Source organism: uncultured Ruminococcus sp., from assembly GCF_946415235.1.
Classification (GTDB): domain Bacteria; phylum Bacillota; class Clostridia; order Oscillospirales; family Ruminococcaceae; genus Ruminococcus.
In genome coordinates, this window is the sequence record NZ_CAMKRR010000005.1 from 57,672 (window position 1) to 110,603 (window position 52,932).

At 46.6% G+C, this 52,932-nt stretch carries 47 protein-coding genes and 2 tRNA genes (1 of these 49 cut by a window edge); 33 read left to right on the plus strand and 16 right to left on the minus strand.

Annotated features, from left to right (window positions below; genetic code table 11):
• The 9 genes from Q0R37_RS02600 to Q0R37_RS02640 form a co-directional block, all read left to right on the plus strand.
• Window positions 1-463 carry the 3' portion of a riboflavin synthase gene (locus tag Q0R37_RS02600; protein WP_294750774.1) on the plus strand. It extends 182 nt beyond the left edge of the window, so only the last 463 of its 645 coding nucleotides appear in the window; its start codon lies off the left edge, out of view; it ends in the stop codon at window positions 461-463.
• Window positions 464-478: 15 nt separating this feature from the next.
• A complete protein-coding gene (locus tag Q0R37_RS02605; RefSeq protein ID WP_294750777.1) occupies window positions 479-1,393 on the plus strand; it encodes a hypothetical protein in 915 nt (304 codons plus the stop codon).
• Window positions 1,394-1,398: 5 nt separating this feature from the next.
• Window positions 1,399-2,598, plus strand: coding sequence for a bifunctional 3,4-dihydroxy-2-butanone-4-phosphate synthase/GTP cyclohydrolase II (locus Q0R37_RS02610; protein ID WP_294750779.1), 1,200 nt, complete (start codon window positions 1,399-1,401; stop codon window positions 2,596-2,598).
• A gap of 10 nt (window positions 2,599-2,608) precedes the next feature.
• Window positions 2,609-3,076, plus strand: coding sequence for a hypothetical protein (locus tag Q0R37_RS02615; RefSeq protein ID WP_294750782.1), 468 nt, complete (start codon window positions 2,609-2,611; stop codon window positions 3,074-3,076).
• 12 nt (window positions 3,077-3,088) lie between these two features.
• Complete coding sequence (locus Q0R37_RS02620; RefSeq protein ID WP_294750785.1) at window positions 3,089-3,619, plus strand: hypothetical protein; 531 nt, start codon at window positions 3,089-3,091, stop codon at window positions 3,617-3,619.
• A gap of 17 nt (window positions 3,620-3,636) precedes the next feature.
• Complete coding sequence (gene ribE / locus Q0R37_RS02625) at window positions 3,637-4,104, plus strand: 6,7-dimethyl-8-ribityllumazine synthase (protein ID WP_294750787.1); 468 nt, start codon at window positions 3,637-3,639, stop codon at window positions 4,102-4,104.
• Window positions 4,104-4,760 carry an HAD family hydrolase gene (locus tag Q0R37_RS02630; protein WP_294750789.1) on the plus strand — a complete coding sequence of 219 codons (657 nt, stop codon included), beginning with the start codon at window positions 4,104-4,106 and terminating at the stop codon, window positions 4,758-4,760. Before ribE ends, Q0R37_RS02630 begins: the two co-directional genes overlap by 1 nt.
• Window positions 4,761-4,775: 15 nt before the next feature.
• Entirely contained in the window at window positions 4,776-6,437 is a 1,662-nt protein-coding gene (locus Q0R37_RS02635; RefSeq protein WP_294750791.1) for a hypothetical protein, read from the plus strand.
• Between the two features lie 432 nt (window positions 6,438-6,869).
• A complete protein-coding gene (locus Q0R37_RS02640; RefSeq protein WP_294750793.1) occupies window positions 6,870-9,872 on the plus strand; it encodes an ABC transporter ATP-binding protein/permease in 3,003 nt (1,000 codons plus the stop codon).
• 220 nt (window positions 9,873-10,092) lie between these two features.
• On the opposite strand, the gene Q0R37_RS02645 is transcribed toward Q0R37_RS02640, so the two are convergent.
• Window positions 10,093-11,238 carry a ribose-phosphate pyrophosphokinase gene (locus tag Q0R37_RS02645; RefSeq protein WP_294750796.1) on the minus strand — a complete coding sequence of 382 codons (1,146 nt, stop codon included), beginning with the start codon at window positions 11,236-11,238 and terminating at the stop codon, window positions 10,093-10,095.
• 71 nt (window positions 11,239-11,309) lie between these two features.
• The gene (locus Q0R37_RS02650) at window positions 11,310-11,840 is read right to left on the minus strand and encodes an inorganic diphosphatase (protein WP_294750799.1); all 531 of its coding nucleotides are present in this window, start codon (window positions 11,838-11,840) and stop codon (window positions 11,310-11,312) included.
• Window positions 11,841-12,207: 367 nt separating this feature from the next.
• Between Q0R37_RS02650 and Q0R37_RS02655 the strand changes: the two genes are divergently transcribed.
• From Q0R37_RS02655 to Q0R37_RS02665, 3 genes are all read left to right on the plus strand, one after another.
• Window positions 12,208-14,139: a GGDEF domain-containing protein gene (locus tag Q0R37_RS02655; RefSeq protein ID WP_294750802.1), complete on the plus strand. Its 1,932-nt coding sequence runs from the start codon at window positions 12,208-12,210 to the stop codon at window positions 14,137-14,139.
• A 121-nt stretch (window positions 14,140-14,260) separates the two neighbouring features.
• A tRNA-Ala gene (locus Q0R37_RS02660) sits at window positions 14,261-14,333 on the plus strand.
• A 153-nt stretch (window positions 14,334-14,486) separates the two neighbouring features.
• Window positions 14,487-15,272 carry an AraC family transcriptional regulator gene (locus Q0R37_RS02665; RefSeq protein WP_294750805.1) on the plus strand — a complete coding sequence of 262 codons (786 nt, stop codon included), beginning with the start codon at window positions 14,487-14,489 and terminating at the stop codon, window positions 15,270-15,272.
• A gap of 69 nt (window positions 15,273-15,341) precedes the next feature.
• On the opposite strand, the gene Q0R37_RS02670 is transcribed toward Q0R37_RS02665, so the two are convergent.
• Both Q0R37_RS02670 and Q0R37_RS02675 read right to left on the minus strand, forming a co-directional pair.
• Window positions 15,342-16,931: a TIR domain-containing protein gene (locus tag Q0R37_RS02670; protein ID WP_294750808.1), complete on the minus strand. Its 1,590-nt coding sequence runs from the start codon at window positions 16,929-16,931 to the stop codon at window positions 15,342-15,344.
• Window positions 16,932-17,033: 102 nt separating this feature from the next.
• On the minus strand, window positions 17,034-17,786 hold the full coding sequence (locus Q0R37_RS02675) for a TatD family hydrolase (protein WP_294750811.1): 753 nt from the start codon (window positions 17,784-17,786) through the stop codon (window positions 17,034-17,036).
• Window positions 17,787-18,198: 412 nt separating this feature from the next.
• Here Q0R37_RS02675 and Q0R37_RS02680 point away from each other — a divergent pair, with 412 nt between their 5' ends.
• Window positions 18,199-19,500, plus strand: a complete 1,302-nt coding sequence (locus tag Q0R37_RS02680) for a GH25 family lysozyme (protein ID WP_294750815.1) — start codon at window positions 18,199-18,201, stop codon at window positions 19,498-19,500.
• 57 nt (window positions 19,501-19,557) lie between these two features.
• Here the strand turns inward: Q0R37_RS02680 and Q0R37_RS02685 are convergent, their stop codons facing one another.
• The 9 genes from Q0R37_RS02685 to Q0R37_RS02725 form a co-directional block, all read right to left on the minus strand.
• Window positions 19,558-20,025 carry a hypothetical protein gene (locus Q0R37_RS02685; RefSeq protein WP_294750817.1) on the minus strand — a complete coding sequence of 156 codons (468 nt, stop codon included), beginning with the start codon at window positions 20,023-20,025 and terminating at the stop codon, window positions 19,558-19,560.
• An 87-nt stretch (window positions 20,026-20,112) separates the two neighbouring features.
• On the minus strand, window positions 20,113-20,862 hold the full coding sequence (locus Q0R37_RS02690) for a radical SAM protein (protein WP_294750820.1): 750 nt from the start codon (window positions 20,860-20,862) through the stop codon (window positions 20,113-20,115).
• Between the two features lie 126 nt (window positions 20,863-20,988).
• Entirely contained in the window at window positions 20,989-21,471 is a 483-nt protein-coding gene (locus Q0R37_RS02695; RefSeq protein ID WP_294750823.1) for a dCMP deaminase family protein, read from the minus strand.
• A gap of 105 nt (window positions 21,472-21,576) precedes the next feature.
• Window positions 21,577-21,774, minus strand: a complete 198-nt coding sequence (locus Q0R37_RS02700; RefSeq protein WP_294750826.1) for a hypothetical protein — start codon at window positions 21,772-21,774, stop codon at window positions 21,577-21,579.
• Window positions 21,775-21,830: 56 nt separating this feature from the next.
• Window positions 21,831-22,157: a YjcQ family protein gene (locus Q0R37_RS02705; protein WP_294750828.1), complete on the minus strand. Its 327-nt coding sequence runs from the start codon at window positions 22,155-22,157 to the stop codon at window positions 21,831-21,833.
• A gap of 30 nt (window positions 22,158-22,187) precedes the next feature.
• Window positions 22,188-22,370 (minus strand): hypothetical protein, encoded by a 183-nt coding sequence (locus Q0R37_RS02710; protein WP_294750831.1) that lies wholly within the window; start codon window positions 22,368-22,370, stop codon window positions 22,188-22,190.
• 2 nt (window positions 22,371-22,372) lie between these two features.
• The gene (locus Q0R37_RS02715; RefSeq protein ID WP_294750834.1) at window positions 22,373-23,092 is read right to left on the minus strand and encodes a hypothetical protein; all 720 of its coding nucleotides are present in this window, start codon (window positions 23,090-23,092) and stop codon (window positions 22,373-22,375) included.
• A 252-nt stretch (window positions 23,093-23,344) separates the two neighbouring features.
• A tRNA-Gln gene (locus Q0R37_RS02720) sits at window positions 23,345-23,416 on the minus strand.
• A gap of 120 nt (window positions 23,417-23,536) precedes the next feature.
• Entirely contained in the window at window positions 23,537-25,084 is a 1,548-nt protein-coding gene (locus Q0R37_RS02725) for an MATE family efflux transporter (protein ID WP_294750837.1), read from the minus strand.
• A gap of 225 nt (window positions 25,085-25,309) precedes the next feature.
• Here Q0R37_RS02725 and Q0R37_RS02730 point away from each other — a divergent pair, with 225 nt between their 5' ends.
• From Q0R37_RS02730 to Q0R37_RS02765, 8 genes are all read left to right on the plus strand, one after another.
• Window positions 25,310-25,891, plus strand: coding sequence for a Maf family protein (locus Q0R37_RS02730; protein WP_294750839.1), 582 nt, complete (start codon window positions 25,310-25,312; stop codon window positions 25,889-25,891).
• Window positions 25,892-26,020: 129 nt separating this feature from the next.
• Window positions 26,021-27,289, plus strand: a complete 1,269-nt coding sequence (locus tag Q0R37_RS02735) for a DUF1015 domain-containing protein (protein ID WP_294750842.1) — start codon at window positions 26,021-26,023, stop codon at window positions 27,287-27,289.
• The gene (locus Q0R37_RS02740) at window positions 27,289-27,534 is read left to right on the plus strand and encodes a DUF3781 domain-containing protein (protein ID WP_294750845.1); all 246 of its coding nucleotides are present in this window, start codon (window positions 27,289-27,291) and stop codon (window positions 27,532-27,534) included. The genes Q0R37_RS02735 and Q0R37_RS02740 overlap by 1 nt, the downstream gene beginning before the upstream one ends.
• A 1-nt stretch (window position 27,535) precedes the next feature.
• Window positions 27,536-28,009, plus strand: a complete 474-nt coding sequence (locus tag Q0R37_RS02745) for a GNAT family N-acetyltransferase (protein WP_294750848.1) — start codon at window positions 27,536-27,538, stop codon at window positions 28,007-28,009.
• A gap of 10 nt (window positions 28,010-28,019) precedes the next feature.
• On the plus strand, window positions 28,020-28,769 hold the full coding sequence (locus Q0R37_RS02750; RefSeq protein ID WP_294750905.1) for a tRNA threonylcarbamoyladenosine dehydratase: 750 nt from the start codon (window positions 28,020-28,022) through the stop codon (window positions 28,767-28,769).
• A 12-nt stretch (window positions 28,770-28,781) separates the two neighbouring features.
• The gene (locus tag Q0R37_RS02755) at window positions 28,782-29,537 is read left to right on the plus strand and encodes a class I SAM-dependent methyltransferase (RefSeq protein ID WP_294750851.1); all 756 of its coding nucleotides are present in this window, start codon (window positions 28,782-28,784) and stop codon (window positions 29,535-29,537) included.
• Window positions 29,538-29,623: 86 nt separating this feature from the next.
• Complete coding sequence (locus Q0R37_RS02760; RefSeq protein ID WP_294750854.1) at window positions 29,624-31,345, plus strand: DEAD/DEAH box helicase; 1,722 nt, start codon at window positions 29,624-29,626, stop codon at window positions 31,343-31,345.
• A 114-nt stretch (window positions 31,346-31,459) separates the two neighbouring features.
• The gene (locus Q0R37_RS02765) at window positions 31,460-32,107 is read left to right on the plus strand and encodes a sortase (RefSeq protein WP_294750857.1); all 648 of its coding nucleotides are present in this window, start codon (window positions 31,460-31,462) and stop codon (window positions 32,105-32,107) included.
• 41 nt (window positions 32,108-32,148) lie between these two features.
• Here Q0R37_RS02765 and Q0R37_RS02770 read toward each other — a convergent pair whose 3' ends face one another.
• The 3 genes from Q0R37_RS02770 to lepB (Q0R37_RS02780) are packed head-to-tail and all read right to left on the minus strand — an operon-like array spanning window position 32,149 to window position 34,602.
• Window positions 32,149-33,210, minus strand: a complete 1,062-nt coding sequence (locus Q0R37_RS02770) for a Cna B-type domain-containing protein (RefSeq protein ID WP_294750859.1) — start codon at window positions 33,208-33,210, stop codon at window positions 32,149-32,151.
• Between the two features lies 1 nt (window position 33,211).
• On the minus strand, window positions 33,212-34,045 hold the full coding sequence (locus Q0R37_RS02775; protein WP_294750861.1) for a class C sortase: 834 nt from the start codon (window positions 34,043-34,045) through the stop codon (window positions 33,212-33,214).
• Window positions 34,042-34,602 carry a signal peptidase I gene (gene lepB / locus Q0R37_RS02780; protein WP_294750863.1) on the minus strand — a complete coding sequence of 187 codons (561 nt, stop codon included), beginning with the start codon at window positions 34,600-34,602 and terminating at the stop codon, window positions 34,042-34,044. Before lepB (Q0R37_RS02780) ends, Q0R37_RS02775 begins: the two co-directional genes overlap by 4 nt.
• Before the next feature lie 531 nt (window positions 34,603-35,133).
• Here lepB (Q0R37_RS02780) and Q0R37_RS02785 point away from each other — a divergent pair.
• The 12 genes from Q0R37_RS02785 (at window position 35,134) to rlmD (ending at window position 52,916) form a co-directional block, all read left to right on the plus strand.
• Complete coding sequence (locus Q0R37_RS02785; RefSeq protein ID WP_294750868.1) at window positions 35,134-35,490, plus strand: hypothetical protein; 357 nt, start codon at window positions 35,134-35,136, stop codon at window positions 35,488-35,490.
• A 14-nt stretch (window positions 35,491-35,504) separates the two neighbouring features.
• Window positions 35,505-36,077 carry a signal peptidase I gene (gene lepB, locus Q0R37_RS02790; RefSeq protein WP_294750871.1) on the plus strand — a complete coding sequence of 191 codons (573 nt, stop codon included), beginning with the start codon at window positions 35,505-35,507 and terminating at the stop codon, window positions 36,075-36,077.
• Window positions 36,078-36,102: 25 nt separating this feature from the next.
• Window positions 36,103-40,503 carry a fibro-slime domain-containing protein gene (locus Q0R37_RS02795; protein ID WP_294750874.1) on the plus strand — a complete coding sequence of 1,467 codons (4,401 nt, stop codon included), beginning with the start codon at window positions 36,103-36,105 and terminating at the stop codon, window positions 40,501-40,503.
• Window positions 40,504-40,570: 67 nt separating this feature from the next.
• Window positions 40,571-42,331 carry an isopeptide-forming domain-containing fimbrial protein gene (locus Q0R37_RS02800; protein ID WP_294750878.1) on the plus strand — a complete coding sequence of 587 codons (1,761 nt, stop codon included), beginning with the start codon at window positions 40,571-40,573 and terminating at the stop codon, window positions 42,329-42,331.
• Window positions 42,332-42,422: 91 nt separating this feature from the next.
• Window positions 42,423-43,268: a class C sortase gene (locus Q0R37_RS02805; RefSeq protein WP_294750881.1), complete on the plus strand. Its 846-nt coding sequence runs from the start codon at window positions 42,423-42,425 to the stop codon at window positions 43,266-43,268.
• Window positions 43,269-43,425: 157 nt separating this feature from the next.
• Window positions 43,426-44,241 (plus strand): sigma-E processing peptidase SpoIIGA, encoded by an 816-nt coding sequence (locus Q0R37_RS02810; RefSeq protein ID WP_294750886.1) that lies wholly within the window; start codon window positions 43,426-43,428, stop codon window positions 44,239-44,241.
• A 16-nt stretch (window positions 44,242-44,257) separates the two neighbouring features.
• On the plus strand, window positions 44,258-44,956 hold the full coding sequence (gene sigE / locus Q0R37_RS02815; RefSeq protein ID WP_294750888.1) for an RNA polymerase sporulation sigma factor SigE: 699 nt from the start codon (window positions 44,258-44,260) through the stop codon (window positions 44,954-44,956).
• 169 nt (window positions 44,957-45,125) lie between these two features.
• On the plus strand, window positions 45,126-47,183 hold the full coding sequence (gene recJ / locus Q0R37_RS02820) for a single-stranded-DNA-specific exonuclease RecJ (RefSeq protein WP_294750891.1): 2,058 nt from the start codon (window positions 45,126-45,128) through the stop codon (window positions 47,181-47,183).
• Entirely contained in the window at window positions 47,173-49,470 is a 2,298-nt protein-coding gene (locus Q0R37_RS02825; RefSeq protein WP_294750893.1) for a bifunctional (p)ppGpp synthetase/guanosine-3',5'-bis(diphosphate) 3'-pyrophosphohydrolase, read from the plus strand. Before recJ ends, Q0R37_RS02825 begins: the two co-directional genes overlap by 11 nt.
• An 11-nt stretch (window positions 49,471-49,481) precedes the next feature.
• A complete protein-coding gene (locus Q0R37_RS02830) occupies window positions 49,482-50,123 on the plus strand; it encodes an MBL fold metallo-hydrolase (protein WP_294750896.1) in 642 nt (213 codons plus the stop codon).
• Entirely contained in the window at window positions 50,113-51,597 is a 1,485-nt protein-coding gene (gene hemZ / locus Q0R37_RS02835; protein ID WP_294750899.1) for a coproporphyrinogen dehydrogenase HemZ, read from the plus strand. The genes Q0R37_RS02830 and hemZ overlap by 11 nt, the downstream gene beginning before the upstream one ends.
• Complete coding sequence (gene rlmD, locus Q0R37_RS02840; RefSeq protein ID WP_294750902.1) at window positions 51,561-52,916, plus strand: 23S rRNA (uracil(1939)-C(5))-methyltransferase RlmD; 1,356 nt, start codon at window positions 51,561-51,563, stop codon at window positions 52,914-52,916. The genes hemZ and rlmD overlap by 37 nt, the downstream gene beginning before the upstream one ends.
• Window positions 52,917-52,932: the final 16 nt, after the last annotated feature.

Genomic DNA, 52,932 nt, shown 5'->3' on the forward strand with positions numbered 1-52,932 from the left:
CGTTATGAATGAAACTCTCAGCCGTTCATCGCTTGGCAGCCTCACCACGGGAAGCCTTGTCAATCTTGAACGCGCAATGGCTGCAGACGGACGCTTTGGCGGACATATAGTTTCGGGACACATCGACGGCACGGGAACCGTCTCGGATATAAGGAACGACGGTATAGCCGTATGGTATACCATAACCGCTCCCCACGAGCTTCTTCGTTACATCGTTGAAAAGGGCTCTGTCGCCATAGACGGCATAAGCCTTACCGTTGCAAAGGTCACGGAGACTTCATTCAGCGTTTCCATAATCCCGCATACAGCTGCACAGACTATACTCGGAACTAAAAAGACGGGCGATATGGTCAATCTCGAAAACGATATAATAGGCAAATACGTGGAAAAGCTCATGAAGCCCGCGGAAGCTGCTCCCCAAAGCGGCATAACAATGGAATTCCTTGCAAAAAACGGTTTTTAAAAGGAGATAACTGATATGAAAGCATTAAAAGCAGCCCTTTTGTCAATGCTTGCAGCTGCGGCTCTTATGACAGGATGCAGCGACAGCAAGACAGACACCGATGTAGAAGTAGATATCGGGGATATAAAAGCCGATACAGATGTCAGCGTTGACATAAGTGACATAGAAAAAGATTACAAGACGAATCAGTTAACACAGATGGATTTCGTTTTCGATACGGACAAGAATGTTTCCGAGTTCGGTGTAAGCATAGACACGGGAAATATCACCATTGAATACTCCCGCGACAACAAGACGGGATTGTCCCTTGAATATACTGTTTATGCCGACACCGAAGAGGTCTGTAAGGAGGTAAAGAGCCATCTTAACGCCATTGCCGAGACCAATGGCAGCAGACTTGATATAAGGCTCATTGAGGACAAGACACAGGAAGATATCTCTTCATGGCTCAGAAAAAACATCCCCGACTGCCGCGTTGAGTACGACCTTTACATTACCGTTCCCGAGTTCGTCAGCAGCTTCGAGGCAAAAGAAAATGTGGGAAATCTCACCTTCGGCGATATCTGCGGAAAATTCAGCGGCATTGTCGGAGTAGGAAACATAACCTGTACGGGCTCGCAGTTCACGGAAAGCTCAGTTATAAAATGCGATACGGGCAATATAGCCATGTCAGACTGCATCTACAAGGCTGACACGGATATTACGGCAGATACGGGAAACATCACCTTCTGCCTGCCTCTTAACGGCTCGGGAGGAGCTGATATCAGCGTCAAGGCCGATACAGGCAATATCAAGATGACAGGCATAAAGAACTACGATGTCAAGAGCGAGAATAAGAAGGATACTTCCCACAGCCTGAGCATCGAGGTCGAAAACTGCAATATCGGCTTTGCAGCAAATACAGGCAAGATAATAATTGATAAGGAGTAATCTTAATGTTCCAGTACAACACTGTTGAGGAAGCCTGCGAGGCTCTCCGAAAGGGTGAGATAATCCTCGTTACAGACGATGAGGCAAGAGAAAACGAGGGAGACATGATATGCGCCGCACAGTTTGCGACTACCGAAAACGTAAACTTCATGGCGGCTCATGCAAAGGGCCTCATATGTATGCCCATGAGCGCAAAGCTCTGCGACAGGCTTCATCTGCCGCAGATGGTGGACTACAACACCGATAACCACTGCACGGCTTTCACGGTATCTATCGACCATACTGATACGACTACAGGCATCTCCGCCGAGGAGCGCGGATATACAGCCCGTATGTGCGTATCTCCCGATTCAAAGCCCGAGGACTTCCGCCGCCCGGGGCATATGTTCCCACTTGCGGCAAAGAATAACGGCGTTCTCGAACGCGAGGGGCACACGGAAGCAACTGTTGACCTTATGCGTATCGCAGGGCTTGAGGAATGTGGTCTCTGCTGCGAGATAATGCGTGACGACGGCACTATGATGCGAACTGAAGAGCTTCAGCAGAAGGCGCAGGAGTGGGGTATGAAGTTCATAACTATCAAGACGCTAAAGGAGTACAGAAAGGTCAACGATATTCTTGTGGAATGTGTGGCGAATACGAAGCTCCCCACAAAATACGGTGAGTTCAGAGCTCTCGGATATGTGAACAAGCTCAACGGCGAGCACCATGTAGCTCTCGTAAAGGGCGATATCGGCGACGGACAGGATATACTCTGCCGTGTACATTCCGAGTGTCTCACAGGCGACGCCTTCGGCTCACTTAAATGCGACTGCGGACAGCAGTTCGCAGCGGCTATGTCGCAGATAGAAAAAGAGGGGCGCGGAATACTCCTCTATATGCGTCAGGAAGGACGAGGCATAGGTCTTATCAACAAGCTCCGCGCCTATGAATTGCAGGACAAGGGCATGGACACCCTCGAAGCGAACCTGGCTCTGGGATTTCCGGGAGATATGCGCGAATACTACATCGGAGCGCAGATACTCCGCGACCTCGGCTGCAAAACACTGAGACTGCTGACAAACAACCCCGACAAGGTGTACGGACTCAGCGGCTTCGGACTGGAAATAAAGGAGCGTGTGCCAATACAGGTGGACGCTACCGCCTACGACCTGTTCTATCTAAAAACGAAACGCGACAAGATGGGACATATTCTTAATTACTGAGGTGTTTATCATGAGTACTTTTTTTACAGTCGTTCTTATCATTCTCTGTGCAGTTGTTCTTGTATATGATATATGCTGTTTCATTTCATGGTCAAGATCAAAGGAAAAGGCGTTCATAAGCAATATCTGGCCGTTCGCTGTCATTCTCATTATCGCTGCCTGCGGTCTGCTTTTAAAAAATTCCCTCCATTCCATTCTGCTGACATCAATTGCGGTACTTCTTATCCCACTCAATATCACCTGTCTTTCACCCGAAGGGATCAGAACTGCAATTTTTTCAAACAAGGGTATTTCTCCAGTACAGAACCTGAGCTATGAATACGGCAAGGGACTCTTCGGTATGGAGAAGCTTGATCTTTTCCTGAATGACAAGAAGTTAGCACAAAGCTTCAATCTCGGCATAAAAAAGATGAAGACAGTAAAGATGCTGGCTGACTGGTACGGCAAGCACGGCTACGAAAACCCGCTCACAAAGTAAAGGAGCTGTATCATGACTACATCGAGGATCATCTCAATAGTGATACTGTGTGTTGTGAGTGCAGTATTCGTTTTCGGCATTATCGGCTACTTTATATTCAGAAGCCGCGTAAGCTCCAAAAAAACTGCCATAAAAATAAAAAGGCAGCTCAAAAAGAACGCTGTGTGGTGGGCTTCCTGCTGGGCAGCATGGCTCGTTATCGGCTTCCTCTACTGGAACGCTGCAAGAGCAGCTCAGGCTCACGAAAAAATGACGGATTATGCCATACTTTTCGCGGCAGGCATACTAATCACCATACTTCTGCTGCTTGACTTTTTCATCGGCAAATATTCATACATCACTTCTCAGAGAGTGTATTTTCCCGATAATTTCGGACTTGCACGGCAGAAGAAAAAGATAATGTACAAGCTCACGGGAAGCACCCTTAAGCTCTGGTTCAACAACGGCATCATGCCGAAGGTATTTGATGTCGTTGAAAAGCGTGAAGAGCTCGAAAAGCTTCTCAGAGACAACTATAAGATAAACAAGGTCTCAAAGGATTAATGAAAGGATGAATATTTATGAAAACTTATGAAGGAAAACTTGTCTCAAAGGACGTAAGGATCGGTATCGTTGTAGCTCGTTTCAACGAGTTCATCACATCAAAGCTCCTCGGCGGCGCAGTTGATACTCTCAAGCGCCACGATGTAAACGAGGGAGCTATAGACATTGCATGGGTACCCGGAGCATTCGAGATACCGCTGATAGCTTCAAAAATGGCAAATTCGGGCAAATACGATGCTGTAATCTGCCTCGGCGCCATCATAAGAGGAAGCACCTCTCACTATGACCTTGTCTGCAATGAAGCTGCAAAGGGCATAGCTCAGATATCCCTCCAGACAGGCATCCCCGTTATGTTCGGAGTCATTACAACCGAGAATATCGAACAGGCTATCGAACGTGCAGGCTCAAAGGCAGGCAACAAGGGCAGCGAGTGCGCTGAGGGAGCTATTGAAATGATAAACCTCATAAAAGAGATCGAGGCATAATGACAAATCTTATATTCGACTACGACGGAACAATACACAACTCCATGCTCACCTATGCTCCCGCATTCCGGGACACTATGAAATGGCTCTCGGATAATGGCTATATCGCCGAAAAGGAGTATACCGACCATGAGATAAGCTGCTGGCTGGGCTTCAACTCAACCGATATGTGGAACGCCTTTCATCCCGAGCTTGATCCCGAAATACGCGAAAAAGCTCGTCTCATGCTGGGAAAGGATATGGCAGAGCGTGTTGACAGCGGCGAGGGAGCCCTTTACGACGGAGCTGAGGAAGTCCTTTCGGAGCTGAAAAAAAGCGGCTATACTCTGATATTCATGAGTAACTGCCGCTTTCACTATCTTGAACGCCATAAGCGTGTATTCGGGCTCGACCGATTTTTTGACTTTTTCTACTGCTGCGAGGCCTTTGATTTTATCCCGAAGTATGAGATATTCCGTAAAATAGCTCCTTCTCACTCAGGAAGCTTCACAGTTATCGGAGACCGCTTCCACGATATAGAAACTGCCGCCCGCAACGGACTTTCGTCCATAGGCTGCGCCTACGGCTTCGGCTCACGTGAGGAACTCTCACAGGCTGATATCATCGTCGATCATATAAAAGATATACCCTATGCTGTAAAACAGCTCACCGACTGAAAGGAAGTTCCCGAAATGACATTTTCACGCTGTATCTCCTGTGCAATCGCTTCGGCAATAGTGTTATCATGCTGTTCCTGCTCGGATATGAACGACTACACATCACGCTCCTCACGCATCACAGACAGCGAGACGGAATACACGACTGTACAGCCCGTGGACGAGAGCAAGGACAGCTCCGATGCTGACGGTACAGGTTATGAAATGCTCGAAGCAGTAAGCGCAGATGTTGAACAGCTTATAAACGACCTTGCAAAGCCCCATAACAAAGACACCGTACAGTCTGATATTGACAAGCTCCTTGATATGTTCGATATCATTTACGAAAAGCGAACTTTTGCCTCGGTGGATTTCTACAGCGATTATCAGAACAGTGAGGCAAAAGCTGCATTTCAAAGCACAGAGCATCTCTTCTCAATTGCCGAAGCCCTCATTTCCTACGGCTTTTTCTGCGGAACGGAAAGTCAGTACAATGACCTGTTCAAGGACATAACTCCCCCCGAAGCAGCAGCGCTCTACGGCGGCGGGGATTATGATCTCGAAACAGCCCGTGCGGAAGCCGAATCGGCATACCTCGATGACGAAGAGAATATGAACCGATACTATGACATCGTTGATGATGACACTCTCAGTATGGACGAAAAGGACCTCCGATGTGCGGAAATACTCATTGATATGCTTGCTGACGAAACTCCCGAATCATTTTACGATGATTACTACAGGGATTACACAGGCGATGAGATATTTGCGCTCAGGGAAACGGTGACAAGCAATATCATTCCCGCATATTTTGACCTCAGAGACAAGTATCTGGATACATGGCCTTTAACTCGATATGCTCATGAAGAGCTTTCGGAAACTCCATTTGACGTTATCCAAAAGTATGCAGGCAGTCTTTCCCCCGATATAAGGGAAAGTGCAGACCGCCTTGTAAACGAGAAGCTCTTTAAGATATGCAGCAGCGAAAAAGCTTTTGACATTTCCTTTATGGACGATCTTCCCGCGCAGAACAGCGCTTATATATTCATAGGTCAGCAAAGCGATGAAGATATTTTTTCTGCCGCGGTACATGAATTCGGTCATTTCCACGCCTCATTCTATGATGATACTCATGCTTTCCTTATGAAGGACAATTTTGACATTGCAGAGACACAGTCGCAGGGCATGGAAATACTTTTCACGCAGTTCTACGATGATATCTACGGTGATAATGGCCGCATGAACGGCGACCACATGAGACTATCCACTCTTTCTGATATATGCTACTGCGTATTCAGTGCCTTTTGTATAGGCTCATTTGAATACGAACTTGTATCGCGGATCAATGATATAACTTCCGAAGAAGTCGTCAGGCTTTTCAACAGCGCCTGTGACGATTCCCCTGTGGGATATCATCTTTCAGATATAGCGCATCTCTATGAGTGTCCGGGATATTATATAAGCTACGCGACTTCCGCACTTGCAAGTCTCGAGCTCTTTTTCGACCTTGCGGAGGATAAGGACAGGGCCATAGAAAAATATGAAAAAATGGCTGAAATATCCTGTTATTCGGGAGAATACACCTTCCGCGAAGCGCTGGACATATGCGGCTTTGAGGACGTAATTACCGAAAAGTTCATAACCGATATCTCAAAAAAGCTCAGCGATTATGCGCTGAACGTAAAAGCTCATTTATAAAAAAATGTATCAGTATAATGCTTATATAAAAGATTATAGTTATTTGTCGGGGAAAAACTTTCTGAGGAAAGGTTCCTCATCAATAGCCTCCAGTAACGCTTCTCTATAGGTGTCCCCCATAAAACAGTGCCCTTTTAATTTGTGAAAATTACGTTAATACGCTGTTAACTTATTACATGGCTGATTGACAATTATTCGTCAAAGTGGTATAATTAATGTGTACTAAATAACCGCCGTAAGGCGGTTATTTACCCGAACAAGGTTCGGGGAGCGCATATTCTTTATGTCAGGCTCATTTTTCACCTAAGGGAAAAACAAGGTGCAGGAAAAGCGGGATATCGTTTTTTTGTTGAGCAGACATTTATTACTTGCGTGACATTTTATCACAGACAACATGATAGGGTTAAAAAATCAAAGAAAGCAGGGGATATTATGCTTCAGTTAAAGGACATCGTTAAGGAGTACGGAAGCGGTGAAAATGTTGTTTCTGCCTTGCAGGGCGTAAGCCTTACCTTCCGTGAAAGTGAGTTCGTGGCGATACTCGGTCATTCGGGCTGCGGAAAAACTACGCTCCTAAACATTATCGGAGGGCTTGACCACTATACCTCGGGCGACCTCATAATCAACGGCGTTTCCACAAAGGAGTACAAGGACAGGGACTGGGACGCTTACAGAAATCACTCCATAGGCTTTATATTTCAGAGCTATAACCTGATACCCCATCAGTCGGTGCTCTCAAATGTTGAGCTTGCGCTGACTATTTCGGGCATATCAAAGTCCGAGCGCCGCAAACGCGCAAAGGAAGCTCTCGAAAAAGTCGGGCTCGGAGATCAGCTCCACAAAAAGCCGAACCAGATGTCGGGCGGTCAGATGCAGCGTGTTGCTATTGCACGAGCTCTTATAAACGATCCTGATATACTTCTTGCCGACGAGCCTACGGGTGCTCTCGATTCCGAGACATCATTGCAGGTAATGGAGCTCCTCAAGGAGATAGCAAGCGACAGGCTGGTAATTATGGTAACTCATAACCCCGAGCTTGCGGATAAGTACGCAACCCGTATCGTTAAGATAAAGGACGGCAGGATCACAGGTGACAGTGACCCGTACAGCGGTGAAAAGTCCGAAAAGGGCAAAAAGAAAAAGGAAAAAACTGTAAAGTCCAAGGAAAAGACCGATAAAAAGAAAAAGCGGGTATCAATGTCCTTCGGTACTGCGGTATCGCTTTCTCTCAATAATCTGCTTACCAAAAAGGGAAGGACTGTTCTTACGGCTTTTGCAGGCTCTATCGGTATCATCGGAATTGCTCTGATACTTGCGCTTTCTACGGGTATAAACGAGCTTATCGACAGCATACAGGAAGAGACCCTTTCCTCTTATCCTCTGGAGATATTGCGTGAGAATACGGATACCTCAGGTATGATAGAAGCTCTTATGAACAAGCAGGAGGAGTACGACAGCCGCGAGTTCAGAGATGATACGGTTTATGCCAATACTCAGGTCTATGATATGTTCAATTCCTTCAATGCTTCCGCGAAGCAGATAAACAATATGAAGGATTTCAAGACCTTTCTTGATAATGACAGTGTTATCAAAGAGAAGTCAAATGCCGTAAGCTACGGATATGACCTTAAAATGCCCGTATTTACAAAGTCTCCCTCGGGTGAGATCATAAAAGTCGATTTTATGGATATGTACAGCAAGGCTCTCGGAATGGGCGAGTCCGATATAATGACAGCTTCCATGAACAATCCTATGGCTGGCATGGAAATGCAGGCTTTCGGTCTCAACGTCATGGAGCAGCTGCTCCCTGGAGAAAACGGCGAGCCTGTAAACGATATAGTCAAGGAGCAGTATGAGCTCGTAGACGGCAGCTGGCCCGAGAACTACGATGAGACTGTTGTAGTTCTCACGCGGAACAACGAGATACCCGATATCATAGTGTACGCACTCGGTCTGAAGGATCAGGAAGGCTTCAATGAAAAGCTCAAGGCTATCATGAGCAATCAGGAAATAACCGATTACGGTCAGCTCGAATGGAGCCTTGATGAGATAAAAGAGAAGAAGTTCAAGATGATACTTCCCTGTGAGTACTATCAGAAAGAGATCGTCGGAAACGGTTACAACGATCTTACCTCAACTCAGACAGGTCTCGATTATCTGTTCAGTTCGGATGATATCGGATCGGATATAAAGATAGTCGGATTTATCCGTCCGCGCGAAGGTGTAAAGGCTCCGATGCTGAAAAGCTATGTAGCTTATACGCATCTGCTTACGGATCATGTTATAGAAAAGACAAACAGCAGCGATATCGTCAGGGCGCAGCTGAAAGATCACGAGAATGATATAGTTTCGGGAAAAAAGTTCATGACAGATGACTATGCTGAGCCTACTCCCGAGGAAAAAGCCGAGACGGCAAAATCTTTTATCAAAAATGCCGATACCGATACCAAGGCTGATATCTTCAGGCTTGTGGCGGCTCAGCCCGACCCGAAGCAGGCCGATGCTCAGGTGGCAGAGGCTTTGAAGGACTTCGACAGAAATGAATTCATAAAGCAGATAACGGAAATGTATTCCGCCGAGCTGGGAGTAGACGCTTCTCAGGTCACCGCCTTTGTAAGTCAGATGAGCGACGAGGAGATAAAGAGCTACGCGGAACAGGCTATAAGGGAGCAGATAGCAGAGCAGTATGCGAAAATGTCACAGGAGCAGCTGGGCTCCCTCGGCAATGCCGAGCTTGCCGCAATGCTGGATAACACTGAAATAAGCCTTGACAATTACGGAGTGATATTTGAGAAATATACTCCCGAGGAGATATCCTCTTCATCTTATGATGACGTTTTAAAGCTTCTCGGAGTTGCGGATGAAGACGATCCGTCAATGGTGCATATCTATGCAAGCAGCTTTGAGGACAAGGACGATATAGCAGCTGCTATACAGCGCTATAATGACGGAGCAAAGGAAGCGGACGTCATACATTATACAGATGTGGTCGCTCTTCTTATGTCGTCTGTCACGGGTATTATAAGCGGTATCTCATATCTGCTCATAGCCTTTGTGGGTATCTCTCTTGTAGTATCGTCGATAATGATAGGTATAATCACCTATATATCAGTCCTTGAGCGTACACGTGAGATAGGAATACTCAGAGCTATAGGTGCTTCAAAGAGAAATGTACGTACTGTATTCAATGCGGAGACCCTTCTTGTGGGACTTGCTGCCGGACTTATCGGCATAGGCGTTTCGGTACTGCTTACGATACCGATAAATGCTATAATACACAATGTAACGTCACTTGATAATCTCAATGCTCATGTACCTGTGGCAGGTGCGGTGATACTTGTTATAATCAGCATGGTGCTTACACTTATCGCAGGACTTATCCCTGCGGGCGTTGCCGCAAGAAAAGACCCCGTTGTTGCACTCAGAACAGAATGATAAAAAAGGAATGTATATAGACGGCACACATAAAGCAGTTTATATGATTTAAAAATCAAAACCACCCGTTCAACGCGGGTGGTTTTGATTTTGTAAAATTCGGATTAAAAGTCTTTGGAAATAGGTTCGGGGAAAACTTTCCTCAGAAAGTTTTCCCCGATAAATAACTTTAAACTTCTATAAAAGTGCCAAACTTATAGCAGCGTCCAATTTAAATTTATTACTTCATGCCGTATTTTTTGAGAAGAGTTTCGATCTTAATATGAGGATCGATTATCTTGCTGATAGATACATCATGATTGATAGCTTCAATGAAATAAGCGATATATTTGGAAACATCGACCTCGTGGAACCACTGTCTGCTGAGCAGCTCGGGAGTTCTGTATGTGAGGTTCGTACCGAATACACCGTCGATAGTGCCCTCCTCATACGCCTTGTCGAACTTTTCAAGGCCGTTTGTGAAGATAGCGTAAGTAGCGTAAGCGAAGATCCTTCCCGCATTCTTTTTCTTGAGAGCGGAAGCAACGTCGAGCATGGACTCACCCGATGAGATGATATCGTCCGAAACGAATATATCCTTGCCCTCAACGGGATTTCCGAGGTACTCATGAGCTACGATAGGATTGCGTCCGTTTACAATGGTGGAGTAGTCTCTTCTCTTGTAGAACATACCCATTTCAACGCCGAGAACGGAAGCATAGTACATATTTCTGTTGAGAGCGCCCTCATCGGGGCTTACGACCATGAACTTCTCCTTATTGAAGCTGATATCCTTTATGTCCTTGAGCATAGCCTTGAGGACCTGATAGGTAGGCATTACGTTATCAAAGCCCATAAGGGGTATAGCATTCTGAACTCTCGGGTCATGAGCATCGAAAGTAACGATATTGGATACGCCCATAGCTTCAAGCTCCTGGAGAGCGCAGGCACAGTCAAGTGATTCACGGTAGCTTCTTCTGTGCTGGCGTCCGCCGTAAAGAGTAGGCATAATGACAGTTATGCGGTGAGCCTTTCCGCTTGCCGCCTGGATTATTCTTTTAAGGTCCTGAAAATGGTCATCGGGAGACATAGCATTCTGCATTCCGAAATAATCATACTTTATGCTGTAGTTTCCCACGTCAACGATGATAAAAAGGTCCTTGCCGCGAATAGTAGACTTGATAAATCCCTTTCCGTCGCCGGAAGAAAATCTCGGGCATTCGCTCTCAACGAGGAAAGTATCCACATTGATGCCGCCTTTTCCTGCCCAGTCAACGAGATAATCGTCGATCTTCTTTCCCAGCTCTGTAACGCTGTTCATAGCGATAATGCCAATAGGTGCAACGTTGGAATCACTGCCGAATAAAATTTCACTTGAAGCTGTCATAATACTGTTTTCGCACGTAAATACGCACGATACTCCTTTCGCTTTTTAGTCATTTTCGGTCAAAGCTCAGCTTACTTGCAGAAATACTCGATATAGCGGTCAATATCCCCGCTGATTATCTCTTTCGCAATGTCTGCATGATCGACCTCGTTAACGGCTGTTGTTTTGTTTTCAAGTTCCTTGTAAACCTTGAAGAAATGTGTCATTTCATCAAAAATATGCTTTGGGAGCTCCTCGATATCCTTGTACATATTGTAATTCGGATCCTCAAACGGTATGGCAATGATCTTTTCATCGCGGTGACCGTTATCGAGCATTCTGATAACTCCGATGGGATAGCATCTTACCAGAGTGAGCGGCATGAGCTGTTCCGAACAGAGCACCAGTACATCAAGGGGGTCATTGTCGTCTGAATAAGTCCTTGGGATAAACCCGTAATTTGCAGGGTAATGAGTGGAAGTATAGAGGATACGGTCCATTTTTATAAGACCTGTTTCCTTGTCAAGCTCATACTTGATCTTGCTTCCCTTGCCGATCTCTATCACCGCTATAAAATCATCGGGAGTTATTCTCTTTGGACTGATCTTGTGCCAGATATTCATAAATTCCCTCCAAAGGAAACTGACCGTACACATCGGTACGGACACAGAAATATTGATAAAGCCATTAAGTATGACGTTATCCCCTACTAATTAGTATACCATTTTTTTGAGATTTGTCAATATACGCTTTCATTTTCAGCATTTATTATAAATTATCAGAAAATCATGAAGTTTTTTCGTCTTTTAGCCTTTGCACCGAGAAAATTCGGATATTTAACAATATTCCTAAAAAAAGCCGTTTTATTAATAAAACGTGAATATTGCTAATGAATATTATATTATATTTCTCTTGCTTTTTGTGTAAAAATATAGTAAAATATATTTGTATTATTTCGTTTAGGATACTTTGAGGGGGATGAAATTCTTTATGATTGGTTCAAGGATCGCAGTAATAATCGAAGAGATCGGTCAAAGCTATCAAAGCACCATTTTAAGCGGAATAAATCAGGGTGCAAAGGAATTTGGCTTAAACATCGCAGCTTTCACCTCTTTCAGCGGCGATATGGATAATCCTCGCCATGACATGGGCGAATTCAATATTTTCAGCCTTTCCGACTTCAAGGACTTTGACGGCGCGATACTTCTCACAAACACTCTTTCATACAAGCCCGTTGTCAATGACATTATCGAAAGGATAAAAAGGGCGGGTATACCGACAGTCAGCATCGACAACGATATAAAGGGCTTTTATTACATCGGAAGCGACAACTTCTCGGCAATGCGGAGCATCACCGAGCATATGATAAATGTCCACGGATTTACAAGATTTGCATATATCTCAGGTCCCGGAGGCAACCCCGAAAGCTCCGAAAGGCTTGCGGGCTTCTGCACAGCCCTTGAGGAAAAGGGGCTTGAAATATCCGACGGCGCCATATTCTACGGAGATTTCCGTCCTCCCTCGGGAAAGATCGCTGTTGAGCACTTCCTTGAGGAGCTTCCCGAGCTTCCGCAGGCAATAATATGTGCCAACGATGTGATGGCTGCTTCCGCCATAGCGGCGCTCAGAGCCAACGGCTACAGCGTCCCTGACGATATAGCCGTAACAGGCTTCGACAACACATACAACACCCATAACTACCTTGTAGAGCTCACGTCCGTTGACCGTCCTCTTGAGCTTTCGGGACTTCTCGCCTGCCAGATGCTGTACAATCATCTCAACAAGATCCCGCAGGACAGAAAGCTCCTGCTGAATATGACTCCGCATTTTACCGAGAGCTGCGGCTGCTCACACAATGCGCTTTCCGATGTCACCGAGCTCAAGGAGCTCAATTTCAGAAATTATACCAATTTCGAGAACGTACAGATATATATGGCAGTCCTTAACCGTATGTCCACGCAGCTTCTTGCCTGCAACAGCTTTGACGACTATATATGCACACTGAAAAAAGCCGCATCGGAAATACGTCCCGATGAGTTTTACTTCTGTCTGTGCGACAACTGGAACATCGAATCGGCTATAGACACTTCCATGACACTCGACGGAGTTGACAACTCAGTACCCATGGCGTACACAGATGAAGTCACGATACCCATAGCCTATGTCAACGGTCACTTTATCCACTGTGACAAGCTGAAATCGAAGAAGGTCTTTCCGCCGCCTGCGAAAAACGGCAAAGCGGGAAAGCTTTACTACATCACTCCCCTTCATTTCGGCGAACGCTGTCTCGGATACATGATAATCCGAAGCTCGCGGCTTGAGCTCCAGAACATAATGTTTGAGACATTCGTAATAAACGTATGCAACTCTCTCGAAAACATGAGAAAGCTGATGTGCCTTGAATACGCCGTAAAACGCCTCGGCAACCTGTACGTGCAGGATACCTTCTCGGGTATTTACAACCGCAACGGCTTTGTCCACGCTACAAACGACATCTATCACGAATGTATCGAAAAGCAGCATGAGATCATGCTTATGTTCATTGACCTTGACGGGCTGAAAAACATAAACGACACTTTCGGTCACAGCACAGGCGACAAGGCAATATGCTGCATCGCGGATGTGCTCAGGGAGTCCTGCTGCAGCGGAGAGATTTTCTGCCGTTTCGGCGGTGACGAGTTCATAGTGTTCGGTGCAGACTATACACAGGAAATGGCTGACGACCTTAATGCCGTAATACAGAACAATATCAAGCACATCAACGACAGTGCCATATACCCGTTCACTCTGAGTGCAAGTGCAGGCTTTGTTATCGCGACCCCAAAGGTCGGAAAAGATATCTTCTACTTTGTGACCGAAGCCGACAAGAAGATGTACAACGAAAAACGCAAGAAAAAGCACTCACAATACCTGAAATCATAGCATAAGCCGCTGTCATTAAAGGCAGCGGCTAAAAAAAGCTTTGATTATGAACAAATTGTAAACTTTCGCTGCCTGTGATAGACTTGCTTTTGATTACATGATATAATTAGAAAGTACTCACGGGCCCGTAGCTCAGTTGGGAGAGCGCTGCGTTCGCAACGCAGAGGCCGAGGGTTCGATCCCCTTCGGGTCCATTCCGTATTTTTAAATGCTCCGTTATACCGGAGCATTTTTATGTGAGGGGGCTAAGCAGCATATCACTTTTGTGCCGGTCAGCTTGACACTAATACTATGCTGTGATATAATAATGCTGTAATTCTTATCATGGATGGTGAACTTGCTTGAAAATGGACGAGATAGGCTACAATCACAGACACAGCCGCGATTTCTGCGTAAACAGACCATATGGCACAAAAAGTTGGCTTCTGCTGATCGTAAAAACGCCTGCACACTTCCGTATTGCCAACAAAGATATCAAGACCTCTGCACATTCGATAATGATATACAGACCGTTCACTCCGCAGTATTACTATCCTGCCACAGATGAATACTTCGATGACTGGATGCACTTTTTCCCCAACGAAAAAGAGCAGCAGATGATGAACGATCTGAATATACCCTTCGATCGTCCCGTCAACATAGCGGATATCACTGATATGTCCGAAATGATAAGGAGTATGTGTTTCGAGCATTACTCGTCAAGTCCGTATAAGGAGCGTTCCATCGACCTTTATTTCCAGCTCCTCATGCTGAAGATATCGGAAAAGGTCAGAAGAATGGCGAATGTAGCCGAAAGGAACGAGAGCATCTATTCCGAAAAACTCATATGGATACGTCAGTCCATATATCGCTGGCCGAGCCGTGATTACTCCATTGACGATATGGCAAAGGAGCTTTCTCTCAGCCGTTCACGCTTTCAGCACCTGTATACCGAGACCTTCGGCGTCAGTGTCAACAAGGACGTTATCACGAGCCGCCTCAACAAGGCAGCAGAGCTTCTGAAAACCACCGATCTCTCGGTAAAGGACGTCGGTGTGAACGTCGGATACGGAAATACATCATATTTTGTAAAGCTCTTCGGAAGCTTCTTCGGACAAACGCCCCTCCAGTACAAACAGACCGAGACAAAATAAAGATACGCCGTCAACAGGAACCTGCGTTCACACGTAATGTATACGTTCCGCTGCATCCTGTGACGGCGTTTATTTCAGTCTTTTTTCCTTTTTGTTTCCGAGCCCCGCAAGAACTGCAAATGTCAGTATTACAAGAACTGTAATGAGCAGTATCGCCCACTTCGCTTTGAATCTTATTGCAGGAAAGAGCAGCAATCCCACTGCAGCTGCAATATAGGTCAGGAAACGGTTGCGTATAAGGACTCTTTTTCTTTCATAAGCCAGTCTTTCTTCCTTTTCGGACTCATGACGGCGGCGTATCGCATCAAGCTCGTTTTTCTCCTCATCTTCTATCTTTTCCTGCTCCTTTGCAAAGACAGCGTCGCGCACAGCGCTTACAAAGCGCTCATAAACCGTAGATATCCTGAGCTTATCATCTCCGTCGGCATATCCGACGGCTTTTTTTATGTTTTCGCCGAGCATACTTCCGAGCTGTGCTTCAAATACCTCGTCGTCGGTAAAATCAAATCCGTACCGAAGTATATAATCATCAGCGAAGCTGCTAACCACTTCCTCAAGGAGCAGATCATTTCCGCTGCGGCAGCCGTTGAACGCAAGGAACTTCACAAAATGCGCCTGCCAGCACTCGGGAGCAGCATCAAGTATCATGTCGCTGTACTCCTCCGCAGCTTCAAAATCCTCGTCCGCAAGGAAAATATTCATTCTCCTTATGAGCTTTTCGGGAGTTGAACGCGCCGCAGCACCATGCTCGATATGATCGTCCTCCGCAATATCCGTGTTTGTCTTGATATACCTTATAAGCTCGGTAAGGAAGCTCATTTGCGAAACGTCCATTATTTTATGGTCGGACAGCTCCGCGGGAACATCTCCCGTATCCGTATCCTTTATGCAGGTGATAAGGAGCTTTCCGCTGTCCTTCATGGCAGCTGCCGCACATCTGCTCCATTCGCTCTTGAAGCCGTGCGCTTTAAAGCTTTCTTTTTCCGCACTTACAACAATGAGCACCGCCGCACAGTTTATGGCGGCACTTATATACGCTTCTGCGTCCTTTGACGCAATTTCACCTATAGTTTCGGGAGAATAGAAAACTCTCAGCCCCTCTTTGGTGAGCTGTTCATATATCTCACCTGCAATCAAACTGTCATCCGAAGCTTTTCCTTCATCGTCTGTTAAGCGGCAGCAGATATAAGCGTCATATCGTACTCCCGTACCTACACGCTCCAGCATTTCCTTTCTGAGCATTTCGATGGCGGATACCTCACGGCGGTAGAATGCGCTCTGCTCCGAATCCGCAAGGCTCAGCGCCGTACAGCAGTCCTTGTCGTCTCTCAGAGAAGTGCTGTACGCTCTGTGACAGACAGGCAGCTTCATTCCCGAAACAGCCTCTTCCTCGTAAAGTATGCCGCAGCGGCACAGGACCTTTCCCCAGTAGCCCTCGGGCTCGTCAGGGAACTCCTCACAGAGCTGGGAAAACAGCTTCTCGGCGCCCTCGAAATCCGTCTTGAAGCGAAGTCCGCAGGCCCTGTTGTATATCTCCGTGTATTTGTCCCCGTAAAGCTTCGGAACGGTCTGACGCGAGCCGCAGCACTCACATTCGCATATGCTTTTTTCCTCACATGGCGGAAGGAGCTTTCCGCACATTTTGCATACATATCCCACAGACTTCACCGCCTTTCATTACATGATATAAGTTTACGTACATATATTCCACATACTGATTATACCACAAAAAAGCCTTTTAAATCAAGCTTTTCCCATATTTTACAGTCTGTACACATATTCGGCATTGCCGTGCATGAAAAGCTCCCGCTGCTCCTTTGTTATGTGAAGGCTTTCCGCAAAGCGCAGATGCGCTTCCTGTGAACAGCTGCCGAAATCAGAACCGAAAATAAACCTCTTTGGCATGGCATTGATCGCTTTTTCAATGGAAGCTTTTATTATCGGGCACTTTTCAGCATCATCGGCCACGGAGGAAGTATCAAAGAAAACATTCCCACATTCTCCGAGGACCTCAAAGCAGTGCTCCGTTTCAGGGTAAAAGCAGTGGCAGTAAACAAAAGTGTTTTCCCTGCGTTTATTCGCAAGCTCCCGCATCTTTTCGGGAGCGGCATACTTATTATTATCCCAGCCAGTATGGAAAAGTACGGGAACTCTGAACTCAGCAGCGAGATCGTACACAGTAAAAAGCGCGCTGTCGGTGCAGTAAAAATGCTCATGTCCCGTATAGACCTTCAGCCCGATGATGTCACCGCTTTCAAGGAGCTCCCTGCAATACCTCAGCTGCTCCTCAAAGCTTATGAGCGGACTTATTCCTGCAATAACCTTAATAACGCCGTCGCCCTTAAAAAGCTCCGCACAGTCCCTTACAGAGCCGATAACGCTCTCGGTCTCGGAATCCGCAATAACAATACCTCTGTCAACGCCGTTTCTGCTCATTTCATCAAGCAGAGCCTGCTTTTTTGCAGGAAAGTCGGAAGGATCGACGGGAAGATGCAAATGTGAATCAATTACCATAAAGATACTCCTTTCAGTTTCAAGGTGTGAAAAAAAAACCGCAGATCACTCTGCGGCAGCTTACGATTATATGCAGAGCGATCAATTTTACAGCACAATAAGACCGCTTCCGCAGTCACTGCACATTAAATTCTGATCGTCCGCACTTTCCGACACATACGCTTACCGCTCCTGCGGCAGCCGTAACTTCGGGAGTATCACTTCCCTTTCGATTATTCGCCCTATACTTACATATTACAACAATATCCTTCAAAAGTCAAGTTTTTTCTCCATGAACCTTGCTATTTTATTTATTATATGTTATACTTATAAATGGTTTTTCGAGCATATTTGACATAATAAGTGCAAAAATAAAGTATATCGGCTTATTCCGACATTGGTCAGCCAATTTAAAAGAACGAAAGGTATAAAGATGAAGTTTAAATATTTTTTCCCCATATTAGCAGCAGCCTGCCTGCTTACAGCCTGCGGCGGCAGGAAAACAGAAACAGACAAAACTGCGGCAACAAACGCAGTGACAACATCGGAGTCCACTTCAAAGGCAACAGTTACCACCACCAAGGTCACGACTACCTCCGCGACCACAACAAAAAAGATCGACCCGCCCGCCGATCTTGTACTGAAAGGGCTTGATTCGGTGGAGGTCTATTCTGAAGTCAGCTTTGACTCGTTCATCACCGAAAAAAATGTTGAACTGAAGGACGGAAGTACACTGCTCAACACCTCAGATACGGGAGTTTACGAGGTCGATATCCCCTATACCTACAACGGCGGCGAGTTCACCAAGAAGCTCACATATGCCGTTGTTGATACCACAGCACCGACTATCATCAATTCTGGCTGGGAACCAAACCACAAGATCGGCACAGACTTTGACCTCAGCAAATATGTCGGTTATGCCGATAATTTCGACAGATACCCCTCTCTTACCTATACGGGAACAGTTGATCCCGATACAGCAGGCTCATATCCTCTTACCGCTACAGTAACGGACTGCTTCGGAAATTCAACATCATGGGACCTTACGATAAACGTGGTCGAGGAGATACCTAAGCCTGTGGACGATAATCCCCGTGTGAACTACAGCGACTTCATACAGACCTATCAGGGAGACGATAAACGTTTCGGAATAGATGTGTCGGTATGGCAGTCCGACGTGGACTACAACGCTGTGCGCGACGCAGGCTGCAGCTTTGTAATGATACGTGTGGGATATTACTACAGTGAGGTAACTCTTGACGATTATTTCAAGGCAAACCTCGAAAAAGCCACTGCCGCAGGACTTGATGTGGGAGTATACTTCTACACAACAGACAATACCATTGACGGAGCCCGCGAACACGCCCGCTGGATAGCCGAGCAGCTCGGCGGACACAAGCTTCAGATGCCTGTTGCCTTTGACTGGGAGGAGTTCGCAAACTTCCAGAAATACGGCATGAGCATAAAGGACATCAACGATATATATGAAGCCTTTGCGGACGAGATAAGGAAATGCGGCTACACTCCCATACTCTACAGCAGCAAGAACTTCCTCAACAACATCTGGAGCGAACATTCAAAATCCATAGCTCCCGTATGGCTGGCGCACTTTGTCGACTCCACGGATTACACAGGAGAGTACGCAATATGGCAGGCGAGCGCCTACGGGCATATCCCCGGCATCAACGCCGATGTTGATATGGATATCCAGTATATGAACAAGTCCATATCATAATTTAACGCAAAATGAAACATCCCGAAAGCATAGCGAATAGTGCTTTCGGGATATTTTTTATTCACTTGCCTGTTTTATCCATGCATCCAGCTCTTCCATGCTGCTGTCAGGTCTTATTTTTTTCAGGAAGAGCCCCCTCCACCAGAGACTCCCGATATTGAGATCGGAATAACCGTCGAGCATTTTTATGCTGCCGTTATACAGGTCCCACTGAAATTCCTTCCACTGTGGCTTTTCACAGTCAAAAAGCTCATAGCATTTCGGTTCGATCGTAAGCTCGGCAAGGCTCTTATTGGTAAAGCGTTCGACAGCCTCTGCCATTTTATCAAATGATTCATACCTGAAAACAGCTCTGAAACCGCCTTCCGACTCAGCGTCATCATATGTATCGTCATAGCCGAGAAAAACCTTATTGTTCCTTGTGACCTTGAGCATACAGCAGATGCCCTCATATCTCTTTTCACAGTATATAACGACAGGAAGTCTGCCTGTCTCAATATTTTTTATCAGTTCCTGTGATCCCATACCTGTTTCCGCCTTTCCTGATAATAAGTTCTATATCCAAAACGCCGCAGCAGTCCGATATGTCTTCGTAACTGCTGCGGCTCAAAATTACCTGTAAGCTTCAATAATATCCATTATATCGTTTTTGCAGATATTGCCGCCGAGGACTCCGCCGTCAGGCTCAAAGCAAAGCGCACGGATATCATGAGGATCGTCCTCATAGGGATTTTTCGGCTCCTCCGTGTCTTTAAAGTACTCTGCAAGGAACTTTTTGGCATTGCCCTGCGGAAAAATGACATTTCCCTCATCTGCTCCGAAGCCCATACGCTCAAACCTCTCAAGGAGCTCCCTTGTTCTGAGGTTATAGGGATTGTCGCTCTCGGCGCTTACGAGCCATGCAGGGTGAACTTCAATAGGAACACCGCTTTCTCTTACACATTCCGCAAAGTATTCCACAGGCTCCAACGGGATAGTTTCCTGATGAAAGGCGTCCACCGAAAGCATAATGCGGTTAACCCCGCTGTCGGACAGCATTTCCGCTGCTTCCCTTATCCTTTTCTTATCCCTGCTGAAAAAGCCGTTGGTTATGAGCTCACGCCGCGGAATACCCGCAAGAGCCGCAGCCCTGTGTATGCAGCAGACAGCTTCGGGATACAGAAGAGGCTCACCTCCGAAGGTCATAAGGGACTTTATATCGTAGTGCCTGCACACTTCCGCAACAGCCCTTGCCGCTGTTTCACCGTCAATGTGTTCGCCTCCGAAAACATGGCTTCCCTCGCTGCAATGCCTGCACTTTCCCGTGCAGCCCATTGTAACGACAAATTCTATTCTTTCAAGATTTCTTGTGTATATGTTCATAAAAACTGCTCCTTTTTAATATTTTATCCCATTCAAAGGTGCAGTACGGGAACAATTCTTACTCGGTGTGCCGTTCCCTCTTACTGCACCGAGCAGTTAATTCGTTTTATCACCATTTTTCTCACCTCATACAGAAAGAACTATATCCTTGCCGCTGGGGATATACTCCACGGTCTCGACACCGCATTTGTCAAAGAGTATACACGAAGCCTTTACAGCTTCCGTACCTGCGTACTTGTTGTTATAGTAAACCACCCGCTTTATCCCCGACTGGATAATAGCCTTTGCACACTCGTTGCAGGGGAAAAGTGTAACATAAAGAGTACAGCCGCTGAGACTTCCGAAGCTGCTGTTGAGTATGGCATTGAGCTCCGCATGGCAGACAAATGGGTACTTTGTATCGAGGCTCGTCTCGCCGCTGCGCTCCCATGGCATATCGTCGTCGCTGCAGCCTGTTGGCATACCGTTATAGCCCACGGAAACTATCTTATGCTGGTCGTTTACGATGCAAGCTCCCACCTGAGTGGAGTTGTCCTTGCTTCTCTGCGCCGAGAGCATGGCGATACCCATGAAGTACTCGTCCCAGCTTATGTAATCGGTCCTTTTCATTTTATTCACCTCTGAACTGATATTATCACGTTATTTGATAATTTATAATAGCATATCTGCGGAGAAATGTCAATCTTTGGTAATTGAGTGATTAATGAGTAGTGATTAGTTTAAGAGACGCAAAAACATCTTTAAACTGCGCCCGATACAGGGGGAGAGAGGGTGCGGAAATTTAAGCTTGAAGTCAACTCGCTTTCCGCAGATACCGCAGACCGTCTGTGTTGCGTATATCTTTTTCTTGTTGCTGTTGAACTGTGCCCTCTGTGTACCGTTATGGTCGGGGCGTACATTAGGTTTTGCCACACATCATCACCTCTTTCAAGCAGGTATAAGAAAACCGCCCTCAGCTGAGAACGGTTTTATAATCCGGGTATAAAGTCTTTGATGTCCTTCATTACTTCTTTGGCTTTCTTCATCATACTGTTGTCTTCAAGGTATTCAAGTCCTTTTAAAGTTATTGTTGAAGCAGGGGAGAAAATAATATCAGGGGTATCTTCGTCAACATACTTTTTTATTTCAACATTTTCGATGTAGCCGTTTTTTATAAGCTGAATTAAAAGCTTTCTTCTGCGATTTTCGGAAATCTTTAAGCGCTCCGCTGTTATCATGTCGGAGTTAAAAGAGTCTTCGTCCATTGCTTTTTGAAATGCATTGAGAATTCTATAAATAACTGTAAAATCATTCATTATATTTTCCTCATATAAGTAAATCGCCTATTACTGAGCGGTTAATCTTTGAACTTCTTCTTTAGTGAGAGCATTTTTGTATCTTGGGTCACTGGAAAAGACTACTTCAAATGGGTCGAGTAGAAATTTAGGAAAATTATCGACCAATTCAAAAGTTTCATCTTCTGGATAATCGTCAATATTCTTGTTTTCAGGTATCCTGCTTATATCCATAACTATTTCCCCTCCCACAAATAAGTTAATCCGTATTTCTCACAAAAAAGTTCCATGGATTCGTTTTCTGCCTTTTCGTAATATACAAAGAAATTTTTTCCTTCTCTCGCAGCTTTATCTTTATATTTGCTGAAAACTTCTTCAAAAGTTTTTTCATAGTTGCTATCAAGTGAATCAAAAGTCGAAATATCCTTATGCCATCTTGTCGGAGGTTGAAGAACAAATGTACCTTCTTGTGTGCAAGCTCTTATTTCAGCAAGTTTTCCTCTCCTTAACATATTGATGTCTTTGGTTGAAAAAGTTGAGTCGTTTGGGTGATTGTGCGTCAGTACACACCCCTTCATGCTTTTGATTTCTTTTGCCGTAAATGTAACGCTATCGGAAGTACCTTTTTTCTTGAAAAGAATTTTGCCTTCGTTATCATAGATAATAGCTGTTTCGTATTTATTACCAACTATTATTCTTTCGTCTTCATAAAGTTTTTGTTTTGCCTTATCGTTAAATAAAGAACTTCCGCTTTTAACAGGCGTACTCTTTGGTTTTATTTTACCACTATTTCTGTCACTTGTCAACCCTCTGATTTGTGCAAGATTACGCTGTTCTATAGCTCTGCCCTGCTCCTCGGAAAGTGACGGCGCTGTGTAGTCTGCGGCATTAGCGTTCGGCAGCTCCTCCCACGTCTTGGAACGCGAGCCGTCAGCGTTCTGCTTGCCACGCAGCACCTGTCCGTCGTAGATGATAGTGCAGTCACAGTTGTCGTGCCTGCGGAAGATGCCGTCGGGCTGTTCTCCGAATTTATATTTGCCTGCGACCTCGGTGCACCAATCACAGCATTTCGTACCAATACACACTATGCAGTATTTCAGCTGAAGAGAAAGGTTAGATCAATTCTTATAAACTAAGCACTAATAACTAACCACCACTCACTATTCACTAAAAACTGAGCCCCTCGGTTAAACCGAGGGGCGTTTGGATTGGGGCAGCGGGATTTGAACCCACGAATGCAGGAGTCAAAGTCCTGTGCCTTACCGCTTGGCTATACCCCAACACTTACCAAAATATTATAACAAAAATCCTGCAATAAATCAATACCGCAGGATTTTTATTTATATTTTAACTTAACTTTTCTTTTGTCCGATATTTCTTTTTGGCGTTATTTCCACATATCAGTACCATTCGAGGTCCTTCATGTTCCTGAACTCAAATACAGCCATAACGATAGCAACCACAGCCGAAAGCCCGTCCGCAACAGGACCCGTATAGGTTATTCCGTCTATGCCGAACATCATGGGAAGTACTATAAGCAGCGGCAGGAAAAAGAGTATCTGCCTTGTCAGTGAAAGAAATATACCCTTTATGGACTTTCCTATTGATGTAAAAAACGTGGAGGTTATGGGCTGGAGGCAGTTGAGCCATGTGAAGAACAGGAATGTACGGAAGAACTTTGCACCGAATTCGTAATATTCCTCGCTTGCCTGTCTGTTTGCGAATACGCTGAGTATCTGTCTCGGGAAGAGCTGGAACATAATGAAAGCGATTATCGAAATGACAAGACCAGCTTTAAGAGCCATCCAGAAAGCGCTTCTAACTCTGTCATAATTCTTTGCGCCGTAGTTGAAGCTCTCAATAGGCTGTGTACCCTGAGCAAGTCCGATAACTATTGAGAATACTATCATATTGACCTTCATGACTATTCCCGCAACAGCTATAGGGTCATCAGCGCCGTACTCCGAAAGGGTGCCATAGTGCTTGAGCGAGTTGTTGAGAACTATCTGAACGATGGCGATAGCGAGCTGATTGAAGCATGAAGCCATACCTATGGAGCAGATCCTTCTTACGATCCTGAATGACGGGATAAGATGTTTGCCGAAAAGGTATACGGTCTTGAAGTGCATACAGTAGATAACAACTATCACGGCAGAAATAAACTGTCCGATAACTGTAGCGACAGCTGCTCCCTTCATACCCCAGCCGAGACCGAGAACGAATACCGCGTCAAGTATGGTATTTATAACAGCTCCCGTGACATTGCATATCATTGTCATTTTCGGACTTCCGTCCGCTCTGACGATATGTCCGCCGCCGGTGGTAAGTATCAGGAACGGGAAACCAAAAGCCGTATAGCTGACGTATTCCTTTGCATAAGGCATGACCGCGTCCGTAGCTCCGAAGCGTTTCAGCAGCGGCGTCAGGAAAATGAGCGTAACAGCCGAGAGTATAACACCGCCTGCCACTAAGAGTGAAAGCGCATTTCCCGCAAAATACGGAGCTTTTTTCTTGTCGCCCATACCCATTGTAAGGTTGAAGCACGAAGCACCGCCTATACCGAGGAGGAGCGCCAGTGCCATACACGCAGTAGTAAACGGGAAAGCAATAGAAGTTGCAGTATTTCCGAGAGTTCCCACAGCTTTACCGATAAAGAGCTGATCCACCATATTGTAAAGCGCACTTACGAGCATACCAACGATACTCGGTATTGCGAACTTGAGCATAAGCGACCTTACAGGCGCATTGCCGAGAGGATTTCCTATGCCAGCAGGCGGTCCTCCTACACCCGGAGGCGGTCCTCCCACTCCCGGAGGCGGTCCTCCTACTCCCGGAGGCGGTCCTCCCACTCCCGGAGGCGGTCCTCCCACTCCCGGAGGCGGTCCTCCCACTCCCGGAGGCGGAGCTCCTGCACCGCTCGGTGGTCCATCGTATATTCGTCCATTCATATTTTTACCCTTCTTTTTCTTATAACATCAAATACTTTTTAATTATACATCATTCGGGAAGAAAAAACAATAGCGGTATAAAAAAATGATATGCCAATTTTTATTGATACTTTCCGTTAAACATAATGCAATTTCAACAAATAGGATAACACAAGTCCTTGACAGTATGCCCTGTGTGTGGTAAAATATTTTTTAGTACACATTTATATCTTACGGAGTAACAATATGAAAATAATACTTGCTTCGGCTTCCCCGAGACGTCGGGAGCTGATGAGATACATAACCGAGGATTTCGAGGCTGTCTCAACTGACTGCGATGAGACTCTCCCCGATGGTATTGAGCCGACAGCGGCTTCCGAGTACCTTGCCGTACTCAAAGCAAAGGCTGCCGCGGAGAAATACCCAGACTGTACGGTCATCGGCTGTGATACCACGGTCATACTGGGCAGCGAGATACTGGGCAAGCCCCGTGACAGAGCACAGTGCATAGCCGATATATCCAAGCTCTCGGGCAGAACACATCAGGTCATCACGGGCTGCTGTATAATCAGCGGCGGCAGGGTAAGCTCATTTTCGGAAGTCACCGATGTGACCTTCAGAGAGCTGACAACTGCCGAGATAGAAGCCTACGCCGACACCGATGAACCTTACGACAAGGCAGGCGGCTACGGCATACAGGGGCTGGGCTCAGCGCTTATCTCCTATATCGACGGAGACTTTTTCAACGTGGTGGGACTTCCAGTGGCAAGGCTCTTTAACGAATTAAAAAATGCAGGGGCGGGCGTCCCCGACCGCCCAGCGGATTAAATATTCGGGACACCTACCTACAGTGTAGGAAGATGTCCGTAGGACAGAGGGTACGTTCAGCCGTCAGCTGAACCGTACTCTACTAAGCACTAAGCACTAAAAACTAATAACTATAAAGGAGTATTTACCATGAACTCAACCGCATTTCATTCTGCCGACATTCTTTTACCCAAGGACTGCGATATGCACAAGTGGTCCGTTATCGCCTGCGACCAGTACACCAGCGAGCCTGAGTACTGGGACGAGGTAAGCGCTGCAGTTGGCAGCGCTCCCTCAACGCTTAACCTTATCCTCCCCGAGCTCTACCTCGAGCAGGACGGAGTCGCAGAGCGCATCGACAATATCCACACAGCTATGGACAAGTACGTATCCGATGGTATCTTCACCGAGTACAAGGACGCTATGGTTTACGTTGAGCGCACTCAGAGCAACGGCATACTCCGTCAGGGCATCGTTGGCGCTATCGACCTTGAAAAGTACGACTTCTCAAAGGGCAGCACCTCAGAGGTAAGAGCTACCGAGGCTACCGTCATCGAGCGTATACCTCCCCGTATCAAGGTAAGACAGGGAGCTCCCCTTGAGCTTCCCCACATTATGATACTCATTGACGATCCCGAGAATACAGTTATCGAACCCCTTGCAAAGAATGTTTCCGACGACAGCAAGCTCTATGACTTTGAGCTCATGCAGAACGGCGGCAGCATCAAGGGCTGGCTGGTTGACAAGTCCGCTCAGGAAGCAGTTGACAAGGCACTCTGCGCTCTTGCGGATCCCGATACATTCTGCAAAAAATACAGACTTTCAAACACTCCCGTACTCCTCTACGCTATGGGTGATGGAAACCACTCCCTCGCTACAGCAAAGGAGTTCTACGAACAGCTGAAAAAGGCTGAGCCCGATAAGGACTTCTCCGACCACCCTGCTCGCTATGCTCTCGCCGAGATAGTGAACCTCCACAGTGAAGCCCTCAAATTCGAGGCTATACACCGCCTTGTATACGATGTTGACTGCGACAAGCTCATTGGCGGGCTCACAGCCGCACTGGAACTCTCCGAGACAAAGACCTCAGACCAGTACGTTATCTGCACCTGCAAGGGCGTTGAAAAGAAGCTCTATATCAATAAAAAATCCTCAAATCTGTCTGTCGGCTCGCTCCAGAACTTCCTTGACGGATATATAAAGGCAAACGGCGGAAAGATCGACTATATCCACGGAGCCGATACAGTTAAGTCTCTCGCCGACAAGCACAACGGCATCGCATTCATACTCCCCGATATGGACAAGTCTCAACTCTTCCCCACCGTTATCAAGGACGGAGCACTCCCGAGAAAGACCTTCTCCATGGGACACGCCGAGGACAAGAGATTTTACATTGAAGCCCGCAGGATCACAGAATAATGGAATTACTGAACAATCTCGCCAAGCTCCACACCACGGAGCTTGGCGCAATTCGTATAAAGAGAAACCTGTCCCTTGACTGCACTGATACCGTTGAATGGTGCAGGGAGCAGATAAACGCTCCAGAAGCTGTTACAGAGCGCAAGGGCAAGAACTGGTACATAACCGTAAACGGCTGTATCATCACCGTGAACGCATACAGCTATACCATAATCACCGCACATAAGCTCAGAAAGGAGCGATAATATGAACATCAGAAGATTTAAAGAAGCCGATGCAGAAGCAGTTTCGGCTGTTGTTATAAAAACTATAAGAATATCCAACGTTAAGGACTACCCTGCCGAGTCCATGGAAGAGTGGGTCAAAATCATGCAGCCTCAGAATATCCTCGAACGCGCCGGCTGGACGCACTTCTATGTAGTAGAGGATAACGATACTATCATCGGCTGCGGCTCTATCGGTCCGTTCTGGGGCAAGGAGGACGAGAGCGGTCTGTTCACTATATTCGTGCTTCCCGAGTATCAGGGAAGAGGCGTAGGCAGGCTCATTATGGAAACTCTCGAAAAGGACGAGTACTTCCTCCGTGCAAAACGTATAGAGATACCCTCATCAATTACAGGCTGCCAGTTCTATCGAAAGTTCGGCTACGACTACAAGAACGGCATAGCGGAGCTTGACGAGGAGAGGCTCTACCGCCTTGAAAAGTTCAGAGAAGTATAAGGAGAAAACTATGTCCGACCGTTTTTCAAGAACCGGGCTTCTTTTCGGAGAAGAAGCCATGAAAGTACTTGCCAATTCCCGCGTTGCCGTATTCGGCGTAGGAGGCGTGGGCGGCTATGCTGTTGAAGCTCTTGCCCGCTCGGGCGTTGGCGCACTTGACCTCATCGACGACGACAAGGTCTGCGTTACCAATATAAACCGTCAGATCATCGCCCTCGGCAGCACCGTGGGTATGTACAAGGTGGACGCGGCGGCAGAGCGTATCCGCGACATAAATCCCGACTGCAAAGTGACCTGCCACAAAATGTTCTATATGCCCGAGACTGCCGATAAACTTGACTTTTCACAGTACGACTACGTTATCGACGCCATTGACACCGTAACGGGCAAGTTAGAGATAATCATGCAGGCCAAAAGTGCGGGAGTTCCCGTTATAAGCTCAATGGGCGCAGGTAACAAGCTCGACCCCACCGCCTTTGAAGTCTCCGACATATACAAGACCTCCGTATGCCCCCTTGCAAAAGTCATGCGCTATCAGCTGAAACGCCGCGGAGTAAAGAAGCTTAAAGTCGTCTATTCCAAAGAGCAGCCCTTAGTGCCTCAAGGTATTGCTGCTGAGGACGGCTCGGGCAATACCGATATGCGAACAGGCGCAGCAAGGCGCTCAACTCCCGGTTCTACAGCATTTGTCCCCTCAGTCGTGGGACTTATCATCGCAGGCGAGGTCATAAAAGACCTGACAGGAACCGGCGAAAAGTAAAGGTGTAATATTATGTCAAACTCCGAAGAAATTATCTCCGCCGCAAAGCAGGGATTTGAAGCTGCTTTTTCCGAGAAGAGCTTCTACAACAGGCAGACGCAGGACATTTCTCATATTGAAGCTATACTCGGTATCCTTCCGGTAAAAAGCGGCATGAGGATACTTGACCTGGGAACAGGCAGCGGCTATCTCATATTTGCCCTTGCAAAAAAGTATCCTGAGGCATCCTTTGTCGGACTTGACATTGTCGAAAATGCTCTCATGCATAACAGACAAAGGGCGGCTCAGGAGGGGCTGGACAATATCAGCTTCGTAAGCTATGACGGCAGCACTATCCCATTTGAAAGCCGCAGCTTCGACATGGTCGTTACAAGGTATGCCCTCCACCATTTTCCAGATATAAACAGCAGTCTTTCAGAGGTGAGCCGTATTCTGTCCGATAAAGGCTGCTTTTTCATTTCAGACCCCGCCCCCAATGAGGGTGATGAAAACGGCTTTGCCGACGAGTATATGCAGGTAAAGCCCGACGGACATATAAAATTCCGCAGCCTTGACGAGTGGAAGTCTCTTTGTGGGAACTGCGGCTTTCAGCTTGCAGATTCATTCGTCAGCAGCATTCGTTTTCCGCGAAAATACGAGAAAATATACGAAACTATAATGAAACGTCACCCGAAAGGGACTGTCAGCAGCTACGGTATCGAAGTCACGGACGGAGAGATATTCATCACCGAACAGGTCAATAATATGCTTTTTTGCAGGGAAATCTGACATTTACTGTTAAATCCCCTTGACCTTTTCGGCTTTTTGTGCTATGATATTTTGTATTGGAACATTGATGGAAGAAAGGTAACAAAATGCATTTTAACGAACTGAATTTATCGGACGAGCTTCTCCGTGCCGTTGAAGAGCTCGGATACACGGAGATGACCGAGATACAGCAGCAGAGCATTCCCCTTCTCCTTGAGGGGCGCGACGTTGTTGGACGCTCGAATACAGGTACGGGCAAGACCGCCGCTTTCGGTATACCTGCTGTCGAGAGCATAACAGAAGCCGACAGGAGATCGACTGTAGTCCTTATCCTCTGCCCCACAAGGGAGCTTGCAATGCAGGCAAACGAGGAGATACGCAAGTTTGCCAAGTTCAAGGAGGGAGTAAAATCCTCTGCCATTTACGGCGGCGCAAGCATGGAAAAGCAGATACACGAGCTCAAACGCGGAGCAAATATCGTAATCGGCACTCCGGGACGAGTAATGGATCATATCCGCCGAAGAACGCTGAAGCTCGACTCTGTCCGCACGGTCATACTTGACGAAGCGGACGAAATGCTGAATATGGGCTTCCGCGAGGATATCGAGTCCATACTTGCAGACGTTCCCGAGGACAGACAGACCGTTCTCTTCTCTGCAACAATGCCTAAGGAGATAATGGCAATAACGGAAAAGTATCAGACCGATCCCGTTCACATAAAGATAAAGACCGCACAGAAGACTGTAGAGCTCATAGAGCAGTTCTACTTTGAAACAGCCATGGGTCGCAAGACCGATGCGTTAAAGCTTCTTCTTGCCGCATACAAGCCTTCATCTGCTATGGTATTCTGCAACACAAAGGTCATGGTGGACCAGCTCACCGAGGAGCTCGTAAAAAGCGGCTTCCGCGCAGCAGGGCTCCACGGCGATATGAAGCAGATACAGCGCACACAGGTCATGAACAGCTTCAAGAACAGAGCCGCTGAGATACTCGTTGCTACGGACGTAGCCGCAAGAGGCATCGACGTAAGCGGAGTTGACGCGGTATTCAACTATGATCTCCCTCAGGACAACGAATACTACATACACCGCATAGGCAGAACAGGCAGAGCGGGAAGAACGGGCACAGCCTATACTCTCATAAGCGGAAGAAAGCAGCTCTACGACCTCAGAGCCATTGAGAAATATACCCATGCCGAGATACGCGAAATGCCCCTGCCCGAAAAGTCGGACATCATCGCCATGAAGAAGGAGTCTCTCGTAAGTGAGATAGCCGAAGCTCAGGCAGGTCACAATGCATATGACATACTCGACAGACTTGCCGCACAGGGTATCGACTACCGCGAAGCCGCTGCAAGAGTGATCGAGAAACAGCTCAAAGCCGAAACGGAGGCTCTCCCGGACCTTGAAAGCGCACGTCCGCTTAAAAAGGGCAGGAACAGCGGTGCAAAGACTGTAAAGATAGTGATAAATGTCGGCAGGAACAGGCGTATAGCTCCGAATTTCATACTCGGCGCCCTTGTTGACGCGACAGGCATGACAGGCAGAGATTTCGGCAAGATAGATATTTTTGACGAGCACACCACCGTTGAGGTTCCCGAAGCCGAATCCGAATACATCATAGACAGTACCGACTCAATGAAGATCAACGGCAACAAGGTGGAGGTCAAGCTCTACAAGGGCAGCAGCCACGACAAGCCAAAGAGCCGCCGCACAGGTGAAAAGCCGCGTTTCGACCGAAAAAAGACAGCATACGGCAATAAAAAAAGATCGGAGATTTTCTCAGACTATATCCCCGACCGTAAAAAGCGCATGAAAAAAAGACATTAAGGAGTGATACAGATGAGAAGAAATATGAAGCCATGGATGAGAGTAATAATCCTTATGCTTGCAGGAGTTATGATACTCGCAGCGGTAATACTCCCGTTCCTGAGATAAATCCCGATGAAAGCTCTGAAAAGGATACTTATATTTTGCGGCGCTGCACTGCTGACTGCCGCACTGTCGCTATGTATTTACAATATAATGCAGGACAGAACGGCTGACAAGCGCTCCCGTGAGATACTTTCCGGGCTCAGGGAGCTCATTCCCGTGACCTCAGCCGAAGCTGATACCGAGAGCACAGAAAATCCCGCCGATGATATCTATGCAGCTTATCAGCAGGAGATGCAGTCAGACCAAAAACGTCATGAGATCATAGAACTCGACGGAAAAAAGTACTGCGGAGTGATCTCAATACCGACTATCGGCATCGAGCTTCCCGTATGCGACAGCTGTACCTATGATGACCTGAACGCTTCGCCATGCCGTTTCAGCGGCAGCGCAGAGGATAATGACCTTATAATCGCAGCCCACAATTTCAGCAGTCACTTTGGTTATTTGGACAAGCTGAACACAGGCGACGAGATATTTTTCACCGATATAAGCGGAACTGTCCACAGCTATCGGGTCGACGAGATAAGAGCCATCGACGGCTCGGATTCGGAGGGAATGATATACGGAAAAGGCACTGACTGGGATATTACACTTTTCACCTGCAACCTGAGCGGACAGGCAAGGATAACAGTAAGAGCCTGCAAAATACAGAAATAAAAAAACATCTTCAGTTATTCAATACTGAAGATGTTTTTTTGTTATTCCTTATCCTCTTTTTTTGTCCTGATAAGCGCACCGAGGGATATCAGCAGTATACCTCCTGCGCCAAGGGGCACTATCGGCCACCAGAGCTGTCCTGTCTGCGTGAGCGGCGGCAGCTTGACCGTAGTTGTCGGCGGACTTGTGACATTGGTATACGTACCTGTAGCCGTTGTGTACGTTAAAGTAGTCTGATCTGTAGCGGAGGAAGTCGTAGTTGTCGTGCCCGAAGTAAGAGTAGTTGTCGTTGTAGTCGTATCCTTCGGATTATAGCTGTTTTTTATGAGATACTGTGTGCTGTTGAAATCAATTATAACATTGTAGCCGACAGGTATCTCACGCTCGACAACGTACCAGTCGTTGATAGGTTCAAGGTCTCTCCAGCGATGCTCCCAGTTGTTCTCCTCGTTCAGTACCACTGTATCGTAGAGTTCATCGTTCCTGAAAAGGTCAACTGTTACATATGAGGGACGAGCTGTGTTTTCAGCCGAATCGTTTATCCATACCTTTCTTACGGTATACGAACCGACACTTCCGCCAAGAGTAGCATAGGCAAATTTCGGATATGCGTCATAGCTGAATGAAATATCGGAATCATCAGCCTCAAGCAGGAGAGATGAGGGAACATAGTAGGTATTGCCGACTTGCAGCGTTCTTCCCACAGCAAGATATATGCCCTTGCTCAAGCCGCTGAATTTCAGCTCGCCGTTTTCATCGGTCTCACCGCTGCCGACGGGAGCAATACCGTCCGCAACTGCGTAGCTTTCGAGGGTTTTTGCTTTCTCGGATACGTTTTCCTCGTTGATCTCATTGATATCTATAGGATATCCCGCAAAATCTCCCGTAAGCGCAAAGCCGCTTCCCGAGCGCACTCCAACTCTGTAGAGCTTCCATTTCATACCTGTAAGGATGGTGTTATCCTTTCTGCATATCAGGGTTACGGAGCGGTCGTTCCCGGCGCCGACAGCGCCTGACAGCGGTATAAACATAAGCATAAGGGAAAATGTTAAGAAAACGCATGAGAAAAATCTCATGAATGATTTACCGTACCTTTGCATCATATCACCTCTTATTTTTTGATCTTATCCTGCCCGAAACTGCCCAGAAGATCATCAGGATCACAATGACAGGAGCAACTATAAACGGCAGAACCTTTATATCGTCAACGGGGACAGCATCGGCAGTTACCTTAATGATGTGAGGCTGTCCGCTCTCGATCCTGTGAGCTCTCACAAGCAGACGGTGCGTATTTATACCGTATGGAGTGCAGGTCATAAGAGTAACGCAGTCCATATCGGGTATCGGCACAAGCTTGTCCATTTGATACGGCAGGACCGTATTTATCTCATCGACCTCATATTCCATTACTTCGTCAAGCACGGTGATACTGAAAGTATCATTTTCCGTGAGCTTGTCGATATCAGTGAAGAGCCTTGCAGACGGAAGTCCGCGGTGTGCGGATATTACCGCATGATTTCCAATGCCGCCGATGGGGAGTGAAGTCCCCTGAAGGTGACCCACGGCGATATTGAGCACCTCGCTGCTGGTTCCGTGGTATATGGGGAGATAAGCGTTTATCTTAGGTATATCAATATATCCCATTATACCCGTACCTGTTATGTCAAGAGCCTGTTCATAGCCCTTTACATTCTTATAATCACTGAGAGGAGACTCCAGCTTTGCAAGCTCGCTGTTATACTTCTCCGCTCTTTCAAAGAACTTTTTCTTTACCGAATCGTCCATTTCGCTGACCGTCTGATCGTATACCGCGATAGCTCTTGAGAGCTTGCCAGCGTTCCACCAGTTGCTGAACGAAGGGTAGAGCATAATGCAGATACCTGCAACCAGAGCAGCAAAAAGAACGATGTTAAATATCAGACTGCGCTTGTTTTTCATTTTATCCTACCAAATGAGCCAAAAGGCGTGACCCTGAAATAAACTTTTCCGATTATGTTTTCCTCAGCGACACATCCAACGGAGGTCGTGCGGCTGTCCACCGAGACCTCTCTTTCATCGCCCATTACGAAGTATCTATCCTCGGAAACTGTCATCGGGAACGTGATATCACATTCTCCCGACGAGACTTTGCTGATATATGGTTCGTCAAGCTTTTTTCCGTTCAGCTCCACCGTACCGTCGTCAAGGATATTTATAGTATCGCCCGATGCGGCGATAACACGTTTTATAAGGACTTTTTTGTTATGGTAGAAGGCGATAATGTCGCCTTTTTTTATATCCCCGGACTTATTGCACAGCACAGTCTGTCCCTTTGATAAAGTAGGCTCCATGCTGCTGCCGGTAACTCTGAAAAGCGGGAAAACGAAATTGCAGATCAGAACGATAACGGCTGCGGCGGTGATAAGAGACGAAACAGTGCTGAAAAGAGCTTTCGCAAAGGCTTTTCTGTAGCTTTTCGGCTCAATATTGTTTTCATTGGTATCTTTTTCGTTCATTTCACGACACAGCCCTTCGGTTTATACATAATGTAATGCAAGCGTAAATTAATACAATAAATTTATCTCTGTTTTTAAGTGAGCATAATATTAATTGATATAAGTATTGATTAAGCAAATATTTCAATGCACAGTTCTATGTACATATTATACTTTCCTGTCAGGAGAAAAGTCAATAATAAAGTGTGAACAAACTTTATAAACATCAAAAATTCGGCGTTAGTCACAACGTATTTGTTTTAATTTAGGCAAATCGCCAAATAGTTTCCTAATTAAAAACAAAGGATTAATAATATGTTAACACGAATTCTGGCAGTATAATATTACATTTTCAATCCTGACCGTACATTTTTTGACTCAATTTTCTATGGTAAAAGCGTACAAATCAGGTAAAAAATATTAGACTTTTGTCACAAAAATTAATTACTTAATGTTAATAATATATGAATGTGGTTGACGTCTTATCATAACAAGTGGTATAATATCATTACACAGAACAATGTTATAAATTTGTTCACACGGAGATAATTTATGACTGATAAAGAATTCAAACGCTTAAAAAGAAGCGACCTGATATATATAATATATGAATATCAAAAAAAGCAGGAGGAGCTCCTCAGAGAAAACAGTGAACTCCGCGAAAAGCTCAGTGAAAAAGAGCTTAAGATCGAGAATGCAGGCTCTCTTGCCGAAATAGCCGCAAAGCTCAGCGGACTTTTTGAGGCAGCTCAGCAGACGGCCGATGATTACATGAGCCAGCTTGAGTTTGCCGCTTCCGCCGAAGCCCGTAAAAAGGCCGACGCTATCATAAAGGAAGCCGAGGAAAAGGCCCAGAAGATAATAGAAGAAGCAAAAATGAACGCTCCTGCACAGAAAAACGACGAATAAAAGGATAGGATACCATGTCAGCAAACAAGAAAACTCCCCAGACTATGCCTTCTGTCCAACAGGTAGAGGCAGAGCTGAAAAATATAAATCATAAAAAGAGATTCAGAAGCACCCTGTTCAGCACAGTTTCGATACTCATTGTCGTTGCAGCAGTCGCGGTGCTCATCTCCACACTCTTCTTCCCCGTCGTTCAGGTCGTGGGAAGCAGTATGGAACCGTCACTGAATGACGGTGATATTCTTTTGCTTGTTAAATCGGATAAGGTAACATATGGAGAGCTGTGCTGCGTTTCATGGCAGAACAAATCGCTGCTGAAGCGCGTTATCGGCCTTTCGGGGGATGTTATCGAAATAGACGGCAGCGGAAATGTCTCGGTCAACGGTGAGCTCCTCGACGAGCCCTACGTTGAAGAGAAGGAACTCGGCAGATGCGAGATCGAATTTCCGTATCAGGTGCCTGAGGACAAGATCTTTATCCTCGGAGACCAGCGCGGGACCTCTGTGGACAGCAGAAGCTCTGCCATCGGCTGCGTAGGAAAGGACCAGATAATAGGAAAGGTCATATTTAAAGTATGGTCTAAAAAATAATCGAGAAAGGGGGACGGCGAAATAAATGAAAAATTATTTTGACAGTTTTTATGAGATAATTCATAAAAACAGCGTTAAGCGACGGCGAATGGTATCGCTGCTGCTTGTATTGTCAATATTTGTTTCATCAGGCGTCCTCTGGGAGCTTCGCGATACCGTTGTCACTCTTGTAAACGAGCCTCTGTGCGGATTTGAAGAACACGCTCATTCCGACGAGTGTTACGAAACAAGACTGATATGCGGTCTGGAAGAAAATGAGGAGCATACTCATACGGACGAATGCTATGAGAAGGTCCTTGTATGCGGATATGAAGAGCATTTGCACACAACGCTCTGCTATACCGATGAGGAGCTTCCCGAAAACAGCATACAGTCTGATGATGAGGAAAACAATATCGTTTCCATATCTCTTCCCGAGGATGAGAATGAGGAACTGTTCATATCACAGGATGATGATGCAGAAGCGGCAGCGCTTCGGCTCGGAAATTCAATGAGAGCATCTCTTGCAGATAATCCTACAGAGCTTGTTTCACCCGCCGGAGTATCTACCATAGATAATATAGCACGCGGTATTAATATCACGCTGTTTGATTATCATGATCCGGAGGATGAGCTTGAATCACAGCTCAACAACTATGATATCTCATGGGACAGCGACAGTCATACATGGGTGCATAATCATATAAAGTATGCCGGTGTGAACTATGGAAGAAATCCCACCGATGATATCATGTTCTTTGCTTACGGTACACCTGATTTTGTTGGTACAAACTCCGATAAAGACGATACAAATGCATATAATATCTATACCCGTACTGATATAAACAATATCAGCAAGAATAACTACTCTGGCGATTATAATACCAATAACATATATTCTTCTCAGGTATCGGGCAACCGACCTGTACAGGGCATAGTAAAGGATCAGCTTTCAGGCGGTTATCCCGTGATGAACAATACCGCGGCACACAGCCTCGATTATCTGTTCAGTATAACACCGAGCGCTTATAAAACAGTCTATACCGATGTAAATCATTTCTTGCAGGACAAGAACGGTCACCTTGTTTATAACAGCGATGAGAATTACGCTTATTATAATCAGGATACCCACGAATTTACGGTCTATGAAAGCACCTATCATATCATAAACAAAGATCACCACAGAGACAAGGACTATAACGCGCTCACTGATACGGTATATGACGGAGCTAACGGCGGTGAGTTCAAGATAGGCTTCTTCCCCTTCGATCAGTACGACCTGAGCAGGAAAGATCCTAACTTCAACGGTAACGGCTTCAATCACCATTTCGGAATGAAAATGGACGCCAGGTTCAAAAATCTCGGCGCTCCGACGGAACCGATAGTATTCAAGTACAGCGGCGATGATGATATGTGGGTTTTCGTTGATGATGTTCTTATTCTTGATATCGGCGGTATCCATGAGCCTGCCGCAGGAATGATAGACTTTACGAACGGTCTTGTATGGACACAGGACAATGAACTCGGCAGTGTTGCTGAGACTGCATATAACGATTTAAGGAGAAGCAATCAGAGCCTTCCTGTATACGCTGATATCCCGAAGCCTGACAACGGTGTAAATACCGACGGTGCATCGGAATCTAAGTGGAAGGTAGAGACTCTGGCAAGCAAATTTGCAGGCATTGAAGGCAAGAGCTGTGGCGCAGCTGACAACAAGGCTCATACTATCGAGATGTTCTATCTTGAGCGAGGCGGCTGTTATTCAAACCTCGCCATAGATATGAACCTCCCGACTGTAAGACCTTTGACAGTAAAGAAAAACGTTGATTTCGGCAGTCATTATTCAAAGGATTATGACAGGAACGACGTAACAGACTTTCCTAAGTATCAGTTCGCAGTATATGTCGAAGATCCTGAGAATCCAGACAATTATGTTCTTGCCGATCTCGGGGTTGACGAAAACAATCCGTTCTATCTCAAGGACGGAGAACGTAAGGATTTCTATTTAGCCGATGAGACAAGAAAATATTATGTTGTCGAAAACGGCATAGATACGAATATTTATTCAAATGTACTGGTCAATGCAGCTGCTCGGCCGATAGAAAGCGGCAATGCAAGCAGCGGTACACCTGCGGCACTTAATGTTACTGACAGCTACAATTTCACAAATGTTGTCCGTGAGGAAACGGGCACGATCGGCGTTACAAAATCATGGCTGGGCAATGACGGAGAGCCAATGGCAAACCCACCGACTTCTCCCATAAAATTCAAGCTGTACCGCTCGGATAACGGCGGAGAACCTCAGCCCGTGGAGATAGGCGGAAAGATGACGTTCACTCTGAACTCTCCAAGCTGGTCATGGACCTCACCTGTAGTTCTTCCCAAGAGGTACGGTACTCATGTTTATACATACTCGGTCGAGGAGCTCAACGTACCTGACGGCTACAAGGCATCATACAGCAAAAATGCTGACGGCGGTCTTGAAATAACCAATAAGGATGTCACTAACGCCGATATCTACCTAAAAAAAGAATGGTCCAACGCTATAGAAGAGGATCAGAAGCCCGTAACGCTTACTCTTAAGAGGAAAAAAGCTGTGTATGAAGAGAGCCAGCCTACAAGTCTCAGGATAAATCTTCTTGATGCAGGCGGAAATCTTCTTTCAACGTATGAAGTTCCCTCAAGCGATAATATGGTATATGCAGGAGGCAGCGTTGAATTTTCATTTAATGCCCCCAATGGTGTTGATTATTATACAGTGGATACCAATTATCCTCAGTTGACGCCGAATACAATACATCTGCAGCAGATAAATGACAGAACATTTGAAATATCAGATCTTGCGGCTGCAAGCGGTTCAGGCTTTGCCAACGAAGTCAGTATCAAGGTATATACCGACGAAGAAGAAGACAGTCTGCTGCTCCTGCACCATTCGTTTACAAAATATACAGACGGCTGGATACAGAACGGCGGTTCAGAGATACTGACGAGTTCTTACAATGCTTACGCCAAGGGTGACGGAATGCTTATAAGAGGTCCTGGTGATACCAACAGAACGGCTTCAAATCAGGGCGCACGTCTTGATCTTGATCCTCTGATGTTCAAGGTAAATCATACATATACCTTCAGTACCTATGTACGATATGATGAAGATGTAGGCGTTACGGACGAAAACGGTCAATACGTTATTTTCAAGTTTACATTGTATGACGGACTTGGAAATGAGGAGTCAAACTATCATGTTATAGAGCAGACAAAGGTTTATAAAAAACAATGGACTCATCTTATGGGAACGCTCACTCTGCCAGAAGATATCAACCCTTACGGTATGTATCTGATAGTTGAATCCTTTGACCCTCCCGGTCAGCCTTTTATCGGTCCGAGTAAATTCCGAATGGACGAATTTACTGCTATCGAAGGAAATCATGCCATGAATGTTGAAGAAACAACAGGAAAGGTAACCGTAGGAAGCGGTGAATATTCAGCTGTTACAAACGGAACTGCGGTATACGAATACAATACCATGCAGAATTATGGCAGCAACGGCTGGGGACCTTTTGGCAGCACAAGTCTATCGCAAAAGAGTTATCAGTCCAATTATGCTGTTGTGGTATCAGGCAGAAATGATAGCTGGGAGGGCGTTGCTAAAAAAGTAAATCTTACACCCGGACAGAAATATCATCATATTGCTCAGGTAGCAGGTAATCATACAGGCAATGACAGTACAACGCCACATACTATCAGAGCAACTCTGACATATACCGATACTAATAACAAGTCTCAGTATTTTCCTCTTGGTTCTGTCGATACAAAAGGCAATCAATGGGGTACGATAGATACTGTATTTGATTTCCCGACTGATGTAGATACATCGAAGGACATAGTTATATACTATAACACGACAGGAACAGAGGCTTTTGAGGTGTGGAGTTCAAAGCTGTATGAAGCGACTGAAAATACAGATCTTAATAAAGCCGGCTATACGCTTGTAAACGGCAGTTATGTATCAAACTATGATGAGTACGGCTTGACTATCGACTCCGATTCTGCAACAAATCCGCTTCATCTGCAATCTGATTATACAGATGATCCGGACTTCATCAAAACCATAAACCTTAATTCAACTGACGGCTGGGACAAGCATCTCGGCAAGAACGATCTTGACGAGAGTTCAGATCATCATATACGCTATATCTATTATGTTGAGGAAACAGGCGTTGACGGAATGGTCAGCGGAGTGGATTACATCGTTTCCTATGAAAACAACAATGTAGCAACAAATGATGCGGACACTCCGATAATCGTAAAAAACAAGTGCATTCGCTACAGGCTTCCCGAAACGGGAGGCAGCGGTACAGGTCGGATATACTTTTACGGCATTGTACTGACAGCGATGGGAATAATAAGCGGATCCGCCTTGTACAGGCGCAAAAGGAGGCGAGTGTGAAATGGCTTCCTGAAAAAGAAAACGGCGGATCAAAACGAATAAATTATTGAAAACGGAGGTAAATTATATGAAAACTAATAAGAAAGCTTTAGCTATCCTTACAGCAGGTCTGTTGGCAGTAACACCCATGGCAGCCACAGGGCTTACAGCCTTTGCGGCAGATTACGATATCACAGTAAACAATGAAACTGATGGATATACATACAACGCTTATAAAATATTTGCAGGTACTTTGAGCGGTAGTGTTCTTTCAAATGTTACATGGGCTACAGGTTTTAATGGTACCCAAATGCTCGCAAACTTAAAGAGTGACTCGCTTTTGGGAACTGATTTTGCATCAGCAACCGATGCAGCTTCCGTAGCAGCCAAATTGCCTGATCTTAGCGGCAACAGTGAAAAGCTTGCTCAGTTTGCCAAGCTTGCTTATGCAAATAAAGGAACAACGGCTTCTGTAGCATCAGGCGCACTGAGCGAAGGAAAATACACTATCCCTGCAACAGAAGCAGGTTATTACCTCATTGAAGAAGCAAGCGTACCGGCAGGAGCAATAACATCACGTTATTTGCTTAAAGTTGCAGGTCCGACAGATGTAACTCCGAAGAGACCTTCACCTTCTCTTACAAAGGTCATATCTTCTCCAAATCCTAAGGATTCAGGAAAGGCAAATGATGTGTGCATAGGCGACTCTGTCAGCTATACATTAACATCTGCTGTTCCTGACATGACAGGCTATTCAAAGTATTTCTTCGTTATCAACGATGACTTTGACGCAGGTCTTACATTCAATAATGATGTTGCTGTTACTATAGGTGAAACTACATTAACAGCAGGTACTCATTATGTGGTACAGACTGATGCTGCTGATACAGACGGACATTCATTCCAGATAGTCTTCAAGGATTTCTACGACAACTGGAAAACACATTCAGGTGATACTATAACAGTTACATATTCCGCTACACTTAACGAGAACGCTAACCGCGGAACGACAGGAAATATCAATACTGCAAACCTTACTTATTCAAACAATCCAAATGTTACTTCTGAAGGTGAATCTCCTTCAAATCCTGATGAACCCAAACCACCAACGCCTGATAATCCTGATACACCTGAAGACGAAAGCGAACCGGGTGATTCCGTGGGCACAACTCCTGATCAGCAGACAAAGACCTATACCGCAAATATAAAACTCACAAAAATCGACGGAGCATCAACATCAACTCCTAAGGCAGCGCTTACCGGTGCAAAATTCCAAATCAGCGGCGTAACAAATAAAGTAGTGCTTATAAACGGAGAAGCATTTGAGGAGGCAGCTTCAGGAGCATATTACAGACTGAAAAACGGTACATTTGCTTTAGTTTCTTCTTCGCCTGATGCAGCTGATATTGATGACAGCTCAAAGAAATATGACAAAGTAACCAACGTTACTTCTACTACAACTAAAACCAATATCTGCAAAGAGGCATATGTAAAGGCTGACGGTACGTTGGAATTTGGAGGTCTTGGTGCAGGTACATATACAATCACCGAGATCGTTACTCCTGATGGCTATAACACAATTGAGCCGATAACTATTGTTATTAACGGAGACGGCGCAACATTTGCCGCACCTAACTGGTCAGCAACAAAGGATGGCGCAGCTATTGCATTGACGTCATCAGGAACAACTGCATCTGTTGATTTTGAAGTTGTAAATAACGTTGGAACAACTCTCCCGTCAACAGGCGGCATCGGCACAAAGCTGTTCTATATCATAGGCGGAATGCTCGTAGCAGGTTCAGTAATTCTCCTCGTAACAAAGAAGAGAATGAATTTAAAGGAAGACTGAGCATATCTGTAAACACAGCAAATATCTGAAATTTACGTGCAGCGGCGGTATCCCCACCGCTGCACAGCAATTTTGATCCAAGGAGCTTTTGATGAAGCGTATCATAATAAAGTCACTGCCATTCGCGGCACTGTTCATAGGGATATTCCTGATACTGTATCCCACGGTCAGCGAGCATATAAACGCCATGCACCAGTCAAAGGCGATACAGTCATACAACGATATAACAGATACTATGAGCAGCGAACAGCATGACAAAATGATAGAGGCGGCAAGGGAGTACAACCACAGGCTCTCTTCAGCAGAGAACCCTATCATAGAGCCTGACAAGGTCGCAGGATATTACAGCACTCTTGATATTACGGGAACAGGCATCATGGGATATCTGACCATTGAAAAAATAAAGGTGGAGCTCCCCATATATCACAGTGTAAACGACAACGTCCTGCAAATAGCCGTAGGTCATCTCCCGGGAACAAGCCTGCCCGTCGGCGGCAAGGGTACTCATACCGTCATGTCGGGACACCGCGGACTTCCCAGTGCAAGACTTTTCACCGATCTTGACAAGCTTGAGCCGGGTGATATTTTTTATATCACCGTCCTGTCCGATGTACTTACCTATCAGGTGGATCAGATAAAGACTGTAAAGCCCTATGAGATAGACGATCTGAAAACCGCCCCCGACAAAGACTACTGCACACTGTTTACCTGTACTCCATACGGTATCAATTCCCACAGACTCCTTGTAAGAGGAGTCAGGATCGAGACCAAGGAGGAATACAAGGTCTATGTTGCAAACGACGTATTCATCGTCTCTCCGTATATCGTAGCACCGATCATCGCAGCTCCCATACTGCTCATTCTTTTGATAATCCTTATGGTTAAGGGCGGAAAAAAGCCGAAAAAAGACGCTTCTCCGACAAAAGAGCAGGAATGAATACAATTACCCCAGCGGCAGCCATAAAGGCTGCCGCTTTTCTGTTCTGCGGCATATTTCGCCATACAGCCGCATATATGTCATGACAGCTAATGACATATTCCGCGGACCTGCTGCATTATAATAATACTACAGACAGCAGATCAGGAGGTGTGCCGTGCAGACTGTATATGTCGATGTGCTGATAGTTCTGAATATCTATGTTAATTTTTTTCTGCTCCGTATAACTGCAGGGATAACACATTCTCCGCTGCGAACGGGAAGATGCGTGGCGGCGTCGGTCTATGGGAGCCTTTTCTCTCTGACCATACTCCTCCCCGAGCTCGGGACCTTTATACCGCTTCTGATAAAGCTTGCCGCAGCAGTGAGCATAATAGCCTTTGCCTTCGGAGTTCACGGGAAAAAGCGGCTTCTGCTGAATACAGCAGCATTTTTTACTGCAAATTTCGTACTTGCGGGTGCGGTCTACGGCGTATACACCTTTTCCCGCCCCAAGTTCATACATTTCAACAACGCCTGCTTTTACATAGATTTTTCACTTGTTGTTCTCGTCATCACGACTGCGGCTCTGTACTTTGCCGTGAGGGCAGTACGGATATACACTGACTCAGCCCCCGACGGAGAGTACAGCGTATTCATCCGTGCGGGCGACAAGGTCATATCGCTCACAGGACTTGCAGATACGGGAAACGCTCTTGTGGACTATTTCACAGGCTCGCCCGTGATAATCTGTTCCGAGGAGAGCTACCCCTTACTCACAGGAAGAGAACTTGATCTTTCGGTACTTCCGAAGGGCTTCAGGCTTCTCCCCTGCTCTGCCGTCTCGGGCAGCGGACTTATACCTGTATTCCGCCCCGACGAGGTACAGATAAGCAGCTGCACGAATGGCAGCAAAAAACCTGTAGACGCTGTCATAGGCTTCGGCAAGTGCGGCGGAAAAGCCGTTTTCAACCCGAAACTGCTAAAAATATAGATGAAGGAGAAAAGACATGAACATTATCAGAATTATCAGAGAATACCTGAAAAAACGCTTTACAGGCGAAGTTTTCTACGTAAACGGTTCGGATACGCTTCCGCCGCCGCTTACAAGGGAGGAAGAGACCGAAGTATTCTCACGGCTCACAGACCACGACACCGAAGCCCGAAACTGCCTTATCGAGCATAATCTGCGGCTCGTGGTATACATAGCCAAAAAGTTCGAGTCAACGGGCATAGGCATCGAGGACCTCGTATCAATAGGCACTATAGGGCTCATCAAAGCCGTAAACACCTTCTGCCCCAACAAAAATATCAAGCTTGCGACCTATGCTTCGCGCTGTATCGAGAACGAGATACTCATGTTCCTGCGTAAGTCCTCACAGTACCGCAACGACCTTTCAATAGACGAACCGCTTAATATCGACTATGACGGGAACGAGCTGCTTCTTTCAGATATTCTCGGCACTGACGACGACATAGTGAACAAGGGCATCGAGACCGAGGCAGAGCGCGATATACTGCGGAATGCAGTTGCGGAGCTCTGCGACCGCGAACGTGAGATAATGGAAATGCGCTTCGGACTTATCGACGGAAAGGAGAAAACACAGAAAGAAGTTGCGGACTGTATCGGCATATCCCAGTCTTATATATCAAGGCTTGAAAAGAAAATAATCAAAAAGCTGCGTATCAAGATCGAAAGCGTTTCATGACGCAGAGCTCTCCATAGCCATAAAGAAGTTTTCCGCTTCTTTATGGCTGTTTTTTGTTCGGTAAGCTTTTCAGGTTACAATTCGGTTTTTTTGACGGTACGGTATTGTAAAACGGGCGCATTTGTGATATAATATTAATATCTATATCTTTCTCATCAGGAGTCATTGTATGAAAAAATGGAGCGTCGGAGTTCCCGACAGAAAAATCGTTTCTGCTCTTATGATCAACTGCGGCATAAGTTCTCTTGCAGCGGCTGCACTTGCCGCCAAGGGCTACTCTTCCGCAGAATCGGTCATGGAAAGCCTTAATGCGGACGAGCTTTCCGACCCGTTTCTCATAAAGGATATGCAGGAAGCGGCAGATACGATAAACAGCGCTATCGAAAACGGCGAGCGCATATGCATATACGGCGATTATGACTGCGACGGCATAGTTGCAACGGTGATACTTTATTCCTATCTGCTTGAAACAGGCGCAGATGTAACTTATTATATCCCTGAGCGCTCGGAGGGCTACGGACTTAACACAAAAGCTGCCGATATCATTGCAAAGGACGGAGTTTCTCTCATAGTCACCGTAGATAACGGCATATCTGCGATACCCGAAGCCGAATACATATATTCTCTCGGCATGAAGCTCGTGGTGACCGACCACCACCGACAGGGAGAACAGCTCCCTCGGGCAGAAGCCGTAGTCGATCCTCACAGACACGACTGCTTCTCCCCTTTCAAGGAAATGTGCGGCGCAGGCATAGCTCTAAAGCTTGTGGCAGCCCTTGACGGCGGCGACTGCACAATGGCTCTCGAACAGTTCGGCGACCTTGCCGCTATCGCAACAGTTGCCGATATAGTAAGCCTTAAAGGCGAAAACCGCTTTCTTGTCTCATACGGTCTCGGACTTATAAGCAACTCCGACCGCCCTGCCATAATGGCACTGAAGGAAGTCTGCGGACTTAATGAAAAGCCCATAGATACGCGCTCTGTTGGATTCGGTATAGCTCCGAGGATAAACGCCTCGGGACGTTTCGGCTCACCTAAGACTGCGGCAGAGCTCCTTCTCTGCGAGGACTATGATGAAGCACTTTCCATGGCACAGGAGCTCAACAGGCTCAATAATATGCGTAAGGACGAGGAAAACTCCATTATTTCCGAAATATGCTCAATGATAGACAAGGCTCCCGATATCATCAGAAGCAGAGTGATCTTTCTGTGCGGAAAGAACTGGCATCACGGAGTTATAGGCATCGTTGCGTCACGTATCGTTGAAATGTTCGGCAAGCCCTGCTTCATAGCCTCGGATACCGACGGCGAGATAAGAGGTTCAGCCCGTTCCTTCGGGGAATTCTCCGTATTTGACGCACTCAGTGCCGCTTCGGATGCCCTTGAAAAATTCGGCGGACACCCCGGTGCAGGCGGATTTACCATAAAGGACGGCATGGCGGACACATTCCGTCAGCTCCTTGAAAAATACGCCCTTGAAAACCACAGGAATATGCCTGCTGCGGAGCTTCACGCCGACAGCCCCGTTTCTCCGCAGGAGCTCACTGTTGAAAACATAAAGGGACTTGATGTACTCGAGCCCTTCGGAACAGACAACGAAAAGCCCCTTTTCTGCATTGAAAACGCGCAGATCATGGATATCATACCGCTTTCGGATGGAGCGCATACGAAGCTCCGCATAAAGGCAGGCTTTACTCAGGCAGACGCCCTGATATTCAGGAGATCGCCCTCGGAGCTGCCCGTTGCAAAGGGAGATGTCTGCGACATGATAGTTTCTCTCGGAGTAAACGAATTCCGCGGAAATGTTTCTCCCAGCATCATTATCAGCGATATACGGCCCCATTTGTTCGAGCAGAGCAGATACTTCGCGGCAAGGAACGCTTTTGAAGCCTTTCTGCGTAACGAGGAGCTCCCGAAGAACTACTACCCCAGCATGGAGCCGTCCCGTGATGACGTTGTAAAGATATACAAGGCTATCCCCGATGACGGTATATGTGCGGATACTCTTTACATAAAGATCAGCGGCAGGAACATAAACTACTGTAAATTCTGCGTTTCCGTCGAAGCCCTGAGACAGCTGGGTCTTGTAGCTGTTTCCTGCTCCGACTCCAGGATAAAAAAGGTCAGCGTTACTCACAAAGCCGATCTGGACTCGGCTCCCGTCCTCGTTTCTCTCAGAAGCAGGCTCGGTCAAGCCATAAATAAGGAGAATAGATATGACAGATGACATGAATGTATCAAATCTCAAACGTCAGGAAGTGGAGGTCCCCATACCCGAATCGGCACTCCCCAAGGACCCGACCGATTTTCTCAATGATATCCCCGATTTCAAGGACGATTACACCATTGAGAAGATAATACAGAAGATACTCACCGACGATAAGCAGTACGACCTGAGCAAGATCATTTCCGCTTATGAGTTCGCAGCAAAGGCTCACGAGGGACAGACACGCTCCTCGGGACAGCCCTATATAACTCACCCCCTTGCGGTATCCTACACTCTTCTTGAGCTTGGAATGGACACGGATACTATCTGTGCAGCCCTGCTACACGATGTCGTCGAGGATACGGACGCAACTCTCGACGATATAAAAAAGCGCTTCGGACAGGACGTTGCACTCCTTGTTGACGGAGTAACAAAGCTGAGCAAGATACCCACTTCAAGCAAGGAAGAGCAGCAGGCCGAGAATATCCGAAAGATACTCCTTGCCATGTCTCAGGATATCCGCGTAATGATAATCAAGCTCAGCGACCGTCTCCACAATATGCGTACCCTGAAGTACCGTCCTCTTGAAAAACAGAGGAATACCGCTCTCGAGACCATGAATATCTACGCTCCCATAGCGCATCGTCTCGGTATCAGAGCAATGAAGGAGGAGCTGCAGGACCTTGCATTCCATTTCCTCGACCCATACGCCTATTCGGAGATAGAGAATATCCTCGAAAACAAGAAAGAGGAGCGCGAAGCCTTCATCGAGATAATCAAGAGCCGTATCGCTCAGCGCTTCAAGTCGGAGGATTTCGCTCAGCCGCCCCAGATAGACGGAAGAGTAAAGAGCATCTACAGCATATACAGGAAAATATTCATCGGTCACAAGGATATCGACGAAATATACGATAAATATGCAGTCCGTATCATAGTTACGACCATTGCGGAATGCTACAATGTTCTCGGACTTATCCACGATATGTTCAAGCCTCTACCCAACCGCTTCAAGGACTATATCTCCACACCTAAAAACAATATGTACCAGTCGCTGCACACGACCGTCCTCGGAAAAGAGGGTATCCCCTTTGAGGTGCAGATACGTACATGGGATATGCACGAGACCGCGGAATACGGTATCGCCGCCCACTGGAAGTACAAGGAGGGCATACAGGGCAAGGACAAAATGGAGCACCGTCTTGCATGGGTGCGTCAGGTCATCGAAGCACAGCAGACCTCGGACGACGTTGAAGAGATAGTCCGCATAATCAAGACGGACCTTGACCCCGAGGATATCGTCGTTATGACTCCAAAGGGAATGTCCGTGAGCCTTCCCATAAACTCCACGGTCATCGACTTCGCATACCGTATCCACACACAGATAGGTCACAAGACCGTAGGCGCAAAGGTAGACGGAAGGATAGTTCCTCTCGACTATAAGCTCCAGACAGGTCAGATATGCGAGATAATCACCAGTAAGGATCCCGAAAAGGGGCCGAACCGTGCATGGCTCAATATCGTACAGACCAACGAAGCCCGTTCAAAGATACGCTCATGGTTCAAAAAGGAGCGCCGCGATGAAAATATCATAGAGGGAAAAACTCAGCTTGAACGTGAATTCAAGCGCCACAGGATAAACCTCAAGGAAGACCAGTACACCGAGTTCCTGCAGGACGACTTCAAACGCCACAACTGCGAGAACCTCGATGATTTCTACGCTTCCATAGGCTACGGCGGCATACTCCTTTCAAAGATGATGCCACGTCTTAAGGACAAGTACGAAAAGCAGTACGAAAACGGCGAAGAACCGCCGACAGTTCCGCTCATAAAGCCAAAGCCCAACGGCAGGAGCAGTATCATACTCGACCAGATAGACGATATGCTCATAAAGTTCGCACAGTGCTGCAATCCCCTCCCCGGTGATGATATTATCGGCTTTATAACCCGAGGCTACGGCATTTCCGTACACACCACGAGCTGTACCAACTACAAGGCTGCCCTTGCAAGGAACAATCCCGAGGAGCTCGAACGCTGGGTGGAGATACAGTGGACAGACAACAGCGATACACAGCTCCAGACAAGCTTTGAGGTAACGGCTACTGACCGCGTGGGACTTGTATACGATATTTCCGCCGTGCTCCTTGAATCACGTGTGCCTATCGTTCATTCCGCTTCGAGAGTCCTCAAGAACGGCAACGCCCTTTTCGAGGGAACTATCGTTATTTCAAGCACGGAGCAGCTCAAGAACCTCTTTGAGAAGCTCAGAAAGATAAAGGGCGTTATCTCTGTTGAAAGAGCCGCCATTTAAGGAGAATACACATGAAGATACACCATTTGCAGCTGGGTCCCCTGCGCTCCAACTGCTATATAGTCGAGACTGCCCCGGGACGCTGTGTTGCAGTAGATATCGGCGGAGACAGCAGGCTCCTGCTGGAATTTCTGAAAATGAAGAAGCTGAGGCTGGGAAAGATACTCCTCACCCACGGTCATTTCGACCACATAGGCGGTGCAGAGGAGGTACATCAGGCAACAGGTGCGGAGGTGTACATCCATGAGCTTGACGCTCATATGCTCACCAGCGAATCCGCTTCCCTTGCTTCAAATATGTCCTTTATAAACTTCGTCCCCCTCACGGATTGGACCTGCATTTACGGCGACTGCTATATAAACGACGGCGACTGCTCGTTCAGAGTTATCCACACTCCGGGACATTCCCGCGGAAGCGTCTGCTATGTCTGCGAGGACGTTATATTCTCGGGCGATACACTGTTCTGCTGCTCTGTGGGAAGAACGGATTTCCCCGACAGCAGTGCAGCGGCTATGTCCTACTCACTGAATATACTATATCACCTTGAGGGCGATTATAAGGTACTTCCCGGTCATAACGAGAGCACCACTCTTGACTACGAGCGTGAAGCAAATCCATATATGAAACAGTTCAGAGGCAAAAATGACGACTGATAATACGAAAATGCCCGTGATCCTCATGGGCAACTCCTTCAAATACGAGATAGAAGCCACAATGAAGCTCTTTTTCAGTACGGCTCATTACTCCTTCGGCAGCTCCCGTGAGGATATAACAGGCGATGAATACGTTATAGCCGAGGTATCGGAGGACGGAAAAGCTGTCACCGCCGAGGTAAAGCTCAGAGGTGAAGAGCCCGTTATAAGAAGTGTCCGTACCGATGATGCGTCACTGAACGAGCAGGAGCTTTGCAGGCTAATCTTCCATATCCTCTCCGAAAAGACAGGCATCAGACCGCCGTGGGGACTTATGACAGGCATACGACCCGTGAAAAAAGTCCTTGAACTTATGGACATGGGGCTTTCAAAGGAAGAGATATTCAAAAGGCTGTCGGATAAATACGAGGTGACGGAGAAAAAGCTTCAGCTTGCCTATGATACGGCAGTAAACCAGCTCCCTATCGTCGAAAAAATAGACAGCACAGCGGTAAGCCTGTATGTTTCCATACCATTCTGTCCCACAAGATGCAGCTACTGCTCTTTCGTTTCTCATTCCATGGACTCCGCAGTAAAGCTAATGCCCGAGTACGTTTCGGCTCTTTGCAGAGAGCTTGAGATACTCGGAAATATCGTAAAGGAGACCGATACAAAGGTAGATACCATATACTTCGGCGGAGGTACTCCCACTTCCCTGACCACTCGGGACCTGAAAACCATCATGGAAGCCGTTGCGAGAAACTTCGATATCGACAAGGTGCGCGAATACAGCGTGGAAGCAGGACGCCCCGATACCATAACCGAGGAAAAGCTCCATGTTATCAGGGAGCTCGGCGCAGGGCGCATCTCAGTGAACCCTCAGACGCTCAATGATGAAGTGCTGAAGGTCATCGGCAGAAAGCACTCGGGCGAGGACGCAATAAAAGCCTTTGAGCTTGCTCGAAAGGTCGGCTTCGGTAATATAAATACCGATCTTATTGCGGGACTTCCCACGGAAACTGCCGAGAGCTTCCGCAATACCCTTGACAAGATGATAGAGCTCGATCCCGAGAGCATAACCGTGCATACACTTACCATAAAACGCTCGGCTGCGCTCTTTGCGGACGGAAATATGAACTGCTCTAATCCTGCGGCGGAAATGGTGGATCACAGCATCCCCGCACTTATGTCTCACGGCTATCTTCCGTACTATATGTACCGTCAGAAAAACACCGTGGACAACCTCGAAAACGTGGGCTACGCCAAAAAAGGCTTTGAAAGCTATTACAACATCTTCATCATGGACGAGACACAGACTATCCTCGGCGCTGGCTGCGCGGCTTCCACAAAGCTCTTATACGAAAATAACAGGATAGAACGAATACATAATTACAAATTCCCCTATGAGTACATACGAAGCTTCGATAAGCTCATGGAAAAGAAACAGGAGGTCAGGGAATGCCTGAAAAAAATCAAATATTTAAAGCTGAGATAACAGACCTGACCGCCGAGGGAAACGGCGTATGCCGATTTGACGGCATGGCTGTCTTCGTTCCCGGAACAGCTGTGGGAGATATTGCCGAGATAAGGACAGTAAAGGTGCTGAAAAGCTACGCTTTCGGCATTGTTGAAAGGCTTGTCTCTCCTTCTCCCGACCGTGTTGAAAACTCATGTCCCGTATATAAACAGTGCGGAGGCTGCCTTTTCAGACATATTTCCTATGATGCCGAATGCCGCACCAAAAACGGTATAGTACGCGGTGCCTTTACGCGCATAGGCGGTCTTTCTCCCGAGTTTGAAAGCTTCCTCGCCGCAGAAGAGACCGAACGATACCGCAATAAAGCTCAGTACCCCCTTGCCGTTGCTGACGGAAAGGCTGTATGCGGTTTTTACGCTCCGAGAAGTCACAGGGTCATACCTGTTTCGGACTGCGTATTGCAGCCCCATATATTCAGCGGAATACTTGAAGCTGTCCTTGATTATATAAGCGAAAAGAAGCTTTCCGTGTACGATGAAGAGTCAAATACAGGCATTATCAGACACATCTACCTCCGAAGAGGAGCTCATTCAGGCGAGATAATGGTCTGTATCGTTGTGCGAAAGGACATATCACGTCAGCTTTCCGCACTTTGCAGGGTACTTACGGAAAGGTTCGCGGATATAAAGAGCATTGTTATGAACATCAATCCGCAGAAGACCAATGTTATCCTCGGTGAAAAGTGTGTTACCCTGTGGGGAAGCGATACTATCTCCGATACCATGTGCGGAAACCGGATAAATATATCTCCCCTTTCATTCTATCAGGTCAATACATTGCAGGCGGAAAGGCTTTACGCCAAGGCGCTGGAATTCGCCGCTCCGCAGAAAAGCGATACTATAGCCGATCTTTACTGCGGCGCAGGTACTATCGGACTTTCAATGGCAAAGTATGCCGCAAAAATAGTCGGCGTGGAGATAGTTCCTCAGGCTGTGGAGAACGCCAAGGAAAACGCCGCTCTGAACAGTATTTCCAATGCAGAGTTTTACTGCGGCGACGCAGGCGAGGTATTCGGAAAGCTCCGAAAACAGGGCTGCAAGCCTGATATTATCGTTATAGACCCGCCGCGGAAAGGCTGCTCGGCAGAAACTATCGACGTTATCGCGGAGGCTGCTCCGAGGAAAATAGTCATGATCTCCTGCAATCCCGCAACTGCCGCCCGTGATGCAAAGCTGCTCGCGGAAAAGGGCTACAGCACGGATAAGGTATGCGGAGTAGATATGTTCCCGAGGACCGGTCACGTTGAGTGCGTAGTTTTGATGTCACGTAAAAAATAAATAGCATAAGAAAAGT

Bases quoted from the DNA above. Each gene is read 5' to 3' on its own strand.
- Q0R37_RS02800 (WP_294750878.1), top strand. From the start codon at position 40,571: ATGAAAACTAATAAGAAAGCTTTAGCTATCCTTACAGCAGGTCTGTTG.
- Q0R37_RS02725 (WP_294750837.1), bottom strand. From the start codon at position 25,084: ATGAATGGACGAATATACGATGGACCACCGAGCGGTGCAGGAGCTCCG.
- Q0R37_RS02705 (WP_294750828.1), bottom strand. From the start codon at position 22,157: ATGAATGATTTTACAGTTATTTATAGAATTCTCAATGCATTTCAAAAA.
- lepB (WP_294750863.1), bottom strand. From the start codon at position 34,602: ATGAACGAAAAAGATACCAATGAAAACAATATTGAGCCGAAAAGCTAC.
- Q0R37_RS02695 (WP_294750823.1), bottom strand. From the start codon at position 21,471: ATGAAAAGGACCGATTACATAAGCTGGGACGAGTACTTCATGGGTATC.
- Q0R37_RS02650 (WP_294750799.1), bottom strand. From the start codon at position 11,840: ATGAATATCTGGCACAAGATCAGTCCAAAGAGAATAACTCCCGATGAT.
- Q0R37_RS02610 (WP_294750779.1), top strand. From the start codon at position 1,399: ATGTTCCAGTACAACACTGTTGAGGAAGCCTGCGAGGCTCTCCGAAAG.
- Q0R37_RS02655 (WP_294750802.1), top strand. From the start codon at position 12,208: ATGATTGGTTCAAGGATCGCAGTAATAATCGAAGAGATCGGTCAAAGC.
- sigE (WP_294750888.1), top strand. From the start codon at position 44,258: ATGAACATTATCAGAATTATCAGAGAATACCTGAAAAAACGCTTTACA.
- Q0R37_RS02675 (WP_294750811.1), bottom strand. From the start codon at position 17,786: ATGGTAATTGATTCACATTTGCATCTTCCCGTCGATCCTTCCGACTTT.
- Q0R37_RS02745 (WP_294750848.1), top strand. From the start codon at position 27,536: ATGAACATCAGAAGATTTAAAGAAGCCGATGCAGAAGCAGTTTCGGCT.
- Q0R37_RS02620 (WP_294750785.1), top strand. From the start codon at position 3,089: ATGACTACATCGAGGATCATCTCAATAGTGATACTGTGTGTTGTGAGT.
- Q0R37_RS02635 (WP_294750791.1), top strand. From the start codon at position 4,776: ATGACATTTTCACGCTGTATCTCCTGTGCAATCGCTTCGGCAATAGTG.
- Q0R37_RS02765 (WP_294750857.1), top strand. From the start codon at position 31,460: ATGAAAGCTCTGAAAAGGATACTTATATTTTGCGGCGCTGCACTGCTG.
- Q0R37_RS02730 (WP_294750839.1), top strand. From the start codon at position 25,310: ATGAAAATAATACTTGCTTCGGCTTCCCCGAGACGTCGGGAGCTGATG.
- hemZ (WP_294750899.1), top strand. From the start codon at position 50,113: ATGACGACTGATAATACGAAAATGCCCGTGATCCTCATGGGCAACTCC.
- Q0R37_RS02680 (WP_294750815.1), top strand. From the start codon at position 18,199: ATGAAGTTTAAATATTTTTTCCCCATATTAGCAGCAGCCTGCCTGCTT.
- Q0R37_RS02785 (WP_294750868.1), top strand. From the start codon at position 35,134: ATGACTGATAAAGAATTCAAACGCTTAAAAAGAAGCGACCTGATATAT.
- recJ (WP_294750891.1), top strand. From the start codon at position 45,126: ATGAAAAAATGGAGCGTCGGAGTTCCCGACAGAAAAATCGTTTCTGCT.
- Q0R37_RS02640 (WP_294750793.1), top strand. From the start codon at position 6,870: ATGCTTCAGTTAAAGGACATCGTTAAGGAGTACGGAAGCGGTGAAAAT.
- Q0R37_RS02830 (WP_294750896.1), top strand. From the start codon at position 49,482: ATGAAGATACACCATTTGCAGCTGGGTCCCCTGCGCTCCAACTGCTAT.
- Q0R37_RS02710 (WP_294750831.1), bottom strand. From the start codon at position 22,370: ATGGATATAAGCAGGATACCTGAAAACAAGAATATTGACGATTATCCA.
- rlmD (WP_294750902.1), top strand. From the start codon at position 51,561: ATGCCTGAAAAAAATCAAATATTTAAAGCTGAGATAACAGACCTGACC.
- Q0R37_RS02690 (WP_294750820.1), bottom strand. From the start codon at position 20,862: ATGAACATATACACAAGAAATCTTGAAAGAATAGAATTTGTCGTTACA.
- Q0R37_RS02735 (WP_294750842.1), top strand. From the start codon at position 26,021: ATGAACTCAACCGCATTTCATTCTGCCGACATTCTTTTACCCAAGGAC.
- ribE (WP_294750787.1), top strand. From the start codon at position 3,637: ATGAAAACTTATGAAGGAAAACTTGTCTCAAAGGACGTAAGGATCGGT.
- lepB (WP_294750871.1), top strand. From the start codon at position 35,505: ATGTCAGCAAACAAGAAAACTCCCCAGACTATGCCTTCTGTCCAACAG.
- Q0R37_RS02630 (WP_294750789.1), top strand. From the start codon at position 4,104: ATGACAAATCTTATATTCGACTACGACGGAACAATACACAACTCCATG.
- Q0R37_RS02775 (WP_294750861.1), bottom strand. From the start codon at position 34,045: ATGAAAAACAAGCGCAGTCTGATATTTAACATCGTTCTTTTTGCTGCT.
- Q0R37_RS02760 (WP_294750854.1), top strand. From the start codon at position 29,624: ATGCATTTTAACGAACTGAATTTATCGGACGAGCTTCTCCGTGCCGTT.
- Q0R37_RS02770 (WP_294750859.1), bottom strand. From the start codon at position 33,210: ATGATGCAAAGGTACGGTAAATCATTCATGAGATTTTTCTCATGCGTT.
- Q0R37_RS02805 (WP_294750881.1), top strand. From the start codon at position 42,423: ATGAAGCGTATCATAATAAAGTCACTGCCATTCGCGGCACTGTTCATA.
- Q0R37_RS02795 (WP_294750874.1), top strand. From the start codon at position 36,103: ATGAAAAATTATTTTGACAGTTTTTATGAGATAATTCATAAAAACAGC.
- Q0R37_RS02685 (WP_294750817.1), bottom strand. From the start codon at position 20,025: ATGGGATCACAGGAACTGATAAAAAATATTGAGACAGGCAGACTTCCT.
- Q0R37_RS02750 (WP_294750905.1), top strand. From the start codon at position 28,020: ATGTCCGACCGTTTTTCAAGAACCGGGCTTCTTTTCGGAGAAGAAGCC.
- Q0R37_RS02645 (WP_294750796.1), bottom strand. From the start codon at position 11,238: ATGACAGCTTCAAGTGAAATTTTATTCGGCAGTGATTCCAACGTTGCA.
- Q0R37_RS02615 (WP_294750782.1), top strand. From the start codon at position 2,609: ATGAGTACTTTTTTTACAGTCGTTCTTATCATTCTCTGTGCAGTTGTT.
- Q0R37_RS02755 (WP_294750851.1), top strand. From the start codon at position 28,782: ATGTCAAACTCCGAAGAAATTATCTCCGCCGCAAAGCAGGGATTTGAA.
- Q0R37_RS02605 (WP_294750777.1), top strand. From the start codon at position 479: ATGAAAGCATTAAAAGCAGCCCTTTTGTCAATGCTTGCAGCTGCGGCT.
- Q0R37_RS02740 (WP_294750845.1), top strand. From the start codon at position 27,289: ATGGAATTACTGAACAATCTCGCCAAGCTCCACACCACGGAGCTTGGC.
- Q0R37_RS02665 (WP_294750805.1), top strand. From the start codon at position 14,487: ATGGACGAGATAGGCTACAATCACAGACACAGCCGCGATTTCTGCGTA.
- Q0R37_RS02825 (WP_294750893.1), top strand. From the start codon at position 47,173: ATGACAGATGACATGAATGTATCAAATCTCAAACGTCAGGAAGTGGAG.